Origin of the sequence: Shewanella sp. SP2S2-4, assembly GCF_031932025.1 — a bacterium.
GTDB classification, from domain to species: Bacteria; Pseudomonadota; Gammaproteobacteria; order Enterobacterales; family Shewanellaceae; genus Shewanella; species Shewanella baltica.
Genome location: NZ_JAUOER010000003.1, coordinates 173,014 through 230,684 on the forward strand (window position 1 = coordinate 173,014; position 57,671 = coordinate 230,684).

The 57,671-nt window shown below is 46.8% G+C and carries 49 protein-coding genes and 1 riboswitch (2 of these 50 only partly in view); of the genes, 29 read left to right on the forward strand and 20 right to left on the reverse strand.

The features are described from left to right. The 3 genes from Q4Q54_RS04435 to Q4Q54_RS04445 all read right to left on the reverse strand — a co-directional run. Positions 1–2,603 carry the 5' portion of a ThiF family adenylyltransferase gene (locus tag Q4Q54_RS04435; protein ID WP_409438278.1) on the reverse strand. The gene continues 133 nt to the left of window position 1, outside the view, so only the first 2,603 of its 2,736 coding nucleotides appear in the window; it begins with the start codon at positions 2,601–2,603; its stop codon lies off the left edge, out of view. A gap of 2 nt (positions 2,604–2,605) precedes the next feature. After that, positions 2,606–4,711 (reverse strand): phosphomethylpyrimidine synthase ThiC, encoded by a 2,106-nt coding sequence (gene thiC, locus Q4Q54_RS04440; RefSeq protein WP_311987808.1) that lies wholly within the window; start codon positions 4,709–4,711, stop codon positions 2,606–2,608. Positions 4,712–4,912: 201 nt separating this feature from the next. Continuing rightward, a riboswitch (TPP riboswitch) is annotated at positions 4,913–5,011 on the reverse strand. Between the two features lie 168 nt (positions 5,012–5,179). Beyond that, complete coding sequence (locus Q4Q54_RS04445; protein WP_311987809.1) at positions 5,180–6,529, reverse strand: hypothetical protein; 1,350 nt, start codon at positions 6,527–6,529, stop codon at positions 5,180–5,182. Positions 6,530–7,030: 501 nt separating this feature from the next. On the opposite strand from Q4Q54_RS04445, the gene trhA reads away from it, so the two are divergent. Beyond that, positions 7,031–7,714, forward strand: coding sequence for a PAQR family membrane homeostasis protein TrhA (gene trhA / locus Q4Q54_RS04450; RefSeq protein WP_311987810.1), 684 nt, complete (start codon positions 7,031–7,033; stop codon positions 7,712–7,714). Positions 7,715–7,846: 132 nt separating this feature from the next. On the opposite strand, the gene Q4Q54_RS04455 is transcribed toward trhA, so the two are convergent. The 3 genes from Q4Q54_RS04455 to Q4Q54_RS04465 form a co-directional block, all read right to left on the reverse strand. Then, complete coding sequence (locus tag Q4Q54_RS04455) at positions 7,847–8,407, reverse strand: tRNA-uridine aminocarboxypropyltransferase (protein ID WP_409438279.1); 561 nt, start codon at positions 8,405–8,407, stop codon at positions 7,847–7,849. Positions 8,408–8,600: 193 nt separating this feature from the next. Next, positions 8,601–9,131, reverse strand: coding sequence for an NUDIX hydrolase (locus tag Q4Q54_RS04460; RefSeq protein ID WP_012089309.1), 531 nt, complete (start codon positions 9,129–9,131; stop codon positions 8,601–8,603). A gap of 266 nt (positions 9,132–9,397) precedes the next feature. Next, the gene (locus Q4Q54_RS04465; RefSeq protein ID WP_311987812.1) at positions 9,398–10,189 is read right to left on the reverse strand and encodes a tRNA (adenine(22)-N(1))-methyltransferase TrmK; all 792 of its coding nucleotides are present in this window, start codon (positions 10,187–10,189) and stop codon (positions 9,398–9,400) included. Between the two features lie 267 nt (positions 10,190–10,456). On the opposite strand from Q4Q54_RS04465, the gene Q4Q54_RS04470 reads away from it, so the two are divergent. From Q4Q54_RS04470 to Q4Q54_RS04480, 3 genes are all read left to right on the forward strand, one after another. Next, on the forward strand, positions 10,457–12,589 hold the full coding sequence (locus Q4Q54_RS04470; protein WP_311987813.1) for a glycoside hydrolase family 97 protein: 2,133 nt from the start codon (positions 10,457–10,459) through the stop codon (positions 12,587–12,589). Positions 12,590–12,950: 361 nt separating this feature from the next. After that, positions 12,951–13,865 carry a helix-turn-helix domain-containing protein gene (locus Q4Q54_RS04475; RefSeq protein WP_311987814.1) on the forward strand — a complete coding sequence of 305 codons (915 nt, stop codon included), beginning with the start codon at positions 12,951–12,953 and terminating at the stop codon, positions 13,863–13,865. A 37-nt stretch (positions 13,866–13,902) separates the two neighbouring features. Further along, complete coding sequence (locus Q4Q54_RS04480; RefSeq protein WP_311987815.1) at positions 13,903–14,352, forward strand: carboxymuconolactone decarboxylase family protein; 450 nt, start codon at positions 13,903–13,905, stop codon at positions 14,350–14,352. An 86-nt stretch (positions 14,353–14,438) separates the two neighbouring features. Here the strand turns inward: Q4Q54_RS04480 and Q4Q54_RS04485 are convergent, their stop codons facing one another. The 3 genes from Q4Q54_RS04485 to Q4Q54_RS04495 all read right to left on the reverse strand — a co-directional run bounded on the left by Q4Q54_RS04485 (position 14,439) and on the right by Q4Q54_RS04495 (position 16,959). Beyond that, entirely contained in the window at positions 14,439–15,446 is a 1,008-nt protein-coding gene (locus Q4Q54_RS04485; RefSeq protein ID WP_311890845.1) for a class I SAM-dependent methyltransferase, read from the reverse strand. A 213-nt stretch (positions 15,447–15,659) separates the two neighbouring features. Further along, positions 15,660–16,529 (reverse strand): alpha/beta hydrolase, encoded by an 870-nt coding sequence (locus Q4Q54_RS04490; RefSeq protein WP_311987816.1) that lies wholly within the window; start codon positions 16,527–16,529, stop codon positions 15,660–15,662. 136 nt (positions 16,530–16,665) lie between these two features. Further along, complete coding sequence (locus tag Q4Q54_RS04495; RefSeq protein WP_261272612.1) at positions 16,666–16,959, reverse strand: YciI family protein; 294 nt, start codon at positions 16,957–16,959, stop codon at positions 16,666–16,668. A gap of 688 nt (positions 16,960–17,647) precedes the next feature. Between Q4Q54_RS04495 and Q4Q54_RS04500 the strand changes: the two genes are divergently transcribed. Both Q4Q54_RS04500 and Q4Q54_RS04505 read left to right on the forward strand, forming a co-directional pair. Next, positions 17,648–19,303: an MFS transporter gene (locus Q4Q54_RS04500; protein ID WP_311987817.1), complete on the forward strand. Its 1,656-nt coding sequence runs from the start codon at positions 17,648–17,650 to the stop codon at positions 19,301–19,303. 158 nt (positions 19,304–19,461) lie between these two features. After that, a complete protein-coding gene (locus tag Q4Q54_RS04505) occupies positions 19,462–22,038 on the forward strand; it encodes a glycoside hydrolase family 15 protein (RefSeq protein WP_311987818.1) in 2,577 nt (858 codons plus the stop codon). A gap of 121 nt (positions 22,039–22,159) precedes the next feature. Here Q4Q54_RS04505 and Q4Q54_RS04510 read toward each other — a convergent pair whose 3' ends face one another. After that, entirely contained in the window at positions 22,160–22,978 is an 819-nt protein-coding gene (locus tag Q4Q54_RS04510) for a helix-turn-helix transcriptional regulator (protein WP_311987819.1), read from the reverse strand. An 80-nt stretch (positions 22,979–23,058) separates the two neighbouring features. Here Q4Q54_RS04510 and Q4Q54_RS04515 point away from each other — a divergent pair, with 80 nt between their 5' ends. The 3 genes from Q4Q54_RS04515 to umuC all read left to right on the forward strand — a co-directional run bounded on the left by Q4Q54_RS04515 (position 23,059) and on the right by umuC (position 26,427). Then, positions 23,059–24,450, forward strand: a complete 1,392-nt coding sequence (locus Q4Q54_RS04515; protein ID WP_311987820.1) for an SLC13 family permease — start codon at positions 23,059–23,061, stop codon at positions 24,448–24,450. A 286-nt stretch (positions 24,451–24,736) separates the two neighbouring features. Further along, complete coding sequence (gene umuD / locus Q4Q54_RS04520) at positions 24,737–25,156, forward strand: translesion error-prone DNA polymerase V autoproteolytic subunit (protein WP_006086811.1); 420 nt, start codon at positions 24,737–24,739, stop codon at positions 25,154–25,156. Further along, positions 25,153–26,427, forward strand: coding sequence for a translesion error-prone DNA polymerase V subunit UmuC (umuC, locus tag Q4Q54_RS04525; protein WP_311987821.1), 1,275 nt, complete (start codon positions 25,153–25,155; stop codon positions 26,425–26,427). The genes umuD and umuC overlap by 4 nt, the downstream gene beginning before the upstream one ends. Before the next feature lie 181 nt (positions 26,428–26,608). Here umuC and Q4Q54_RS04530 read toward each other — a convergent pair whose 3' ends face one another. Beyond that, positions 26,609–27,766, reverse strand: a complete 1,158-nt coding sequence (locus tag Q4Q54_RS04530; protein WP_311987846.1) for a cupin domain-containing protein — start codon at positions 27,764–27,766, stop codon at positions 26,609–26,611. Between the two features lie 219 nt (positions 27,767–27,985). Here Q4Q54_RS04530 and Q4Q54_RS04535 point away from each other — a divergent pair, with 219 nt between their 5' ends. Next, a complete protein-coding gene (locus Q4Q54_RS04535) occupies positions 27,986–28,612 on the forward strand; it encodes a PolC-type DNA polymerase III (protein ID WP_011846919.1) in 627 nt (208 codons plus the stop codon). Positions 28,613–28,766: 154 nt separating this feature from the next. Here the strand turns inward: Q4Q54_RS04535 and Q4Q54_RS04540 are convergent, their stop codons facing one another. Continuing rightward, complete coding sequence (locus Q4Q54_RS04540) at positions 28,767–29,813, reverse strand: LacI family DNA-binding transcriptional regulator (protein ID WP_011846920.1); 1,047 nt, start codon at positions 29,811–29,813, stop codon at positions 28,767–28,769. A gap of 105 nt (positions 29,814–29,918) precedes the next feature. Further along, positions 29,919–30,647 carry a DUF3334 family protein gene (locus Q4Q54_RS04545; protein ID WP_011846921.1) on the reverse strand — a complete coding sequence of 243 codons (729 nt, stop codon included), beginning with the start codon at positions 30,645–30,647 and terminating at the stop codon, positions 29,919–29,921. 357 nt (positions 30,648–31,004) lie between these two features. Here Q4Q54_RS04545 and Q4Q54_RS04550 point away from each other — a divergent pair, with 357 nt between their 5' ends. The 5 genes from Q4Q54_RS04550 to crr all read left to right on the forward strand — a co-directional run bounded on the left by Q4Q54_RS04550 (position 31,005) and on the right by crr (position 36,015). Next, entirely contained in the window at positions 31,005–32,639 is a 1,635-nt protein-coding gene (locus tag Q4Q54_RS04550; protein WP_311987822.1) for a methyl-accepting chemotaxis protein, read from the forward strand. A gap of 206 nt (positions 32,640–32,845) precedes the next feature. Beyond that, positions 32,846–33,241 carry an ACT domain-containing protein gene (locus Q4Q54_RS04555; RefSeq protein ID WP_011846923.1) on the forward strand — a complete coding sequence of 132 codons (396 nt, stop codon included), beginning with the start codon at positions 32,846–32,848 and terminating at the stop codon, positions 33,239–33,241. Positions 33,242–33,269: 28 nt separating this feature from the next. Continuing rightward, positions 33,270–33,527, forward strand: coding sequence for an HPr family phosphocarrier protein (locus tag Q4Q54_RS04560; protein WP_006081819.1), 258 nt, complete (start codon positions 33,270–33,272; stop codon positions 33,525–33,527). Between the two features lie 203 nt (positions 33,528–33,730). Continuing rightward, positions 33,731–35,434 (forward strand): phosphoenolpyruvate--protein phosphotransferase, encoded by a 1,704-nt coding sequence (gene ptsP, locus Q4Q54_RS04565; protein ID WP_311987823.1) that lies wholly within the window; start codon positions 33,731–33,733, stop codon positions 35,432–35,434. A gap of 71 nt (positions 35,435–35,505) precedes the next feature. After that, positions 35,506–36,015 carry a PTS glucose transporter subunit IIA gene (gene crr / locus Q4Q54_RS04570; protein ID WP_106650635.1) on the forward strand — a complete coding sequence of 170 codons (510 nt, stop codon included), beginning with the start codon at positions 35,506–35,508 and terminating at the stop codon, positions 36,013–36,015. Positions 36,016–36,235: 220 nt separating this feature from the next. Here the strand turns inward: crr and Q4Q54_RS04575 are convergent, their stop codons facing one another. Continuing rightward, positions 36,236–37,627 (reverse strand): MFS transporter, encoded by a 1,392-nt coding sequence (locus Q4Q54_RS04575; RefSeq protein ID WP_311987824.1) that lies wholly within the window; start codon positions 37,625–37,627, stop codon positions 36,236–36,238. An 888-nt stretch (positions 37,628–38,515) separates the two neighbouring features. After that, on the reverse strand, positions 38,516–38,686 hold the full coding sequence (locus Q4Q54_RS04580; RefSeq protein WP_006086821.1) for a hypothetical protein: 171 nt from the start codon (positions 38,684–38,686) through the stop codon (positions 38,516–38,518). 292 nt (positions 38,687–38,978) lie between these two features. Between Q4Q54_RS04580 and Q4Q54_RS04585 the strand changes: the two genes are divergently transcribed. The 11 genes from Q4Q54_RS04585 to Q4Q54_RS04635 all read left to right on the forward strand — a co-directional run bounded on the left by Q4Q54_RS04585 (position 38,979) and on the right by Q4Q54_RS04635 (position 48,574). Beyond that, positions 38,979–39,323 carry an ArsC family reductase gene (locus Q4Q54_RS04585; RefSeq protein ID WP_006086822.1) on the forward strand — a complete coding sequence of 115 codons (345 nt, stop codon included), beginning with the start codon at positions 38,979–38,981 and terminating at the stop codon, positions 39,321–39,323. Further along, the gene (dapE, locus tag Q4Q54_RS04590) at positions 39,323–40,462 is read left to right on the forward strand and encodes a succinyl-diaminopimelate desuccinylase (RefSeq protein WP_311987847.1); all 1,140 of its coding nucleotides are present in this window, start codon (positions 39,323–39,325) and stop codon (positions 40,460–40,462) included. The genes Q4Q54_RS04585 and dapE overlap by 1 nt, the downstream gene beginning before the upstream one ends. Next, positions 40,456–41,169: a M15 family metallopeptidase gene (locus Q4Q54_RS04595; protein WP_311987825.1), complete on the forward strand. Its 714-nt coding sequence runs from the start codon at positions 40,456–40,458 to the stop codon at positions 41,167–41,169. Before dapE ends, Q4Q54_RS04595 begins: the two co-directional genes overlap by 7 nt. A 111-nt stretch (positions 41,170–41,280) precedes the next feature. After that, on the forward strand, positions 41,281–42,111 hold the full coding sequence (locus Q4Q54_RS04600) for an alpha/beta fold hydrolase (protein WP_311987826.1): 831 nt from the start codon (positions 41,281–41,283) through the stop codon (positions 42,109–42,111). A 320-nt stretch (positions 42,112–42,431) separates the two neighbouring features. Beyond that, on the forward strand, positions 42,432–43,610 hold the full coding sequence (locus Q4Q54_RS04605; protein ID WP_311987827.1) for a porin: 1,179 nt from the start codon (positions 42,432–42,434) through the stop codon (positions 43,608–43,610). A 10-nt stretch (positions 43,611–43,620) separates the two neighbouring features. Next, entirely contained in the window at positions 43,621–44,058 is a 438-nt protein-coding gene (locus tag Q4Q54_RS04610; protein WP_311899266.1) for a phosphate ABC transporter substrate-binding protein, read from the forward strand. A gap of 298 nt (positions 44,059–44,356) precedes the next feature. Next, on the forward strand, positions 44,357–44,974 hold the full coding sequence (gene can, locus Q4Q54_RS04615) for a carbonate dehydratase (RefSeq protein ID WP_028760064.1): 618 nt from the start codon (positions 44,357–44,359) through the stop codon (positions 44,972–44,974). Between the two features lie 193 nt (positions 44,975–45,167). Further along, a complete protein-coding gene (gene kdnA / locus Q4Q54_RS04620; RefSeq protein WP_311987828.1) occupies positions 45,168–46,358 on the forward strand; it encodes an 8-amino-3,8-dideoxy-alpha-D-manno-octulosonate transaminase KdnA in 1,191 nt (396 codons plus the stop codon). Positions 46,359–46,378: 20 nt separating this feature from the next. Next, a complete protein-coding gene (gene kdnB / locus Q4Q54_RS04625; protein ID WP_311987829.1) occupies positions 46,379–47,449 on the forward strand; it encodes a 3-deoxy-alpha-D-manno-octulosonate 8-oxidase KdnB in 1,071 nt (356 codons plus the stop codon). Positions 47,450–47,546: 97 nt separating this feature from the next. Beyond that, positions 47,547–48,284, forward strand: coding sequence for an 8-amino-3,8-dideoxy-manno-octulosonate cytidylyltransferase KdsB (gene kdsB / locus Q4Q54_RS04630; RefSeq protein WP_006081834.1), 738 nt, complete (start codon positions 47,547–47,549; stop codon positions 48,282–48,284). 47 nt (positions 48,285–48,331) lie between these two features. Beyond that, on the forward strand, positions 48,332–48,574 hold the full coding sequence (locus Q4Q54_RS04635) for a DUF2897 family protein (RefSeq protein WP_012587540.1): 243 nt from the start codon (positions 48,332–48,334) through the stop codon (positions 48,572–48,574). A 164-nt stretch (positions 48,575–48,738) separates the two neighbouring features. Here Q4Q54_RS04635 and Q4Q54_RS04640 read toward each other — a convergent pair whose 3' ends face one another. Both Q4Q54_RS04640 and Q4Q54_RS04645 read right to left on the reverse strand, forming a co-directional pair. Then, the gene (locus tag Q4Q54_RS04640) at positions 48,739–49,212 is read right to left on the reverse strand and encodes a hypothetical protein (protein ID WP_006081836.1); all 474 of its coding nucleotides are present in this window, start codon (positions 49,210–49,212) and stop codon (positions 48,739–48,741) included. 336 nt (positions 49,213–49,548) lie between these two features. Continuing rightward, positions 49,549–50,553, reverse strand: coding sequence for a rhodanese-related sulfurtransferase (locus Q4Q54_RS04645; protein ID WP_011846937.1), 1,005 nt, complete (start codon positions 50,551–50,553; stop codon positions 49,549–49,551). A 375-nt stretch (positions 50,554–50,928) separates the two neighbouring features. On the opposite strand from Q4Q54_RS04645, the gene Q4Q54_RS04650 reads away from it, so the two are divergent. Both Q4Q54_RS04650 and Q4Q54_RS04655 read left to right on the forward strand, forming a co-directional pair. Continuing rightward, positions 50,929–51,585, forward strand: a complete 657-nt coding sequence (locus tag Q4Q54_RS04650; RefSeq protein ID WP_311987830.1) for a glutathione S-transferase — start codon at positions 50,929–50,931, stop codon at positions 51,583–51,585. Between the two features lie 196 nt (positions 51,586–51,781). Further along, on the forward strand, positions 51,782–51,979 hold the full coding sequence (locus tag Q4Q54_RS04655; RefSeq protein WP_006081839.1) for a hypothetical protein: 198 nt from the start codon (positions 51,782–51,784) through the stop codon (positions 51,977–51,979). A 225-nt stretch (positions 51,980–52,204) separates the two neighbouring features. On the opposite strand, the gene Q4Q54_RS04660 is transcribed toward Q4Q54_RS04655, so the two are convergent. Both Q4Q54_RS04660 and Q4Q54_RS04665 read right to left on the reverse strand, forming a co-directional pair. Further along, positions 52,205–53,962: a SulP family inorganic anion transporter gene (locus Q4Q54_RS04660; protein ID WP_311987831.1), complete on the reverse strand. Its 1,758-nt coding sequence runs from the start codon at positions 53,960–53,962 to the stop codon at positions 52,205–52,207. A gap of 184 nt (positions 53,963–54,146) precedes the next feature. Further along, on the reverse strand, positions 54,147–54,773 hold the full coding sequence (locus Q4Q54_RS04665; protein WP_259514118.1) for a LysE family translocator: 627 nt from the start codon (positions 54,771–54,773) through the stop codon (positions 54,147–54,149). A gap of 92 nt (positions 54,774–54,865) precedes the next feature. On the opposite strand from Q4Q54_RS04665, the gene Q4Q54_RS04670 reads away from it, so the two are divergent. Further along, positions 54,866–56,224, forward strand: a complete 1,359-nt coding sequence (locus Q4Q54_RS04670; RefSeq protein ID WP_311987832.1) for a PLP-dependent aminotransferase family protein — start codon at positions 54,866–54,868, stop codon at positions 56,222–56,224. A gap of 188 nt (positions 56,225–56,412) precedes the next feature. Here the strand turns inward: Q4Q54_RS04670 and Q4Q54_RS04675 are convergent, their stop codons facing one another. Continuing rightward, positions 56,413–57,671, reverse strand: partial view of a choice-of-anchor I family protein gene (locus Q4Q54_RS04675; protein WP_311987833.1) — the 3' portion only. Its footprint extends 616 nt past the window's final position; only the last 1,259 of its 1,875 coding nucleotides appear in the window; the start codon falls outside the window, past its right edge; it ends in the stop codon at positions 56,413–56,415.

The following is a 57,671-nucleotide window of genomic DNA, read 5'->3' on the forward strand; positions in this document are numbered from 1 at the left end:
AACAAGGCACTTTTAGGTTCATCACAACTATCCACATTCAACAAGAGTTGCATGGCCACCAAAGATTGCATTGACGCCATGACGCCTACGCTCGGCCCGAGTACGCCTTGGGTACTGCAGCTCTGCGACACTCTCGTCTGCGCGGGGAAAATACAGTGATAACAACCACCAGAGGGGAACTGCATTTGGTCGACCGCGAACAATTGGCCGCTAAATGCTGCGATTGATGCGCTGACTAGGGGTAAAGCCGCTTCGATACAGCTGCGATTTATGGCTTGGCGAGTCGCAAAGTTATCTGTGCAGTCAAGCACTAGCACTTTTTTACCCTGTTGTTTCGCCTCTAGAATATCAGCGAAGTGATGAGCCGCAGTTTCTGTATTAAATGCTGTTTCATCGGCAGTCACAGTGCACTGCGGCGCTAAGTCATTGAGCTTTTGCTTGGCAACTCGCGCCTTATTAAGCCCAATATCGGCATCGCTGAATAATAATTGTCTTGGCAGATTTAATATTTCAACCTTATCCATGTCGATTAAGGTCAAGCAACCAATACCTGCGCGAGCCAGATACTGCGCCGCCAATTGGCCTAAGCCGCCAAGACCGATAATAACAACGTTGGCATCGGCCAGTTGTAATTGCCCTGCCTCACCCACTTCTGGCAGTAAGACTTGCCGGGAATAACGCATAAAATCGGCATCGCTAAGTGTTTTGCCACTGACCGTCTCGCCATGATAAAGCGGTTTATTTGTGCTCATATTTGGCATGCACTTAGCACCCAAATATGGCTCCCAAGCTTGGCTAAGCACTGCAAACGCCGCGACTGGATCCTGAGCCTCGGTTATTGCCCGCACCACAGCAATATTGGCCACCCCCGTGGTTTTCACCTTTGCTAAATTATCTAAGTCGATGCCGCCAATAGCGACCAAGGGATAATGGTCTTGGAGCAGTGCGACATAGCGTTTAAGTTTTGCCAGCCCTTGGGGCGCCGAAGGCATTTGCTTCGTCGTGGTTGGGAATATATGCCCAAGCGCTATGTAGGATGGCGAACATTGATGGGCCAATAACAGCTCGAAATAACTGTGACTCGATATGCCAAGCGCAAGTCCCGCCGTTTTAATGGCGGCTAAGTCAGCTACAGCGAGATCTTCTTGGCCTAAATGTACCCCAAAGGCATGGTTTTTTATTGCTAACTGCCAGTGATCATTGATAAAAAGCTGCGCATTAAAATGCTTACCTAAGGCAATGGCTGTTTGAATTTTTGCTTCTAATTCGGAGCCAATTAACTTAGGTTCGCCTGATTTAGATTTGCCTGACTCACATCTACTTTGCACAGATTCGCCTAACCCTGCAGAAGTTAATTCGCTGATGTCGGTTTTTATCCTTAACTGCAGGGTTTTAACGCCGGCCGCTAACAAACTTTCCAGCATGGTTAAGTCACTCACCACGGGATACACACCGAGATCGGCATTGAGCACTTTAAAACCTTGGGATAAAATATTTTGAGGTGGCGCCGAGGCTATTCTTACCTGATCTGTTGCAACGAAATCACTTATAACATCAAGATGTTGGCTGATTTGATGACTAATAAAATTGCCATCACACAAATTTATCTTGGCATAGCAGGACAAGTTATTAGGCCAACCCGTACGGGCCAACGGCCCTGGACCTTGCCCTAAACCAATCGCCGCGCTTAAGCCTTGACTCACATAGGCTTTGGCAACAACCACCGCATCTTGTAATACAAAACCTTGCGCTAACACGGCGGCAATGGCCGATGACAAAGTGCAGCCGCTACCATGATTATGACGGGTAATAACCCGCTGGCTGGCTAACCAGAAGCGTCCATTTTGATGCAGCTCAGAGTTCGCTCGCACTTGACGACAAACTAGATAATCCTCGGCAAGCTCAAGATCCCAGCCATTACTCTTGTAAGCGGTATCAAGAGCGTTAGTTTGAGCTTGAGTATCAGCAAGAATGTCAGTGCAACCAAAGCTCACATCGCCACCTTTAGCGAGCACACTGCAATCAAGGCTCTGGGATAAAGCCAGTGCCGCGGCAGCGAATTGCGCTTTCGTTGAAACATCACTGTGAGTTAACCGCCCAAGTTCAAGCACATTGGGTGTGATAAGTTCGATTAAACCTTTGAAAGGCCTAAAATCTAAGGCTGATTTGGCCGCACTTTTTATATCCTGACAGTTATCTACTGCTAATGCATCGCCACAACTGGCGACCATCACAGGATCGACAATCACAGGCACAGATGGATAGTGGATTTTAAAACTCGCGATCCAATCTGCCAGCAATGCCACTTGAGTTTGATCTGCCAGTAAGCCGATTTTAATTGCTTTGGGTGGCAAGTCGGAAAGTAAAGTCGTCAGTTGAGCCATTAACATCGCCGCTGATACGGGCTCGACTAAAGTGACCGCCACTGAGCTTTGCGCCGTCACTGTGGTGACCACACTACAACCGTGACAGCCCAAATCTTGAATTGTCGCTAAGTCCGCCTGAATACCGGCACCGCCGCCACTGTCTGAACCAGCGATGGTCCAGACAAACGCGGGACGCTCGGTATTCATGGGCACATTATCCCCATGAATACCCAACATAATTAGGCTTCCTCAGCTTCGGCGACAAGCTTGTCTTTCACGTGATAGATCTCGGCGCCCGAAGCAGCAAACTCTGCCGATTTTAGCGCCATTGCCGCTGCCAACTCCTGCGGCGTCTTGACTGTGACTTGTATGGCTTGGTCAGCAGCTTCAACTTGATCCGCCTTCGCTTGTGCCGCCTCTAAGCCAGCGGCATAGGCGCGCACATCTTGGGTGATTTTCATCGAACAAAATTTAGGGCCGCACATAGAGCAAAAATGCGCGACTTTAGCGGATTCCTGCGGTAAAGATTCATCGTGATAAGCACGTGCGGTTTCAGGATCGAGTCCTAAGTTATATTGATCTTCCCAGCGGAATTCAAACCGCGCCTTTGCCAGCGCATTATCACGAATTTGCGCACTCGGATGACCTTTCGCCACATCGGCGGCGTGGGCGGCAATCTTATAAGCAATCAAACCTTGCTTAACATCTTGTTTATTCGGTAATCCTAAGTGTTCTTTTGGTGTGACATAACACAACATAGCGCAGCCGTACCAAGCAATCATGGCCGCGCCTATGCCGGAGGTGAAATGATCATACCCAGGTGCGATATCGGTGATTTGCGGGCCAAGCGTGTAAAACGGCGCTTCATCGCAGTGAGCTAACTGCTTGTCCATGTTTTCTTTAATGAGCTGCATCGGGATATGTCCCGGCCCTTCGATAATGGTTTGTACGTCGTATTCCCACGCGATTTTGACTAGCTCACCTAAGGTTTCAAGCTCTGCAAACTGGGCGGCATCATTAGCGTCGGCAATTGAGCCTGGACGCATACCATCACCTAAAGACAGGGATACATCGTAGGCGACGCAAAGCTCACAGATCTCACGAAAATGGCTGTAGAGGAAGTTTTCCTTGTGATGACTCAGGCACCATTTGGCCATGATTGAACCGCCGCGGGAAACGATCCCAGTGACGCGTTTAGCCGTCATCGGCACATAACGCAGCAGCACACCAGCATGAATAGTAAAGTAATCAACACCTTGCTCAGCTTGTTCAATCAAGGTATCGCGGAACACTTCCCAGGTTAAATCCTCTGCCACACCGTTCACTTTCTCCAGCGCTTGATAAATCGGCACTGTGCCGATGGGCACTGGCGAGTTGCGGATGATCCACTCGCGGGTCTCGTGGATATAACGCCCCGTGGATAAATCCATGACAGTATCTGCACCCCAACGGGTTGACCAGACGAGCTTTTCCACTTCTTCCTCGATGGATGACGTCACCGCAGAATTACCAATATTGGCATTCACTTTCACCAAAAAGTTACGCCCTATGATCATAGGTTCGGCTTCGGGATGGTTAATATTCAGCGGAATAATCGCGCGGCCACGGGCGACTTCAGCGCGGACAAATTCGGCGGTAATCGGTTCGCCGACTAAGGCACCAAAAGCTTCGCCCTTGGCTTTACGATTGAGGATTTCATCCTGTACTTCGGCAAGTGCCATGTTCTCGCGGATCGCCACATATTCCATTTCGGGCGTGATAATCCCTTGACGGGCATAGTGTAATTGGCTGACTCGTTTACCCTGCAGCGCTCTGCGTGGGCGAACAATTGCACTCGAGCCCGCCTCAAAACGCAGATGGTCTAAACCATCATCGGCGAGTCTTTGTTGGGTAAAGTCTGAGGTCGCGCAGGGTAATTGCTCTGTATCGTTGCGGGCTAGGATCCAGTTTTGTCTTAATTTACCAAGGCCTAGACGCACATTGATGTCGGCCTCAGGATCGGAATAAGGTCCGGCGCAATCGTACACTCGGATTGGCGGATTTTTTTCCATGATTGGCGCATCATCTGTACCGCCGACAAGGGTGTCAGTCTGCAGAATGTGCCGCATGCCAACGCGAATATCGGCACTGGAACCTTCGAGATAAATCTTTTGTGAATTAGGATGTTGCAGCGGCGCTAACGTATCGATAAAGGCTTGAGCCTGCGCGCGGGTTTCGCGGCGACTCGGCGCCTTAGGCACTGTTGATTGACTATACTCAGACGATTTATTAGGGATTGTCGATTCTGGCGCTGTAATTTCTATCGCATTGGCAGCTACAGCTGGGTTTTGGTTTGAACTGGACATAAGCAATCTCACGTTAAAAAATGGAGTTGCTTGTCTGGAGAATTGAGTTGTTGATAGCTGGGCATGGCAATCAATTTTTGTGGCCAACACTGGCTTCAAAAATTGAGTTACCCTGCTCAATAACAATTAAATCTAAACATTAAGGCTTAAAACACTGCTGAGTTAACAGGTGTTCAAGCCGTCTATTTTGGCGATTTAATATGTGTTATTACGCTTGTTTCCTTCGCAGGTTTTAACCTGATCAGGTTCAACGGATCCCGAATAAACGGTCTCAGCCAAGAGGCACTCCGACAAGATGAGTGCGCAGTATAGACAGAAGCGGCAGCAACAAACAAGGAAAAAAGTAATTAAAAAACTTAACTATCAATCCAAAATAAAGATTCATAATTTATTGTTTTTAATTGATTAAATCAAATAAAACTAAAAAAAGTTATAATTAGCATGAAAATAGATCATAAGAGAAAGTCACTATTTATGGGGTTTGAGCATCATTTTATTTAATCGAGATTGAATGGCATCATCAATAGCTTGATTGATTTTTTTGCCACTGCAGTCAAATGGGAAGCCTAAATTTTCGGCGTAAGGATTAACTTGAGTGCCGACTTGTACCACGCGATAACAAGTATCCCCTTTACGCACAATACGATTTGGATCTAAGGGTAAATCTAGGCTCGTTGTGCCACCGAAATCATCGGCGTTAGGGACAAATAACACTTCCATCTCTGGGCTCATTTCACTCATATTCGATTTCCGGGTGAATTTATCGGCCTGTTCAATGACGAGATCATCGAGCCCTTGCTCGCGCTGACGTTCAAAATATTGCTGGGTGAATAAACTCATGCTTGAGCTTGTCGCTATTGTGCTCTCACCTTCTGCTGCGGGCGTACTCTTAGCGCCAAGCTGCGGCTTTATTTCTGTGGTATCAAGCGTATTAGTTGGTTTTTTTGCCGTCACTTCCGCGGGCTGTACTTCACTTGGGGCACTTGATTGAGATTGGCTCGATTGAGTGATGTCCGGTTTAACCGTATCTGGCTTCACTTTTCCCTGCTCTACTTTTTCAGAGACGGCCTTCTCAGGTGCTATTGTTTCAGGCATGACCTTTTCAAGTATCGACAGAGGCTTAACTTGAGTTGCAGGCGTGGGAACAGTTGTAGGCGTAACAGAACTTGTCATCTCAGTCTTATCCACGGCCTTGCTCTCTGTTTCTAGCGCAGCGCTTTCAGCCTTCTCTACCGCGGGAGCATAAATAAAGTAAGCTTTAAGCGCCGTCACTTTAGGGCCCCGGCTTTCTGTTTCTGTTAATCCAAAGGGATTTAACTGTGGGCGCCACAAAATGCAGATAAGTAAAAATAAACACGCATGCACTAAGAGCACAAAAAAAAGCAGACTTAATCCTTTGAAATACGGCTGACGAGTACGTAACCCCAATCCTTGAGCACGGGTTTGTATTGTCCTAGACAGTTCAAGTTTTGATTCAGACTCAGCAACCAATTTATCTTGATGTTGATCTTGATGTTCAGTATGGATTTCTTGCAGTACCAAATCTCGGGCCTGCTCTTGATATATAGCTTGGGTGTCATGCTCAGTGACTAAAAGGCCTGCACCGCGATTGAACGCTGACGGCACGGCAGTAGTGGTAAAAACAGGCGTTTGGGCAGTATCCAGATCACCGAGGTGATGATCAAATGCAATAAAAGTCTCGCCTTCTGGCGATGTGACCGAAAAAAGCAAAGCACTATCAGTATCATCTCCAATCGCTATTGCTGTAGGAGATACTGTCAATAAAGGCGCGGCTTTGGGTTGACGTTGAAAAGGCAAAATCCATCCTTAGGTTTTGTGTAGTCTCAATTGATTTCGATGATGCTTAACGTGGAACAATTGCACTCAAATCCAATATCAATCCAATATCGAGTTGCTGAATATTGAAAGAGAATTATCCAATGATTGCATTTACTTGCGAGTGCTCAACGCAGATTAGAGGAGGTAAACAGGGTAAAGTTCAACACGAATGCAACACGTTACATGCGCAGTGCTTACGCCAATGCATGATAAGACACTTGTCAGTTGAGACAAATAAGGCTGGGAATTGAGATCACAATCGCGCTAAATTGAAGGATAATGGCTTGTTAACTTTCACGTATTGAAGTGGATAGCATCATCGATGCGCTGACGGGAATTCAAGACGGCGTTAAAAAGATAAAAGGTGAAAACAATCGAAGCCAGCCACAAATTTAAGCTTACATGTGTACGCTTAAATATGGTGATTTATTTTTCTAACTGATAGACTCAGTCATTATCGTTTGCGAGCGTGTATCTACCATGTCGAGTCAAAGTGTTATTGAACAACAAAACCCAGCTAAAAACCCTGCTAAGTCTGGGCAGTATAGTATTAAAGAAGAGATCGCTAATAGCGTATCCCATGGCTTAGGCGTCATCGCAGGCATAGTGGCATTGGTACTGATGTTACTCAAAGGGCAAGATCATCTAACGCCAACTCAACTAACAGGCGTTGCCATTTATGGTGCGAGCATCATAGTGCTTTTTCTATGCTCGACCTTATACCACAGCGTTAGCCATTCAGGCTGGAAACATAAACTTAAGATCGCCGATCACTGCGCAATTTACTGCTTGATTGCAGGAACTTACACACCTTTGATGCTGATAAGCCTACAGGGGACGCAATCGATAGTGATTTTAACAGCGATTTGGTCGCTTGCGATTGGTGGGATCCTATTTAAGACGCTATTTATTCACAAATTCAAAAAGTTAAGCTTAGTCTTGTATCTCGCCATGGGTTGGCTATGTGTCACTGTGATGGGCGATTTAACGGCGGCCATGTCGGAGTTAGGTTTTAATCTATTGATCTTAGGCGGATTATTTTACACTTTAGGTGTTGTGTTCTATGTCGGGAAACGCATTCCATTTAACCATGCCATTTGGCATTTGTTTGTGCTTGGCGGTGCCATGAGTCACTTTCTGTGTATTTATCTGACTGTTATTTAAATGACTATGATTTACCTGATGGTGATTTAACTGGCTCTTATTTAACTGACGGTGATTTATCTGTGGGTCAAAGCTGAAAGTCGTTAATTATCTATTCAAGCACTTCCTCAAACGTTCTCTCGAACATCGCAATCAAGTACGGCTATTCAATTCAGTAAACAGCGACGCTAATAGCGTCGCTTTTTCTGCTCTGCCACACTGGCGCCAAAGCGCAATAATGCATTCTGCGGTGCACAAGCCCCCTTCTTGCTGATTACGCCGCAATATAAAGGCGGATTCAGGCATAAGTGGCGGCAAACTGACTCGTGCAGCCGTTTTCAGATAGGGGCTCTGGCGCAGCATCTTACGTGCCTCCTGCCAGGTCGCATCTAAAATCACCACTTGGCTCGGCATTAGTTCTGCTATCACTGTAGATTGCGCTGGTGCTAAAAAGGCTTGTGCGTTCGAGAACGCTGGCTCAGCTAAAACCGTATCTAAGGCATTATGATCAATGGGCCCAGTGTGCTCAGTATCACTTGCAGGAAACAACAGTTTAGCCTGCTGGGATGCCAACATAGCCACTAAATCGTTATCAGGTGCCGTTCTCGACCAGACGATGCTTTTCACCTCTTCAGGAAATGCGGCTAACGCGAGTTGGCCAGTATTTGTTTTGCGGCTTAACTCGCGTTCGTGGGTCAATAAAATAATCTGCATTGCCTTCCTTGCTGCGGCAAAAGAATGAGAAATAACATTAAACATCTAGCGATGTTAGGAACAGGCTCGAAGCTGTATCAGCTTAAAAGAGCACGTTGAAATAACGACGTTCAGTCGCTAACCAAACCCTGCTCACCCAGTTATGCGTGAAATAAAATCATATATTAAATACATAATTTTAAAGTGATAAAACTTACAAACATTCCAACACTATCTGTTTTAGCAGAAAAGTTTCACGCTCTATTGATTGGCCTTTATGGGGATGATTGCGCTGAATATCTTCATTATGGGCGATAGCTTGATGAATATTAAGCCATTCAGGCCGCATGCCATTTTTTATCTCATGGGCTTCTAATCGAGTCTCACCTAAACCACGCTCGCCCAGTGAGGTGTCGATACGGCACACGTAACAGAATGACTCCATGTGCACTACGTTTGCCCCTTCACGATACCAAGGCCGAAACTCTTCGTAACGACCAAAGGGGGCTAACACTTGAATGTCTAGAGCGCCGGTTTCTTCCTGTAGCTCGCGGATCAGCCCATCTTCGAGGCTCTCGCCGTCGTCAATTCCGCCGCCGGGTAAGCTGTAGTCGCGATATTTTTGGGTATACAACAGCAAAATGTCTTCACCCGATAACACAATCGCGCGGGCAGCTCTGCGATAAAAAACGCGTGCCGTCTGTAGGTTAACCGCAGGATCTTGGGTGGTTCTCAATAAACGCATAGTCGTAGCCATTTGCCGAAAAGGAGTCGCAGCATAAACGAAAATGTGCCAAATGCAGATCAAAAACTGTAGCAGAGGCAATAATCACACTCAGTCCAGTCCGAGTGATTGATAGATTTTAGCGATTACAAGCTTAATTATTAACGGCTTAAGCTAAAATCGTTTTACCCATGATGTTAAGATCGCGATGCATCATCTCTTTCGCCTGATTCTCATCTTAGTTGCTCATCTTTGGTGCCCATCGTAATGTCCAAGCTGAAAAATGCTCAAGAGCATTCAAACTCACTATGTTCACTCAAGAGCTGGGCCAATTGCTGCTGATAAGCATCAATAATCTCTGGTGTTTGCTTATGCGTGGGCATGCGTTGGTAATGACCAATCACCTGCGACAGATAACGCTGCGCTCGCGGCAAACTTGCTTCATCTAGCATCTGCCACATTAACGAACCCGTAGCACTGATAGGCCGACCATTTGGAGCTGCGATTGTACTGACATGGAGGATTTCGTAGAAACGTTGATTCTCTTCCAATAAATGTTCCGACTTCAGCCCTAACCCTAAGGCTGAGAGTGATTGCCTGACATAATAATTATGATGCACGGGACACAAAATAAATTCGAGGTGCCGCTGTGGGTGCTTGGCTAGAATTGCCTTCACTAAGTCCACCAGCAGTTCACCGCCCACACCAGCGATGATAATCAACTGTTTATCTTTGTCACTGGTTTGCGCGAGCGGTAAAGCCGCAACATCAAGGCAATGCACTTGCCACTGAGTATGACGACTTAAATTTGGGTCCATGTCTAGGTTTAAGTCTGGATCTGAGTGTGGCGCTAAGTTGGGATTAAGGCCTGATATATCAGCGGGGAAGAAACGCTGCAAACGCAGTTCAAGCGCCTGCATCAGCGAAGGGACACAATCGACAAAGTGTACATGGCGGGCAGCGCTCCTTTCTAGCAACAGCATACCGAGCAAACCATGATCGCAGCAGCAATCCCAAATATGATCGTAATTACCACTGATCATGCTGTTTATCTGTTGTAAACGTTGGCTAATTTTCACGGTTTGACCTTACTGCTGCGGCTCCAAATACTGTAAATCCCACTGTAAATCCCACGCTAAATTGCATTTTTAAGCAAAAATAAAGCGCGCATTCTACCCGAGTCAAAAGCAAACCACATCTTTTGTTCGTGCCCTCGCAATGCTTCTCGTCACTTCTGTTACGTCACGCCTTAATGTGGTGAATACGTATGCAGGCCGTTGCGGTTAAAAAGCCATCGCCACTAGTATGCTGTGAGTCACATTCATTATAAAAACAAGGATCAAGGAATGTTCATCAAGACCAACCCTATTCAGTTTACTGGCCGTCACTTAACAAAGAGTCACGCTCGCCAGAGCTCATCACGCCAAAAGCGATCGCAAGCGCTATTGTGCCCTACACTTATCGCTCTTGCGGTTACGAGTCTCTTTAGTGCCAACGTATTTGCCAAAACCGTTACCGTCAGCTCACCCAACCAACAAATTCAAATCAGCTTGAGTGACGATACTGGCCGCCCCGAATATAAAATCGATTTTCACGGCAAGACAGTCATAGAACCGAGCCGCTTAGGCTTAGTTTTTCAATCCCTTGGCGAACTTGGTCAAGGATTGCAGATTAACAGCAGCGAGAAAAAAAGTGCAGATGACAAGTGGCAACAACCTTGGGGCGAGCAGGAATGGATCCGCGATCAGCACAATCAACTGACCGCAGTATTAAGCAACGGCAAGGTGCAACTCGAAGTCGAGTTTAAAGCCTTTGACGATGGTATTGGCTTTCGCTATCACTTAGCCCAACAAGCCTCCTTTCCCGCTAATTCGCCGATCTTAATCACAGACGAGTTAACCGAGTTCAATGTCGGTCAAGCCGATAAAGCCACCGCTTGGTGGATCCCTGCCCGTGGCTGGAATCGCTACGAATATTTGTATCGCACCACAGCGCTGAAAGAAGTCGATAGAGTCCACACGCCCTTCACCTTTAAACTCGCGAACGGTACGCACTTAAGTATTCACGAGGCCGCCTTGGTGGACTTTGCCGCCATGACCTTAGATCAGCAGCGCGATGGCAGGCTTAAGGCCGATCTCACGCCTTGGTCCGATGGCATTCGCGTCAAAACTCAAGTGGGCTTTTATACGCCGTGGCGCACCATTCAAATTGCCGACAACGCGACTGGGCTGCTCAATTCGCACCTTATCCTTAACCTCAATGAGCCCAATAAACTCGGCGATGTTGCTTGGGTAAAACCGGGGAAATACGTCGGTATTTGGTGGGGAATGCACTTAAATGAAAATACTTGGGGTTCGGGCCCAACCCACGGCGCCACCACCAGCGAAACCGAACGCTACATGGATTTCGCCGCTAAATATCAGTTTGATGGTGTATTGGTAGAAGGTTGGAATGAAGGTTGGGACGGCGACTGGTTCCATAATGGCGATCAATTTAGCTTTACTAAGGCCTATGCCGATTTCGATCTGCCCGCCATCACAGCCTACGGGGCGAAAAAAGGGGTGCGTTTAATCGGCCACCACGAGACAGCAGGCTCAGTCACCCATTATCGTGATCAAATGGCTGATGCCTTTGCCCTGTATGAGCAGCACGGTGTGACCCAAGTCAAGACGGGCTATGTCGCTGATGGTGGCCAAATCAAGCGTATCGATGACAAAGGCATTACCCGTCACGAGTGGCACGACGGCCAGTTTATGGTGGGTGAGTATCTGCACAGCGTCACAGAAGCTGCGAAACACCATATCAGCATCAATAGTCACGAGCCAATCAAAGACACGGGTCTGCGCCGAACCTATCCAAACTGGATCGCCCGTGAAGGTGCCCGCGGCCAAGAGTACAATGCCTGGGGTAGCCCACCAAATAGCCCTGAACATACGGCCATGCTACCGTTCACCCGTATGCTCGCTGGCCCAATGGACTTTACACCGGGGATTTTTGACTTAGCACCTAAGGGGTTGGATGCGCAAAACCGTGTGCAAACCACCTTGACCAAACAGCTCGCCTTGTACGTTGTGCTCTACAGCCCAATCCAAATGGCAGCGGATTTACCACGCAATTATGAAAAGCACTTAGATGCCTTCCAATTTATCCGCGATGTGCCCACAGATTGGTATCAGAGTGTCGCGCTTGCCGGTGAAGTCGGCGACTATGTGGTCTTTGCCCGCCAAGCGAAGGATCAAGGTGATTGGTACTTAGGTGCACTCACGGATGAAACCGCGCGCAAGGTCACGGTCAAACTGGATTTCCTCTCCCCGAATAAACGGTATCAAGCGCAGATTTACCGCGATGGCGCAAAAGCCGATTGGAAAACCAATCCCTATGATTATGTGATTGAGACTAAAGAAGTGAGCGCTAAAGATAGTCTAAACCTCGTACTTGCCAGCAGTGGCGGTACGGCAATACGCTTTAAAGCACTTTAGATTTCATCGTGTTCAGTTCAGCGCGCTAACTTAATTGCTTAAGCGAGTGTGAAAATACAGAGTAAAAAACAGAAAGTCACCAAGGATATACCTTGTCCTTGGTGACTTTTTATTACCAGATAGGACCTGTTTATCCCAATACAAAACGTAAAAGTTAATCCTCCTCGAAGCGTCTTAGCAGATGTTGGCGCAAATTCAGTTCGTGCCTAGGCCGACAAATCGGTATGAACCGAATACACAGGCTTTTAAATACCCTCGCCAACACCACAGACTAACCACTCCAACCTAAGGCGAATGCGTACAACCAACACAGGTGCAAAAATGCCTCAGTTAGATTAATCTGACCTTCCTTTACTTGCTTATGGTGCTCGTCTTGCGGTACACAGCCGATTTATTAGAAATGCGCAGCTTTAAGCGTTTTGAGACCGAACTCGCACACTTAGGCTTTACGCATTTTCAACCCTTAGCGCCACTTCGCCCTTGGGTGCAGCGCTACTTTCATTTGCGCGTAGCGACCGATTTACCGCAGGGCATTGAGCAGACATTTTATCCGGACGGCGGCACTAGCCTACATTTCTATTTCCCAACACAAACGCTAACTCAAACGATAAGCAGCGATGAACCCAAAGTGTTGTTTCATTGTGGTCAAAGCCGACATTGCCACGCCTTTTTGCCAGGAATCGAGCTGCTGATAGTTCGCTTTCACCCCGGCGGCGCGTTTCATTTACTCGGCATTGAACTGCAAGATATTAAGTCTACGACATCAGTGACGGCTATTGACGCGACGCAATTGCAGCTAACAGGATTGGATCAACTGCTATCACAACTGGCGCAAACCAATCAACCAGCCCGACGCATCGCATTACTTGAGCATTGGCTATTGCAACTCAACCAGCGGCAATTTACTGCGGCCTTATCTCGGCATAAATGCGCGAGGATTAACTTAGTGCAGGCGAGTTTACCAAAGCTTATTCAAACCCAAGCCAGTTTAGAGGATTTCTATAGCCAATTGCCCTTAAGTCGTCGTCAGTTTGAACGAAGATTTAAACAAGAAACCGGATTGTCGCCGGTGCAGTTACTGCAATTAAACAGAGTCAAAGTCGCCCGTAACCTACTCAGCCAATCACCTAACCTCAGCCTAGTGCAAGTTGCATTCGATTGCGGATTTTACGATCAAGCCCATCTACATCAACACTTTGTGCGGGTGACACAGCAAACGCCAGGACAATACAAAAAGCGTAAAATGTCGCAAATCTCCAATCCTACGTCGCGCTAACCGCTTAGATTGAAGCCTCAGCTTATAGGAGGCTTTTATGTCAGAACGTATACCACGCCAGCAAATTTATCAGCTACAACCCGCACTCGCCAACGCACTGTTAAGCTTAGATAAAGCAGCCGGCGACTCCCACTTTTCGCCATTACTGGTGCATTTAGTCAAGCTCAGAGCATCGCAACTCAATGGCTGCGCGTTTTGTCAGCGAAGGCACGCCGAGGAAGCCAGAAATGACGGTGAAGAACAGCTGCGTTTAGATTTACTTGCCGCTTGGCATGAGGTCGATGGAATCTTTAATGAACGGGAACGTGCAGCGCTGCTCTGGACAGAAATCTTAACCCAAGTTGCTACTGCACCCGTGCATGACAGTCAGTATGCGGCGCTTGCAGAGCATTATTCCGAGAAAGAAATTGTCGACCTCACCAGCTTAATCATTGCCATTAATGGCTGGAACCGCGTCGCGATTGCCTTCCACCTGCAACCCATCTAGCGGCACATAAATGGACAAATAAACAGGGCACCGCATCGGGTGCCCTGCTTATTGATATCACTGTGACGCTCGTACCAGCTATGCCGTTAGCTTAAGGTCAGCGCGACAATTTTGAGTGGATGATTATCATCGAATGACGGGAAATCCTCATGGGGATCGAGCCAAGTGTGCGCTGTGACACTGCGGCCTTGTTTTTCAACGCAGCGCACTAAGCTGTCGAACCAAGCTTGGCGTTCGACTTTCGCCACATTGTTACAGCAAACGATAGTGCCACCGACTTTGGTCGCCATTAATGCGGGCTTAAACAAACCTTGATAATCATTGATCAAATCGACAATACCGAAAGCGCTCTTGGCATAACGCGGTGGATCGAGGAACACCAGATCAAACTGGGTTTGCGGCAATTTGGGGTAGCTCGGTAATTTTTGATTGCGTCGCCCTCCCACACTCAAACCAGCCAATTGGCGCAGGGCCGGAAACGCATCACTCTGCACAAACTCACACACATTCGACACCTGATTTAACGCCGCATTCGCTTTACCCGTGGCTAAAGCAAAAGAAGAAAAATCGACGTTCATCACCCGAGTCGCGCCGCCCATGGCTGCCGCAGTGCCAATGCCGCAAGTGTAGGAAAACAAATTCAGCACGGTTTTATCTTGGCTGTGTGCCCGCACATATTCACGGCCAATGCGCATATCGAGGAATAACAGCGGATCTTGCCCTTCGTGGCGCAGTTTAGTGCTGAACTTGATGCCATTTTCCTGCATGACTCGCTCAGAATTCGCAATATCTGCCAGTGCGGGTGATAACGCGTTCAATACCCGGGAATTACCTAATGAGCGGTCGTTATACACAATCGGCAAATCGGCCTGTTGCAGCAAAACGGTGCTGACATCGATTAACTCTTCGTCGGTTAAGGTCTGATGAAAACTCTGCACTAGCCAAGTATCGCCGTAACGGTCGACATTCAAGCCACTCACGCCTTCGACTGTGCCATGGAACACCCGAAAACAATCGGTTTGATCCTGTTCTGCTTGTTGTAAAAAATCATGGCGTTTCGCCAGAGCCGTCGATAACAGCGTTTGAATAGACATAAAAAGCGGGACTCGCGCAGCGGAAACCTGCGTAAGGTTTCAAGAAGGAAAACGGCATGATAGCAAACTAGCACTCAGAATATCGGATAAATTCACCCTGCCAGTGCGAAAAACAGGCTTTAAAAAGTGCATACTAGGACAACGACCTAGCTTGATTGGGTTCATTCACTTTTTGGCTTTAGTCGTTACGGCTCAATGCATGCTCAAACTCACTTATGCCTCCCGTTTGCGATTCAATTCACTGAGTCCTTGATGGATAAGGCTTAAGCAGGCGGAGGGATCTTCTAACGGCAACAGATGCCCATATCGCTGATCTTCTAAAAATACCGTATTCGGTGTGAGCTGTTGCCAACGCTGCCAAGTCGCTTCAGAAAAGAACACTGACGGTTTCCCTCGAATGGCGACGCAGGGAAGCTTTATCTGCCGCAATATCGATAATACATTCGGCGGCTGGGTGTAATTATGCGCTTCCCACTGTTTAGGAAACTTCAACGTGAATTGGCCATCATTGTGTTGATAAACCCCGAATTGGGCTAAGGCGGCAAACGCCTCATCATCAAAGCGTTTGTATAACTTACTCATTTTGCAATATTCAAGGAAATGCTCACGACTTTCCCACGCATCGCGCTTCTTTAAGGTGTTTTTGGCGGGCGCGGTCAAATTCATTAATGATTTAGGCATTAACTTGGCAAACCAAGCGATAGGGCGCGACACCATTGCAGGTTCAATAAGTATCAGTGCTTTAAACAAATCGGGTCTTTTGTTAGCGGCAAGAATGGTACTGGTTGCTCCCATCGAATGACCCATTCCCACAATTGGCGCACTGCAATGCCGCTCAATATGCAAGATCAAATCATCGGCATATAGCTGCCAATCTCGGCGCTTAGGCGGCAAACCTACATCGGGCCATGTCGGCCTTAACTCGAGTGAATTAAGGCTAAAGGCTTGCTGCAACTTGGCCAATAAAGGCGCATAAACACCTAATGGAAAACCATTGGCATGGTAGAAATGTACGCTTTCACCAGTATCAGAAAAGGTTTTAAAAACCTTAGCCTGTTGTAATTCAGTCCAAATTTGATCCATCAAATCCTACTTATCGAGCCCCACTGTTATAGTTCAACGGATTCAATCGTACCAATCTAAGCCGCTAGGCACCTTACGCTCAAGCTACGAAATCTAACCTGCCGATATTAGCCTCCACGACGGCCTTAAAAGGTCATTAAATCACTTCAATCAACTGCTCTAATCCAGGCGCCGTTTTAGTTGGCACAAACTCTATCACCTCAAACTCGGCAACATCGGCAATGCAGAACGGATCTTGCTGCAAAATGGCCTCTAGCGCCGCGCGACTCTCTGCCTTCGCGAGGATGACGCCGCCAGTACGTGGTACTTTACGACCCGAGGCAATAAAAGTCCCTGCGGCATAATACTGATCAAGATATTCGATATGCGCGGCTAAATGTAACTCCACTTCGGCAATCGGCTTTTTATAGGTGAGCGAAACAACAAACATAGGTATCCTCTTATTCAGCAAGTCGGGGCTTATACAATAGGTTTCTTCCCGCTGACTATATAGTGCGGTCCTAATATATAGTGCGGTCCTCAAGTGTCAAATGAACTTAGCCTCCAGCAAAGTTAAAAACAGTCAACAGCAGGTTGCACCTCTGTTTACGTGTGGTTATCAACCCATGATGAATACGTATGTAAGCGGTTGTACCTAAAACCAAGGCAAGGCTACTATAAATCCGCTCGTTTCACCCTCTGCTTGTGGGGTTTGAGATGTGTGAGGTCGTTTCTGATAGGGTTATATACAAGGATTACTATCAGGCTTAAGTTCTTTCTGCTGACTGGCTTTGAGCCATTCTTTTGGACTGACTCGTTTTCATTAAGGTGTTAAGTCCAAATGTGAAATGAATTTATCGGCGAATATGCTTCTGAGGGAGAGGTATATTCGCCATTTTTTCACAGAGCAGACGCATTCATAATATGTGCGAAACCATAGCGAACAAGCTTTGAATCTAACTATCAGTTGTTTCGGGGACTTGCTGGCTTTTACAGGAAGCCTTTAACACAAGCCTCTTAGCAGTGATGAATAGCGATCCACATAAAAGCAAAGTACAGTGCCAATCCATTGCTCGGCAAACAATTAAAACAATAAGCACTCAAGGCAGAAATACTGCCGGCAACAGAAAGGAAGTTCAATGTCTTCGAATCATCAACAGGCTAATCAAAAAGATAGCCATCAAGCTGTCACGCCTCAGACGCAGCATTCATTCAAGCAACAACCTGAGCTGAATTTCTGGCAAATTTTTAATATGTGCTTCGGTTTTTTAGGCATTCAATTTGGTTTTGCCCTGCAAAATGCTAACGTCAGCCGCATTTTCCAAACCTTAGGTGCATCTATCGATGAAATCCCCATTCTGTGGATTGCCGCGCCGCTGACGGGTTTATTGGTTCAACCTATTATTGGTTATTTGAGTGATAAAACCTGGGGACGCCTTGGCCGTCGCCGCCCTTATTTTTTGATTGGCGCGATTTTTACCACTCTTGCTATTTTTATCATGCCGCACTCGCCTACCCTGTGGATTGCCGCGGGCATGTTATGGATCATGGATGCCTCGATCAACATCGCCATGGAGCCGTTTCGCGCTTTCGTTGGTGACAATTTACCGAAAAGCCAGCGTACCCAAGGCTATGCCATGCAAAGCTTTTTCATCGGTATTGGCGCTGTGGTCGCTTCGGCCTTACCCTATATTTTGACTCACTTTTTTGCTGTCGCGAATACTGCACCAGCGGGTGAAATTGCCGACTCAGTGCGTTATGCCTTCTATTTCGGTGGCGCAGTGTTATTGCTCGCGGTTACTTGGACTGTCGTATCGACAAGAGAATATTCCCCCGAAGAGTTAGCCGCCTTTAACGCAAAACAAGTCGATGCTGAGGATGAAACCTTAGCTCGCACTCGTACCCGTAAGGATTATCAATTTGCGTCCTTCGTGTGGATGGGTCTCGGCGCCCTGCTCACCTTCGCTATTTGGGCGCAGGATTTAGATAAGCAACTGTATATCTTAAGCTTAGGGATTTTTGCCTTTGGCCCATTGCAACTGTATTGCGCGCTGCGTTTGGGCAATTCACAACCCGCTGAACGCAATAAGCTCGGCATGGTATTTAGCGTGGTCGATGACTTATTCCATATGCCCAAAGCCATGCATCAACTGGCGATAGTGCAGTTTTTCTCTTGGTTTGCGTTGTTTGCCATGTGGATTTACACCACAGCAGCCGTGACGTCCTACCATTTTGGCAGCAGCGATGTGTTGTCTAAAGCCTACAACGACGGCGCAGATTGGGTCGGCGTGCTGTTCGCCTCCTATAATGGTTTTGCCGCCATTGCCGCGATATTTATTCCTATGTTGGCTAAACGTATCGGCATCAAACTGACGCACACAGTCAATATGTTCTGTGGCGGTATAGGCTTGATTAGTTTCTTCTTTATTAAAGACCCAAGCCTGTTATGGCTGCCGATGATAGGTGTCGGCATCGCGTGGGCGTCCATTTTATCTGTGCCCTACGCCATGTTATCGGGCATGTTACCCCCGCAGAAAATGGGCGTTTACATGGGGATTTTTAACTTCTTCATCGTGATCCCGCAGCTTCTTGCCGCCAGTGTGCTGGGTTTAATACTCAATGGTTTGTTCGATGGTCAACCTATTTATGCACTGATCACGGGGGGCGTCTTGATGATGTGCGCCGGTATTGCCGTGCTTTTTGTTGAGCAAGAAATTGTGGTTCAAAATGAGCAAAGTGCTGGCCTGAATGGCAACACGCCCTTAAGCGCAAAAGCCGTAAACAAAGTTAATTGATAAACATCACTAAGCACAAAATGTGACCAACAGTTAGCTGATATACATTCAATATGTGAAGCGCGGTGAACTCGCCCCAATGGCGATTCACCGCAGCATGAAGCCTTTATATCAATTCAATCACTATAAAAATATAACCATTATTTGGGGAGAACGAGATGGAATCGAGTCCTACACCGCAGCAGGATCTGCACACTAGCCAAACCCGTCACGTACAAACGTTAACAAGGCGTAGTCGCCTAGCGCTTGCCGTCGCCGCAAGTCTATTAGGGACAATAGGATTCACAGCCTGTTCACCCACATCGAATTCAGCCACACCAAGCATGAGTGGCAATGCCGCATCAAATGTGCAGCAGGTTGCCCCCGGCGCACCGGGTAAAGCGCCGACTTGGGCATTTTCGGGTAAAACCGGTATTGGGACGTCTTACGAGCCTTACACCCAAGGCCAATACCAAGATGCCAAGCAAAATCCCATTAGCCGCGTTTGGTTCTCCCTCGCCCAAGGTATTTTAACCGAAACCATGTATGGTCTGATCCATAATGCGCAGCTCAAAGAACTCCAATTTGTGGTCACAGGTAATGGCTTTGTCGATACCGAAAAAGATAACACCATCAGCAGCATAGAATATTTAGATACCGATGCTAACGGTCGCCCGCAATCCCTTGCCTATAAAATTATCAATAAAGATGTTGAAGGTAAGTATCAGATTGAAAAGCATATTTTTACCGATCCCGACCGCGACACCCTAATGATGCGCATCACCTTTACCGCCTTTGAAGACGGCATTACGCCGCATTTGTATGTCAATCCGCATATCGATAACGCGGGCGCCAATGATATCGGCCGCATCGACACTAATACAGACAATCATACCAACACACATGCTGGCAATCAGGCGCTGGTGGCCTATACCGCCGCCAAAGACAGCAGCGTGATGACGGTCAAATCCGAGCTGAATTTTGTGCAGGCAACGACAGGCTTTGTCGGTGTCTCCGATGGTCTAGCCGATTTGGCCGATAACGGCAAACTCGATACACCCTATCAAACGACCAGTACGCAAGATAAATCGACCGTTGGCAATATAGCTTTTACTGCGAGTTACCCTACGCTCATCAAAGCCAAACCCGTCACTTTTAATCTCGTCATCGGTTTTGGTAAAGATGGAGCACAGAGTTTAGCCAATGCCGATGCCACTTTGGCCGCAGGTTATGATGCTGTGCTGAGCGCCTATAAAGGCGATGCCACCCATGTCGGCTGGCACGATTACTTAAGCTCGCTGCCCGCCATCGCAAACATGGCCAACAACACCACAGATAGCGGTAAGCTGCTGTATACCAGTGCTATGGTCTTGAAAGCGCAGGAAGATAAAACCTATGCGGGCGCACTTATCGCCTCGTTATCCAATCCTTGGGGCGATACGGTTTCAGCAGCCGTGCCGAGTACTGGCTATAAAGCGGTATGGCCGCGTGACTTTTACCAATGTGCCATGGCATTCCTCGCCATGGGTGACACCCAAACGCCCAAAGTGGCCTTCGAATACCTGAAAAAAGTGCAAGTGACCGAAATGACGCCCGGCTTTACGGGTACGCCGGGTTGGTTCCTGCAAAAGACCCATGTGGATGGCCAAATTGAGTGGGTTGGTGTGCAGCTCGATCAAACCGCCATGCCTATCATGCTCGGCTGGAAACTCTGGCAAGCGGGTGTGCTCACCCCTGATGAGATCAGTCACTGGTATCAAGAGATGCTCAAAGGTGCTGCAGACTTCTTGATCAGTGGCGGTGAGGTCAATCTGGATTGGAATCACACTCAAATCGCCCCGCCAAAAACCCAGCAAGAGCGTTGGGAAGAACAAGCGGGTTACTCACCCTCGACCACGGCCGCAGTGATCGCAGGTCTTGTTGCCGCGAGTGAAATAGCCAAAGAAGCCAAGGATCCCGACTCCAGCAGCCGTTATCTTGCAGCCGCCAAAGACTTAAGTAATAGTTTAGAAAAACACTTAGTCACCACCCAAGGACTACTAAAAAACAGCGCAGGCGTCAGCGCGCCTTACTATTTACGTTTAAGCCCGAATGGCGAGCCAAACACCGCCGATACACTGGCGGCGAATAACGGTAAGCAAGGTTTAGATCAGCGTCAGATCCTCGATGGCGGATTTTTAGAACTAGTACGTTATGGCGTGCGCGGTGCAACTGATAAGCTGATCAATCAAAGCCTTCAATTGATTGATAACACTGAACTTGACTCTAATTTGCGCCTTAAATATGAGTTTACCGCTAAAGATGGCAGCAAAATCCCAGGCTTTAGACGTTATGGCAACGATGGCTACGGTGAGGATACGTTTTCTGGCAAGAACTATGCGGAATCGGGCAGCAACAGCGCCGATCAACGTGGCCGCGTCTGGCCCTTCTTCACCGGTGAGCGCGGTCATTTTGAATTAGCACTCGCCCAAGAAAAAGGCGAGCTAACAGGCAATAACGCGCAGCAAACCAAGCAGCAGTTGATCAACACCTATGTGCAAGGCATGGAAACGTTTGCGAATGCGGGCATGATGTTACCCGAGCAATCGTGGGACGGTGTCGGCGATGCCACCCGCTACCATTACCAACTCGGACAAGGCACCAACTCAGCCACGCCGCTAGCCTGGACCCATGCCGAATACATCAAACTGGTGCGCTCGATGACCGACGGCCAAGTCTGGGATCACTACCCTATCGTCCCAGCGGCATTGAAATAATGAGTTGAAATAGCCAATTAAAATTGCGTATTAGCTTAACGATGCTTTGATAGATTACAGGCTAGAACAGCATCCTAGATGTTGTTCTAGCTTTTTTATAGACGATGTTATTGTGCCTGATTTAGCGCCTGCTTTTCATCGGCTTATGCTGCGGATAATCTTGCGGCGTGCAACCAAATTGCATTTTAAAAGCGGCACTGAAACTGCTGACGCTCAGATAACCTAGACTATGCGCCACCCTAGTCGTGCTCTCTCCTTGGCTTAAGCTCTCAAGCGAATTTAACAAACGAAATCTTTGCCGCCATTGTCGATAAGTGAGCCCAGTTTCAGCTTTAAACAGTCGTTCAATCGTTCTCACACTCGCGCCGCCCATTTCGGCTAACTCGGTCAGGGTGTAATTCACTGTTGGGTGCCGGATCAACTTTTGGATCAAGCGGCTGAGTCTTGGATCTGAGCCTGCGGGTAAATGAGCATCTAGGCTGTCCAGAGTTTCGAGCTCATCAATGGCAACCAAACCCAGCCGATGCAGTTGTCCACTGCCTAAAAGGTGTGAACTCTCACAGAGTTTGAGCACCAGTTCGCGCATCAGCGCTGTCATCGTCACCATCACCACTTTTGTATCCTGTGGCCTAACATCATAGCTAGGATCAATATAGATATTGCGAGTGTGGGCGTGGGTTTCGCTGTTCACTTGATGGGGCAAATTGCAGGGGATCCACACCGCATGGGTTGAAGGTACCACCCAGACGGCATTGTCGCTGCGGACACGTAACAAGCCTTTCGCGGCCCAAAGTAGCTGCCCCCGCGGATGAGAATGAGGCTCGATGCCCGCTTCCGCCGCCATATTGCGAGTATGGGTTAGCACAGGTCGATTGGCATCTGTGATAAACGCCACGTCACTGGGCGTTAATAATGTCGCTTTAGGAACAGGTTTTGACATATTACCCTCTTAAAACGCCAAACTAAGTCAGCTATCTTAGTTGGCATCTTTTACGTATTCAACCCAATAGGTCGGTAAACATGAAACGTTTTATTGACGTTAAACCGCTAGCGTTTTTCAGTGCACTGTTGATCGCTACTTTACTTGCACTTTTTCCGCTGAGTCAGCATCCCGCGGTGTTTTCCTATAGCGGTGGCCTAGTATTAGTGACCTTAATGTTTTGGAGTACAGGTTTTTTCCCGCCCTTTATGGCGGGATTAATATTTTTTGCCCTTGCGACTATTTTCAAACTCATTGAGCCGAGTGTACTTTTTTCAGGATTCGGCTCGACTGCGGTGTGGTTAATCATTTCAGGGTTTGTGATTGGCAGTGCCATCACTCAGTCTGGTTTAAGTCGCAGAATGGCCAGTTTGATTGCCCCCATACTGACCTCAAGTTATCCACGCTTGATTGCGGGTTTGGTCTTTAGTGCCGTGCTGCTTGGCTTTGTGATGCCCTCATCCGTTGGCCGTGCGGTGGTCATGGTGCCAATTGGTATGGCGTTAGCTGAGCAAGTCGGTTTTGCTCGTGGTAGTCATGGGCGGATAGGCATTGCGACCGCCTTGGCACTGGCGTGTAACATGCCCAGTTTTGCCGTGTTGCCCGCGAATATTCCCAATATGATATTGGCGGGTTCCAGCGAGAATCTATTCAATATCCATTTTGGTTATACCGAGTATCTCTTACTGCATTTTCCAATCCTTGGTTTGCTCAAATCGATATTGATTGTGGCGCTAGTCGTCTTCCTATTTCCTGCAAAAATAGATGAAAATCGGCCTGAAAGCGTCATTGAAACAGAAGCTTATAATCTTGGTATGCAAAAGAAAGTCACAGTATTACTTGCGATAACTTTACTGTTTTGGGCGACAGATTCACTGCATGGGATCAATCCGGCGTGGGTTGGACTGACCACCGCTATCTTGTTATTGCTCCCCAAATGGGGAGTGCTTGAGCCTAAGAGTTTTAATAGTTCGGTGGATTTTGCGACCGTCATTTTTGTCGCGGCGGCCTTAGGTCTGGGAGCATTGGTCAATCAATCTGGACTTGGCACTGCGCTAGGTCAACTGTTCAGTGAATGGCTACCATTGCAGCAAGGGGCATCGTTCCTGAATTTCATGTCGTTATCGCTGATGGGGACGCTGACGGGATTAGTGGCAACGGTTCCAGGTGTGCCGACAGTGTTGTCCCCCATGGCGGCAGATTTTGCCAATGCAACTGGCTTCTCCACCCCTGCGGTATTAATGACGCAGGTGATCGGTTTCTCAACCGTGATTTTTCCTTATCAGGTTGCCCCGTTGATTTTGGCGATACAATTATCCCAAGAGCCCTTAAGCAAACTACTTAACATCACCTTACCGCTGGCGGCAATCACTCTAATTGCACTTATCCCACTGGATTATCTGTGGTGGCTATGGCTCGGTTGGATTAACTAAATTGCGTTAACTAAAGCGGGCTAACTAAAATGCGTTAACTAAATTAAATTGACGAAACACTCACCCTTGGCGGTATTGACGCCGCCAAGGGTGCTTTAGAGCAGCCATCATCAATTGCCCAGCACCTGGACACTCATCGCTCGACAGCGCATACAATCATCACACAGCATAAAACAAGTTCGTCTTTGCGCTAGGGTCGATAACACAACTGTCCCCACATAAATTATTTCGATAAGTTTCATTGTTAGACTATACTGTTCATACGTACAGCATACTGTGATTTATTATGATGATCCTAGGCAGCTTCGCCAAACATACCCAATATCGGCTCTCGCTATTTAGCTCCTTGATTGCCGCAGGATTTCCGTCACCTGCCCAAGACTATGTAGAACAAACATTAGATCTCAATGAGTTATGCATCAAGCACCCCGCCGCCACGTTTTTTGTCAAAGTCCAAGGGGATTCGATGATCGAAGCGGGGATTTTCTCCGGTGATATTTTAGTGGTGGATCGCTCATTACAGCCGGCCCACGGGGATACCGTTGTCGCAGCAGTCAACGGCGAGTTTACTGTAAAGCAATTACAGCTGCGCCCTGTGGTGCAATTGCTGCCACGTAATGCCTTATTCTCCCCGATTGCCATCAATGATGAGTCTGAGTTAAACATCTTTGGGGTGGTGACCAACGTGGTGAAAAAGCTCAAATGACGCCCTCACTATTCGCACTCGTCGATTGCAATAATTTTTATGCATCCTGTGAGCGGATGTTTAGGCCAGATTTAGCTGGCAGGCCGATTGTGGTGTTATCCAATAACGATGGCTGCGTCGTCGCCCGCTCGGCAGAGGCAAAACAACTTGGCATCAAGATGGCGGTGCCTGTATATCAAATCGCAAACCAACTCCGCCAGCATCACGTTGCGGTATTCTCCTCCAACTATGCACTCTATGCCGACATATCAAATAGAGTCATGACCACCTTAGAGCAAATGGTACCGAAAGTAGAAGTGTATAGTATTGATGAAGCGTTTTTAGATCTTTCTCGTTTCGATAAATGCATTGATATTCATCAGCTTGCACTTGATATTTATCACCGAATACCGCAGTGGATTGGGATCAGCGTTTGCGTCGGCATTGGACCGACAAAAACCCTGGCTAAACTGGCAAACCATGCCGCGAAACGTTATCCAGCGACGCAGGGCGTGGTTGACTTGCGCGACCGTGAACGCCAACGACGGCTGATGGCGCTTATCCCTGTCGACGAAGTCTGGGGAATAGGCCGTAGGCTTACAAAACGCTTGAACATCATGGGTATAAATACCGCGTTGCAATTGGCGGATGCGCATCCAAAGCTTATCCGCGACACCTTTTCTGTCACCGTTGAGCGCACGGTACGCGAACTTAACGGCATTGCCTGGGATGACATACAAGAGGTCGCCGCCACTAAGCAACAAATTATCAGCTCCCGATCCTTTGGCAGCCGTATTGATAATTTAGAAGCGATGCAACAGGCAATCAATGAATACACTTTTAGGGCCTGTGAAAAACTGCGTTCCGAGCGCCAATATGCTAAAGCGATGTCAGTATTTGTGCGTACTAGCCCTTTTAGCGATATGACTCCCCAGTACAGCAAATCGCTATCGGGCAGTTTAGTTCGCCCCAGCAATGACACGCGTGATTTTGTCACCCTTGGCCAAAGCTTACTGCAACGCATTTGGCGTGAAGGTCATGCCTATGCAAAGGCCGGTGTCATGTTAGGGGATTTTTTTGGTGCAGGCGTGTTTCAGCTCGGATTATTCGATGACGTCACACCTAGGCCTAAAAGCAAGGAACTCATGCAATTACTCGATAAAGTGAACCACAGCGGTCATGGAAAAATTTGGTTTGCAGGACAAGGTATTGACCCGACTTGGGGAATGAAGCGTGAGCAGCTTTCCCCACGTTACACCACCCAATGGGCACAATTGCCCATAGTGAAATAATCAACAGAGCCAGTGGCTAAATGATCGTCTGCGAATCACAGACCCCATCTAACTCTACACTAACTCTAAACTCCATATAGCACTAAAACCCATCTAGATCTAAAAAACATATAGCGCTAAGCCCGTCGGGCGTTAACGCTAAAACGGTATTAACATATACCAAGCTTTGTCTCATTCCGCCTTAACACTCTTCATCGCTGAGATCTTCAAAGTACCAGTAGCCTAGATTCACCCACTCGGTAAGCTGCGTGAGTAAGTCAGCATGGGCTAACCAAGGCGCTAGGGAGGATTTATCTAACTGATTGCTATCACATAGTAGTGGGATCACTGCAGCCAATTCGGCAGAAAGCTGATACTTATCACCATTAATATAGACAACGCCCTGTGCCACATTGATATCAAAATACAAACAGCGCAGTCCGCCGAGGCGAATAAGCGGCTGCTCATCGAGCCAAGCGAGCACTTCGTCTTGCGTGATGTCCAATGGCTCATCGGGTAAATCTAAGGCACACTTTGACTGAGTTAAATAGCGGCCAGAAAACTCGCTCACCAGTTCATCGGTCAACATATTGGTCAGTTGGGTGCGTAACCGTGTTAAATCGCCATTATCGACACAACCACAGCGGGTGGTCAGCTCGCGGTCTGGATCTGAAATCTGCTGTGCGCCTAAACCCTGCTCAGACAAATGATCGGCCAAAGCACTTATCATATCTTTAGCGGAGGCGGTGCGATAACCCACAGAGAAACTCAAAGACTGCTCTAAGGTTATGCCGTCATGGGGGAATCCAGGGGGAATATAAAGGATGTCGCCTGGCAACAACTCAGTATCGATAATCGGTTCAAAGGCTTCGGTGTGCAGCAAAGCGGGATGGGCGGCAAACTCTTTGTGCGGCCCCAGATCGCCTACGCGCCAACGGCGACGTCCCGAGCCTTGGCAAATAAACACATCATACAGATCGATATGCGGCCCCACGCCACCGCCAGGTGTCGCGAAGCTCACCATCACATCATCTAAACGCCAGCGCGGAATAAAATCAAAGCATTGGATCAAGGCCTCCGCATCGGGCACCCAGTTATTCAAAGCTTGGACGATCAGAGTCCAATCCCGTTCACCGAGATGATCGTAGGAATCAAAAGGGCCAAATTCCGCCAGCCATTGGCCTGCTTGTTGGTACACCCGCCGAGATTCCACCAGCTCATCCATGGCTAAGCCAGCTAATTCTTCGGGCGAAACTAAATCTTGAAAATGCTTGAATCCTTGGCGGATCACCAAGGGGTTTTTCTGCCAATACTCTGCTATAAATTGCGCGGGCGTTAAGCCGTTAATATCGAGTTGCATGGGTTGCTCACAAACCAAACTGTTATTCATAGCAGCAAATGCTAACAGGAAGCGAAACCAAGAAAGCTCGACCGGATCAACAAAGCATTAAGTCTTTTGTCAGCACCAATGTGATAGTGAATTTACTAACGTATTGAATTACAATCGGCTTATCTAGAAGCATTTCGCCACAAACGACGCTAATGCTGACACATCATTTATTGAGTCCATGTAAGATCTATGCCTACATCAGCTGCTAACACTTTGGTCGTGCTCGACTTTGAAACCACGGGGCTGTCGCCCAATCAAGGGGATCGCGCGATTGAAATCGGGGCTGTGCTGATTGAAGACGGTGTGATCACTCAAAGATTTTCTGAGTTAATGAACCCAGGATTTAGAATAAGTCGCTTTATTGAAGACTACACTGGGATCAGCAATCAAATGCTCAGGGACGCGGCGCCCTGCAATGAAGTGATGGCGCGTTTTGCGGACTTTATCGCCGATCACAATTTAGTTGCCCACAATGCGGCGTTCGATCAGCGCTTTTTAGATGCGGAGTTTGCCCAAATTCGCCATCGTTATCTTGGGCAATTTGGCTGTTCCTTGCTGGTGGCGAGACGTTTGTATCAAGCGGCACCCAATCATCAGTTAGGTACTTTAGTGCGCTATAAACAGTTACCAACCGATGGCACTTTTCACCGCGCCTTAGCCGATGCCGAAATGACCGGCCATTTGTGGCTGGCTATGCTGGCAGACCTTCAGCAAGAGTTTGGACTCTGCTCACCGACCTTTGAGTTACTGCAAAAATTAGCGAAGAAAACCAAAGCAGAGGTGCCGAAGTTTTTACGCCAATACGCCGTCAAGTGATCCAAAAAGCAACGCAGCTAAGAGGTATCAAAAAGCAAAAAACCGATAAATCCAAGGATTATCGGCGTTGTTTCAATCGGTAAATTAAGTGACCAACGAGTTGCCAACAAATAGCAGTATGATAGAGCTACAAACGCCTAGCGATAACGGCCATCTATAACGGCTTAAGCGGCGCACTATCAATGCCGCAGGAGCTGCGAACCACTAAGGTTGTCGGAATAAGCTGCGCACTCACCTCTTGTCCGCGGATAAGTTTGAGTACACTGTCGACTAAGATCTCACCGGCTAATTGGGTGTTCTGCTTAATGGTCGTTAATGGCGGATTAGCAAAACTCGCCACCGGAATATCGTCATATCCTACAACGGCCACTTGCTCTGGGACTGAAATGCCCTTTTCTTTCAGCGCCCGAATCGCGCCGATGGCGATCAAATCGCTGGCCGCAAATATCGCATCAAACTTAGCGCCTTGGGCAATCAACACCATAGCGGCATCGTAGCCTGAACTTTCTGTGCTGATGGCCGACACTTGCTTAGTGCGATCCACAGGAATATTCGCCGTTTGCAGCGCCTTCACATGCCCTAAATATCTGTCCCTAAACTCAGGGCTATGGCTCGAAGCATCACCTAAAAAGGCAAAAGCATTGCGGCCAAGGGAAATTAAATGCTCTGTCGCAATCAAGCCGCCTTGATGATTATCACAGCCAATCGATAGCACAGACTTATTATTATGCTCGGCGCCCCAAATCACAAAATGGGTATTCTGCGCTAACAGTCGCTCCAGCTTTTGCTCGTAATCCATATAGTCGCCATAACCGAGCAGAATAATGCCATCGGCTTTATTGCTGTCTTCATAATCGGCATGCCAATCGCTGGATAATTGCTGAAAAGAAACGAGTAAATCATAACCCTGCTGCGCCGTTGCTCGGGTAATGGAACCCAGCATAGACAGGAAAAAGGGATTGATTAACGAGTCATCATTGGTGGGGTCTTCACACAATAACAGCGCTAAGGTATGGCTATTTTGGGTGCGAAGATTACTGGCGTTTTTATCAACCTTGTAATTCAGCTCTTTAGCAATGGCTTGAATACGTTGACGGGTCTCTAAATTGACTAACGGACTGTTTCTAAGGGCACGGGAAACCGTAGACTGGGATACGCCTGCACGATAAGCAATATCAATCGAGGTCGCTTTCGATGCCATAGAGAGGAGGTAACCTTAGTGATTATTTTGCGTCGATACTAAAACAGTTCCGCTAACTTGTATAGACGAATGCGTTAACATCCGTCTTACACTTGAATTTTCTGCTTAAATGCCAAGCTGATCAAGCAAATCATCGGCGTCATTATCAATGGCGCGAGTCGCAATGGCGGGTTTGTCGGCCATCTTCACCCAAGGCGAAACATTCGACGTTGAGTCCTTATTACTGCCTATCGTACTGTGCTGCTCTAACAGGCTGTCGGGGTCGAATTCTTCATCGTAAACAAATTCATCTAAACGAATGAACTCAGTTTTATCCATGGCAAATTCGAGGTAGAAAATATGATTGTTTTCAGTTCTAAACGACACTCTACGAGCGACCGCATCATCTAAGTTAGCATCGATTGAAATGGTTAACTCTTTATTAATCGTCAACATTTTTGGCTGACTTTGGCTGATTGACGTTTGCAATTCTTTTGAAATTTTATTAATAAAATCCCCTAAGATTTGGTTCATCAACTCACCCATCACGTTACTCACTTCATCTGACGTATGCGAAAATGCCAACTCAGATTCAGGCATGCCCATGTTCAGCATGTAGCGACGGTAGATTTCAATCGCCGCCGAAGATGAAAAGTTAATGACGACTAGGCCAGAAAAACCACCATCAAAAATCGAGAAACAACCAAGATCGGGTTTTAGACGCGTGCGCGCGATACTTTGTACCATACCTGCGTGGGTAACATTACTGGCACTGGTGCTAGAGAGTACGTGGGCGACTGAGTGACATAACTTCAGTAAAATATCATCCGACGTTACGATAGTATTTGTGGTCATAATCGATTCTCAAACTGAATAATGCATTAATCTTGCGCGTAAAAGCGTAAAAAATCAAAATTAAAACAATTGATTAGCCTAATTTAGCAAGGCCGTAAAGTTAACATAACGCTAACTTATTGATATTTAATAGGTCAGATAAAACCTGCAACGTGCAACGACTTAAAAAACCGCTTAACTTAATAAGAACATGCCCCATAATGCAACAGATTAAAATTCCCTATCATCATTTCCTGCTTTAGATCAAAGAAACTTATATTTTATAACGGCTTTTACTGAATTTATGTCACAGATGATTCAATTGAGATTGATTCGCAGGTATATTAAGCAACAATTATTAGCCTTTGAGAAACCCCAATGATCACGTTTTTGCGCCGATTTACCATCTTGCAACGCTTAATGATGATGCTTCTTATGGCCGCGATAGGGACTGTGTGTTTTGCCAGTTTTTCGATTAAGGAGCAGTACAGCAATTTAATTGAGCAGAAATGGCTACAAATAGACGGTCAACTCGCCAGCATGTTAAGCGTGATAGATGTACATCGTCAGGATGCGCTCAAAGGTAAATACAGCGAAGAAGACGCCAAGAAAGCTGCCGCTGAGTTAATCAATCAGACTCGCTATTCTGGCTCAGGCTATTTCATTGTTATTGATGATAATCAAATCCTCGCCCACGGTGACAATGCAAGTCTTGTTGGCACCTCAGCATTAACGTTCAAATTACCCAATGGCACCAATCCATTGGCCACTATGCTGCCATTGGCGCGGGCTAAATCGAAAACCACCCTCGAATACCCCATAGCCGATCCTATGACTCGCGCTATCGAAGATAAGCTCGCCGAAGCCCGTTACTACCCACAATGGGGCTGGACAGTGATGACAGGTGCTTATCTCAGTGACGTTAAAGCGAGTTTAAAGTCAGTTATTATCGATTACCTGATTATCATGTTTTTGATTTCAGTGCCGATTTTTGCTTTCTTCCTTGTGCTTAATCATTCCATCACCTCGCCATTGAATGATGCCATTGATGCCCTTGAAGATATTGCCCAAGGCGAAGGCGACTTAAGTCAGCGCATTAATGCCCAAGGTAAAGATGAAATTGCCCACCTTGCTCGCGCCTTTAACATGTTTGCGCAAAAAATTGGCGACATGGTCGGCCATTTACAGCCTTTAGGCCAAGCATTAGACACAGACGCCAAACAGCTCTTAATTGCAGTTGAAGAGTCTAATCAAAGTGCTGAGCATATCCACAGAGAAACGGGCAGCGTCGCCACAGCAGTCAATCAAATGCTCTCAACCACCCATGAAATGGCGAGCAACACTCAGCAAGCAGCCGATGCGGCGAACAGCGTAAAAGAACAAGCGCAGCAAAGCCAAGTGGTGATCGACAACACAGTCAGCAACACAGAAAAACTGGTGGCAGAATTAAAAGCCTCTGAAGTTATTACCCAAAAACTGGGCGTCGCCTCACAGCAAATCGGTAGCATTCTCGATGTGATCCGTAGCATTGCAGAGCAGACAAACTTGCTCGCCCTTAATGCCGCCATTGAAGCTGCGCGAGCGGGGACCCATGGCCGCGGTTTTGCTGTAGTTGCCGATGAAGTCCGCGCCCTCGCCACTCGCACCCAAGACTCGACCAATGAGATCCAAAAAATCATTAGCGAGATCCAATCTGGTGTCGGCTCAGTGATGAAGAGCAATAATCAAACTCAGCTGCAATCCGATGAGCTGCAAGCCCAAGCCCACGAAGCGGGTAAAGCCATGGCAGCGATTCTGCAATTAATCGCCCATATCAGTGACATGAACACGCAATTAGCCAGTGCCACTGAAGAGCAATCACTAGTGACGGAAGAGATTAATCGAAATATTTGTAATATTTCGGAATTAACCGAAGTCTCAGTCAAAGCCAACGAGAGCAACAGTCATGCGGCTCAGTCACTGCAAGACATTAGCCAAGACATGTCCCGCACCTTGGGTCAGTTTAAAATCTAACTAACAGTATATGAGCTGTATAACTTGTCGACAGGGGCGCCATAGAGCGCCCTTTTCGTTGCACATGTTTCCGGTAACCCTGGTTAACCGCTAGCTCACCAACAATGAATTTCAACGAAAAAGTCCCATTAACCACAAATTCTCTGTCACGCTAACGTTTGATATGCGGTATGCTTTAGCCTTAAAAATCCAGCCGAGAAACTGCCATGCGAATGACCTTAGCCGTTCATCCTGAACAGTACACTATTCATAGCTTTAGCCCGAATGCCGTATTGCCCAGTGAGGTTTTTGCACAGGACATGTATTTCATTGGTAAAACCCAAGAAGGTTTATCTTTAGTCATTTCCAGTGAGATGGAACTCGACAGCCTAGAGCAAGAACCGGGCTGGTGTTGTTTTGAAGTGCTCGGGCCACTGGGATTTTCGATGACAGGCATTTTATCTAAGGTGTCTGGCACCTTAGCGGACGAACAAATCAGTATTTTTGCGATTTCCACCTTTGATACCGACTACATACTCGTGAAAAATAATCGCCTCAAAAGTGCCATCGCCGCCTTGAAAAAACAGGGCTACCACATCATAGAATCGAAAGACGAAGTGTAATACCCCATTAAATATGAGCTCATCCACTATGTACGAAAAATCTGTCACCATTACCGCCAAACATGGGATTCACACCCGCCCTGCAGCTTTACTGGTTAAAGAAGCCAAAACCTTTGACTGCGATGTAATGGTCGAATGTAATGGTAAGCAAGCCAGCGCTAAGAGTCTGTTTAAGCTACAAACTTTAGGGCTATATTCTGGCGTCACGGTAAGAGTGTTTGCCGAAGGTGAACAGGCACAAGCCGCGGTTGAGAAAGTCTCCGAGCTGCTGATCACGCTAAGCTAGGCCTTTATCCTATTTACTAGTGCACTGATTAGCGCACTAATATCTAAGTGCTTACATGTAGATCTTACCGACGAGGGATAAGTTGAAACGGATTCTGTTCGTGCCAATAGTTTACATGCCAATGCTTTACAAACTCAACGCCACTCAACTAGACTCGCTAGCGCTAACGGGCACTCAGTTCAGTGGTTAATTTAGGAAGGGATATGTCAATAACGGGGATTATAGTGTCATCGGGAATTGCCTTTGGTCAGGCACTTCACCTTATTCACACCGAACACCACCTCGATTATCGCCCTATTCCCCTGTCGAAAATTCCCCAACAACAGGGCAAGTTTGCCAAAGCCTTGCAAGAGCTACAGGCACAATTAACCCACAGCCAAGCTGCACTCGATAGCGACTCCGAAAATTATCAGCTGATCGAAGCCGACCTATTATTATTGGAAGACGATGAATTAATCGAGCAAGTGAACGATGCGATTTGTACCTTACAACTGTCGGCAAGTGTGGCGGTTGAACGCATATTTGCCCATCAAGCCAACGAGCTGCAATCCCTAGATGATCCCTATTTAGCTAATCGAGCCCAAGATGTACGCTGTTTAGGCCAACGCGTTGTCGCCGCGATCAACGGCCATTTAAACCAAGGGCTCGACAAACTCGATAAGCCCACCATCTTGTTGGCGCAAGATTTAACCCCCGCCGAATTTGCCTTACTGCCGAGGGAAAACCTCTGCGGTATTGTGCTCAAAACTGGCGGTTTAACCAGTCATACGGCGATTTTAGCCCGAGCTGCCGGCATTCCAGCCATCTTAAGTTGTCAGTTTGATGCCGATTCGATCCCCAACGGCACGCCCTTAGTACTCGATGCGCTCAATGGCGAGCTTTGCGTTAATCCTAATCCTGATCAACAGGCAAGACTCACTGTCACTTTCCACCACGAACAGGCAAGACGGGCGGCGCTGCAAACCTATAAGGATGGACCCGCACAAACCCAAGATGGCCATATTGTGGGGCTTATGGCTAACGTCGGCAATCTCAACGACATCACCCATGTCAGCGATGTTGGCGCCGATGGTATAGGTTTATTTCGCACCGAATTTATGCTGATGAACGTCAGCACCCTGCCCGATGAGAAAGCCCAATACAGCTTATATTGCGATGCATTGCAAGCTCTGGGCGGTAAGACCTTTACCATCCGCACCTTAGATATCGGTGCCGACAAAGAACTGCCTTGCCTGTGCCAAGAAATTGAAGACAATCCCGCCTTAGGGCTGCGCGGTATTCGCTACACTTTGGCACACCCCGACTTATTTAAAACCCAATTGAGGGCCATTCTGCGCGCCGCAAACCATGGTCCGATCCGCTTGATGTTCCCTATGGTTAATCAAGTCGAAGAATTGGATGAAGTGTTTGCACTGATTGCCCAGTGCCAAGATGCCCTGGAAGAAGAAGAGAAAGGCTACGGTGAACTCAGCTACGGTATCGTTGTCGAAACCCCCGCAGCGGTATTTAACCTCAATGCTATGTTGCCACGACTCGACTTTGTCAGCATTGGCACCAATGATTTAACCCAATATGCAATGGCAGCCGATAGGACCAACCCGCAGCTTACCCGCGACTATCCGTCCCTTTCGCCTGCCATTTTAGCGTTAATTAACATGACAATAGTCCAAGCAAAAGCGGCCAATGTGAAAGTGTCGCTGTGCGGCGAACTGGCCAGTTCACCACAAATTGCACCGCTGTTAATCGGCATGGGGCTGGACGAACTCAGTGTTAACTTAAGTTCACTGTTAGAAGTCAAAGCTGCCATTTGCCAAGGCAACATCCAACAATTTTCGGCGCTTGCGCACACTGCATTACAACAAGATAGAATTGCAGGTCTACAGCAGTGTATAACAAGCTATAAATAGAGACATTTATTCGTTATGCTGCATTACAGAACAAAAACAATGACAAAAACAAGCAAAAGAGGCTCTAGATTATGGGATTTTTAAGCCGAATTAGGCGCTTGGTATCGGGTCAGACTCAGTTAGCTGGCGGTATCATGGTATATGCCCCCGTTTCCGGCGATATTGTCGCCATTGAAAAAGTCCCCGATGTGGTTTTTGCAGAAAAAATTGTCGGTGATGGCATCGCTATCGCCCCCAAAGGCGAATTAATTCTTGCGCCTATTGACGGCACCATCGGAAAGATTTTTGAGACAAATCATGCATTCAGCATTGAGTCTCCCCAAGGTTTAGAATTATTTGTGCACTTTGGCGTCGGCACAGTCGAACTGAGAGGCAAAGGTTTTAAACGTTTAGCCCAAGAAGGCCAAGAAGTGAAAGTTGGCGATCCAATTTTGTCCTTCGACATTGATTATCTTAAAGACCAAGTCGACAGCCTACTCACCCCTGTCGTTTTGGCAAACATGGAAGACGTCAAATACCTAGACAAGGCCCAAGGCAGTGTTACCGCAGGTAAAGATGTGATTTTTACAGTGCAGATCTAATTTAAAGTATTGCATCGTCTATCGGTTGTTTGTTGAATAATAAAAGGCTGACTCACCATCATGAGCCAGCCTTTTGTGCTTTTGAAAACCGAGCCTAAAACGGTATTTGCATTCGCCAAGCTGTAGCAGTCTCGATACACAGACTTAGGAGAATCTATTTCGGCCGTTCTCACGCTAAGCATCACATTAGCTGCAACGAGCTGAGATAGAGTCTCGTACATTAATCCGCTTTAAACATGGCAAAATCAGGTCGCGGCAATTTATCTAAAATACTGTACAGATAAATCACTAATACCGAGAGTGCCGCGCCCGTCAAAAACAGCCACTGACCGCCAAAATGATCCAATATTATGCCGCCACCAAGGGGCGCGAGGGCAAAGCCTAAATCATAGAATGAGGCAGCCCCAAAGTAGGCGCCGCGAAGATGCTCAGGGGCTAAGCGGTCAATATGCACATTCATAGTAGGAAACAAAATCGTCTCGGCGACACTCATCACCACAATTGCGCCTATCCAGCCCCAAAAAAGATCCAGCGGATTAAATGCCAGCCAGATCTGTGAGCCAATCAGTAATAGCAATCCGATTTGAATCCGTTTGACGAGCGAAAAACGGGCCATGAGTTTCAATAGCAAAAATTGAGTGGAGATAATCACCATAGCATTAGTGAAAATCATGCCAGAGATTAACGTCAACAAATCAGGCGCGCCAGCGCGAGTGAGATATTGGATCAACGAACTGTCCATTTGGGCATAAATGAACATACACAGAATATTGGCGAAAATTAAACATTGCAGCAGTTTATCTTGCAATAGAATGGCGACAATTTGCTTACGGCTCACGACTGCCGCTTTTTTCGTGCTCGCCTCAGTATCACTCGATAAGCCATTCACGCCACAATTAACACCATCACTTGTCATGTCATTTACACAGTCATTTACACAGTCACTTGCACCATCACTTTCAGTGCCACTCGTAGCGTCACTTAAATTATCATTCGATGAGGCGCCAGCCGCCAAAGCAACATCCTGACGGGTTTGATGGTTAAATCCCCAATATAACAAGGCTAACAACACGGCAAAGGCCACTGCAGTAAGGTAGAAACTGGACTGCTTGCCCGTAAGACCAAGCCATACCCCAAGCATAGGGCCAACGGCGCAGCCCACGTTGACGATGAAATACAGCGACTGCATCGCCAATTCGCGCGTCTTAGGATCGGCAATAATGTCACCAAAAGCCGATGTCAGCGGTCGCCATAATGAAGTCGCCATAGAGCAAAGGGTCATCACAACCACATACCCTTCGACAGAATTGGCTTCAGCCAATAACGAAAACGAGATGATATAGAGGATGCCCGTCAGGTACATCAGCTTATGACGACCTATTCTGTCGGACAATGAGCTACCAACAAAGCTCATAAATACCGAAATAATCGCGGCGCTGGACAAGACCATGCCGACCTCAGTGGCACTTAGCGCGAATTTCTCATATAAAATAACGGCCAAAAATGGCCATACCATGTAATAACTGCCACGGGTGATAAAATACCCAAACAAAAATATCCACATCAAGCACGGAAATTGCTTAAATCGCTGCCAAGAAACATCGCTGTGCATTTTAATCCTTTAAAAGTCGCGCTAGAGTCAACGCCAGATATCAATCTGATTTTAATAAGAAAAAAATATATAACAGACAGTTTTGGTTAAACAAGTGTTAACGATTTTATCTGTGGCGTATTAAATATAAATACCGAGTGTCTGATGCTAAACGCATAGAGCTTAGCTCGACTTATGGGTTTTGGTTGAAATCCTTAGCTCAGGCTCAGGTCGCTAAAAAGTGAACAACCTTGTGAGCTGAAAGTGCATAAAGGTGAGAGTGTGGTGAGACAATAGGCATGATTAGTCATAGTAATGATGATAAAAAATATTAAAAAAAGATACTTAACAATTACTTAAAGCAAAAAGGAAAGCGGCACCTAACGATGGTGAATAATGTAAACGCGGAATGGAAAAGCGATGTAGAGATCATTTCTTCGGCAGCCAAAACACATAACGTTCTAGGCCGATAATATTCTAGGTAGATGTCCATTGACTGTTTTGGTGAGGATAAATGACATGTCGCACCCTGTTCAGAATGCATTCTTTCAACACTGCATGAAATTTAAGCACAACATAAATGCTGATGCGCATTTCACTTAGGTCGGTAGTCATTATCAAATTGAATCAAATCCTCTAAAACACTCGTCGGCTCTATCGCATTAAAACCCGAGGACATAACAATATCGGCAATAAAGAAACTGAATGGAGACGCTAATAGAGTAGAGGTAAAATTAAGAGGAAAAGTCGGCAATTGAGATGACAACCGCCGACCTGAATGGCCTCTAACTTTAAGCATTTAACTTAGGCCATGAACTTAACTAACTGACTTGAGCAACTAAATTGAATAACAAGCTCGAGTATCAAGCTCAAGCCACGAACTTAGGCAACCAACTCAAATAAAAAGCTTTAAGCAAAAGTGTCGACTGACTCCCCTTTGCCCGCCTCTTTCGCGCGCTCTTGGGATGACTCATTCACTTCCTCTACTTTCTGAGGCGAGATATTGGCTTGTTTCTGTTGAGCTTGTATCGATGATGACTGCATGCTCGCAGATGATTGACCCACATTGGCGATATTCATGATGATTTCCCTCAACTAATGACAACAATTACACGCTTAGACATTAGAGCGGAAAACTTAAGCGATGCTTAAGCCTTTAGCCTATTTTTAATACAAACGAACAGACTTTACCCCATGCTCAGATAACGCTTACACCCCGCAATAGCAGGCATGTAAAGGCGGATGCACTGACATTTTTATGCTCACGCTATCTCAGCAAAACATCCCACTTGTGACATGCGCCGCACAATGCCACAATGCCAGCAAAATCAATGCTTGCCAGCCAAGCGTCCATCCACACTGGAGCATCATTTTGACCCTCTACGGTATTAAGAATTGCGATACAGTGCGTAAAGCACGTAAATGGATTGAAAATCATCAACTTCCAGTTCATTTCCATGATTTTAGAGATGACGGCCTACGTCAAGAAGACCTCGAATTCTGGTGTAAAGCCTCAGGCTGGGAAACCGTATTCAATAAGCGCAGCACAAGCTTTCGTGCCCTCAGTGACGCAGATAAAACCGATATCGATCAAGCCAAAGCCATTCAACTTATGCTGGCGCAACCGACACTGATCAAACGCCCCGTCTTGGTCGTCGGTGAGCACGTGCTGATTGGCTTTGATGAAGCCGCCTATAAAAGAGTATTTTCACTATGATGCCAGCCGATGATTATCCCGTAACGGAACTGACAAAAGCGCTGATCGCCCGCCCTTCGGTGACGCCGCTTGATGAAGGCTGCCAAACCTTAATGGCTGAAAGACTCAGCGCTATCGGCTTTAATATCGAACCTATGGTTTTTGAAGACACCACTAATATGTGGGCTCGCCGTGGTAATGAAGGGCCGGTCTTTTGTTTTGCCGGCCACACAGATGTTGTCCCAACGGGTGATGTGAGCCGCTGGCACACGCCGCCTTTTGTGCCCACCGTTATCGATGGCTACTTATATGGCCGCGGCGCGGCGGACATGAAAGGCTCATTAGCGGCTATGGTGATTGCCGCCGAACGTTTTGTGGCTAAACATCCCGATCATAATGGCTCAATCGCCTTTTTGATCACCAGCGATGAAGAAGGCCCCTTCATCAATGGCACGACGCGAGTCATTGATACCTTAGAAGCGCGCAACGAGAAGATCACCTGGGCGTTAGTCGGCGAACCCTCATCAACCCTAAAGCTGGGCGATGTGGTCAAAAATGGTCGCCGCGGCAGTTTAACCGGCAACTTAACCGTGAAAGGCATTCAAGGCCACGTGGCCTATCCACATCTTGCTGATAATCCAATCCACAAAGCCGCGCCTTTCTTAGCCGAGCTGAGTCAGATGCACTGGGATAATGGTAATGAGTTCTTTCCGCCCACCAGCTTCCAAATCGCCAATATTAATGGCGGTACCGGCGCATCGAATGTGATTCCCGGCGCACTGGACGTGATGTTTAACTTCCGTTACTCCACCGAAGTAACCGCCGAAATCTTGATTGAGCGGGTTGAAACTTTATTAAAAGCCCACGAGCTAGATTACGATATCAGCTGGATTTTCAATGGTCTGCCATTTTTAACTGGCGATGGCCCACTGCTTGACGCGACCCGTATTGCAATTCGCCAAGTCACAGGTTATGAGACAGATCCACAAACCACGGGCGGCACATCGGACGGACGCTTTATCGCGCCAACGGGTGCTAAAGTGTTAGAGCTTGGCCCAGTGAACGCCACCATTCATAAAGTGAATGAATGCGTTAAAGTGGACGACCTTGAGCAGCTAGCCCTGTGTTATGAAGTGATTTTGGAACAACTATTGTGCTAACACACCTCGAGATCCGCCCCGAAACCGCTAGGCTTTACGGCTTAAACGCCACTGAATTGGTGGAATATTTAAGTGCGTATCACCATGGGTATCATAGCTTTTGGCTCGAAGCGAACACCGCCATCGCCTTTAATGCGATGGCTCAAAAAGCCAAAGATGCGGGCATAGCACTCGCCATCTGCTCTGCCCATCGCCCTTTTGAGCGACAACTGGCAATTTGGAATGCCAAGGCCAGCGGTAAACGCGCGGTATTGGATGCCAATGAGCAGGCGGTGAGCATTAAGGGACTGAGTGACGATGCCATCGTCGACTTGATTTTGCTCTGGTCGGCGCTACCCGGTGCTTCACGTCACCACTGGGGCACAGATCTCGATGTGTTCGATGCGGATCAAATTGATGTCAAAGCCCTTCACCTTATCGAAGCTGAATATGGCCAAACTGGTCCCTGCGCAAAATTGCATGCTTGGCTGGTGGAAAATGCCCATGATTTTGGCTTTTATTTCCCGTTTCAACAGGGGCAAAGCGCGGTCAGTCCTGAGCCTTGGCACATCAGCTATTTCCCTGTTGCGCAATTATTGTTGCCACAGTTCGATCGTGCCGAACTGGCAATCCTTTTAGAAAACAGTGATATGTTGCTCAAAGATGCGGTACTCGCCCGATTAGACTATCTAGTGGATGAATACGTGCTGCGTATCGCTCAGCCTTAGCTGTGGGATATTCGCCGCAGATTTTTGTAAAGGTTAAGCCCAGCGATCTATCGCCCAAATTGGCGCCAGAATACGGCTTAACATAACGATATATTTGATTAAGTAGGCTTTATGGATTTTTCTTCACACCGTCAGCAGCTCATGATTGCCGATCGTAAATTAAGTTACCTTGATGTCGGTACAGGCCCTGTACTCTTGTTTGGTCACAGTTATTTGTGGGATAGCGCCATGTGGGCGCCTCAAATTGCCGCGCTAAGTGCCCATTACCGCTGTATCGTGCCAGAACTGTGGGGTCATGGTCAGTCAGATTTACTGCCCGATAATGGTAAAACGCTACTCGATATTGCCGATCACATGTTGGCCTTAATGGATACCCTCAATATCACTGACTTTAGTGTTATCGGACAATCTGTTGGTGCTATGTGGGGCGCAGAATTGGCACTGAAAGCACCAACAAGGGTTAAAACCCTCGTGATGCTCAACAGTTTTATTGGTTTTGAACCCGAAGTGACCCGCGCGAAATATGATGGCATGCTGGATATGATTACCGCCGCTAAGGCGATTCCTGCGGCGCTTATCAGTGCGATTTCACCTTTGTTCTTCGCAAACAATGCCGCGCAAAACACACCTGAACTGGTCACTGACTTTGAACACTCACTTGCCACAATCTCAGCAGAAAAAATCCCCACGATAGTGAAACTTGGACGAATGATTTTTGGTCGTCGCGATACTATGGAAGATGCCGAGCAGCTAACGCTGCCTTGCCTTATCATGGCGGGCGTTGAGGATAAAGCACGCAGTGTGCTAGAAAGCTACCTAATGAGCGATGCCATCAATGGCAGTCAGCTGGTGCATATTCCTGCGGCGGGACATATCTCGACCCTTGAACAAGCCGAATTTATTAATCAACACTTAGCCGATTTTCTCGCACAACATCACTAATCTGCTGCTAAATACCGTCACTCAATAAAATCTTCAAGATGTGGACATTCGCATCTTGAAGACAGCTATTCGGCTTAACCCATACCCTCAATACCAAATCCACGTTCACCCCCTGTTTAACCCATGAATATATTAGGCTTTACTTGATTTAGCACCGCAGGTTAGCTCGCCTAGTTTTCCAAGACTCCACCGTTAAATCAGCATTAACAAGTATAAATCACCATTTTGATGTCAACGTCTCAAAAAATGTTGCATAAAGGTGAAATCTACCATTTATCAACTACCTTTATTACTGTATTCCCTCAACAAGGTATTCTGCCATGAGAAAAAGTACAGTTGCCCTCTGCGTGCTCAGCACACTTTATATGCCGTCTCTTTATGCCGATGTTCAAATAAATGGATTTGCCTCTATTGTCGCGGGTTCGAGTCTCAGTGACGATAAAAGCTATTATGACTATGACAAAGAGCTCAACTTTAATAACGATTCAAAAGTTGCCTTACAATTTACCGCCGATCTGGGCAGTGGCTTAAGAGCCACGGCGCAAGTGCTATCCCGAGGCAATAACGATTACAGTGCCGAATTTGAATGGGCTTATATCTCCTATGACATCAGCGACAAACTTATGCTCATGGCGGGCCGCCAACGCTTTAACCTCTATAAATACTCTGATTATATTGACGTAGGCTATGCCTATCACTGGATCACCCCGCCCCGCGGCGTTTATTCACTGCCATTTAATTCAGGCGAAGGTGTCGGCTTAGTATATTCCGATTTATGGGGCGATACCGAAGTCGGTTTGACCTATAAGTATATTACGACTTCTGTTTCTGACTATGCACCTATAGGTTCATCAACACCTCCCGCGCCCTTCTCCGCCGAGGGCCACATAATGAACTTCAACTTTGTAACCTCAGGGTTTGAGTACGGCTTGAATATCGGCATAGTGACTGATTTCTCCTACGAGTTACCTGCTCTGCTGGGCCTAGGCGATGCGATTGCCCAAACAGGGTTATTTAGTCAGCAAGTGGTAGATGATCTTTTACCCATTAACGACAGCGCGTTACTCATAGGTGCTAACGTTAAATATGATGCGGGTAAATGGTTTATCTTGGCTGAATACACCCGAATTGACGTCGATCCCAGTAGCTTTAATATTCAAGATTCAGCCTTTGTTTCCGGCGGGATCCGCTATAAAGATTTCACTTTTCATTTAACCTACGGTATTGACAAAGGTGATCCACAATACGATGCCTATGACGGCATGTTACCGCTATACAATAGTCTGCCACCAGCAAACCAAGCTGCGTTAGCGCCTCTGGTTTTCGGTACAAAAGCAGCGCTTGAAGCACAGCAAGAAGACAGCGCCTACTACATCATAGGAACACGCTGGGATTTCCATCCCTCAGCCGCACTAAAACTGGAGTACACCAACTACAGCAATGACAAACCGTCCTCCGATGAACAGTTGCTGAGTATGGCAATAGACTTAGTTTTTTAAGGAGTTAAACATGAAACTATTAATAAGATCTCGGTTGATGATGAAAACCTTAGTTGCTAGTGCACTTTTACTTGGCAGTGCCTATGTGCAAGCCGAAGTTGCCGTCGTGGTACATCCTTCAAATACATCCGAAATTAGTGCTGCGGATATTTCACGTATCTATTTAGGTAAACTCAAGTCTTTCCCCAATGGAGGGACTGTGGTTGCGCTCGATCAGCCCGAAGGCTCACCCGCTCGTGATGCCTTCGTGAAGCAAATCCTCAATAAAACTGAGAGTCAGCTCAAAGCCTATTGGTCAAAACTGGTCTTTTCAGGCCAAGGTCAACCACCCAAAGTCGTCGACTCGAGCGCTGAAATGCTCTCATTGATTGCCGCCAATCCGAATATGATCGGGTTTGTTGACGTCAGCGAGGTGAACGATAGCGTAAAAGTGATCAGTAAGTTCTAACCCATACTGCATCATCCTTGTCCGCCTTAATTTTTAGCGGACAAGGCGTTCACTCAGTTTTAGTGCAATATCACCCCCAAACACGCTAACAAATGGCGCTTAGATCCCCAGAGGGAACCAATTCATTTGCAGAACTATTAATAAAAAATAATCTCGATTCCTCAATATCCCGATTCAAACCTTAATTGGATAGACCAGCAGAGCCAATTTTGCTGGTATACTCTTGCTAAAAATGTGCTGCTTGCATGAATTAGAGCATGAGAAGACATTTTATATGTCAATAAAACAATAGGTTAAAATGAAACTACTCAAACCTTTATTCGACAACAACCGCCGCTGGGCCGGACGTATACGCCAAGAGAATCCTGATTTTTTCGAGCAATTAGCGAAACAGCAACATCCTGAATACCTGTGGATTGGCTGCTCGGATAGTCGCGTACCTTCTAACCAAATCATTGATCTTATGCCGGGTGAAGTCTTTGTTCACCGTAATATCGCCAACATGGTTATACATACCGATCTTAACTGCTTATCTGTGTTGCAATACGCCGTTGATGTGCTCAAGGTGAAGCATATTATGGTAGTGGGTCACTACGGCTGTGGTGGTGTGCGCGCGGCCATGGGTCAGCAACGTTTGGGATTAATCGATAACTGGCTCGGGCATTTACGTGATATCTACCGTATTTATCAGGAAGAATTACAACAGATGGATGAAGCTAAACGTTTTGATCGCCTGTGCGAGCTCAACGTGATTGAGCAGGTTGCTAATGTGACCAGTTCAACCATAGTGCAAGAAGCTTGGGATCGCGGCCAAGAAGTGGCGGTACACGGCTGGATTTACGGCATTGATAACGGTTTACTGACAGATTTAGATGTCACGGTTGACCGTGAACATGGTTTAGCTAATCCACGCTAACGGCCTGAATATAGGCTTTTAACCCTTAGCTGAGTGTCATCAATGCTCAGATAAAACCTGCCCCTGTGCAGGTTTTTCTTTTTCCATGACAATTTTCAGCAATAAAACATCGCAAGGGTCTATTACGCCAGTTATAATCCGCCAGTTAATTGCAGGCGACCTATGCGCCACAAATTCTAAGGAGATACCTTCCATGCCCGGTTTTGAATTATTTGGTCCTGAAGAGAAGCAGGAAGTCGCTGACGTTATGGAAAACGGTTTTACCTTCCGTTACAACTTCGACCATATGCGTAATGATCGCTGGAAGACGCGCGATATGGAGCAACTACTTTGCGAGAAGATGAACGTGAAGCATGCTCACCTGTTATCAAGCGGTACTGCTGCGCTGCAAACGGCCATGATGGCTGCAGGCATTGGTGCTGGCGATGAAGTTATCGTGCCACCTTTTACCTTTGTAGCCTCAGTTGAAGCGATTTTTATGGCAGGCGCTATTCCGATTTTTGCCGAAATCGATGAGACACTGTGTTTATCCCCAGAAGGTATCGAAGCCGCAATTACTCCACGCACTAAAGCGATCAACTTAGTGCATATGTGTGGTTCTATGGCGAAGATGGACGAAATTAAAGCCATCTGTGCAAAACATAACATCAAGATTTTAGAAGATGCTTGTCAAGCCATTGGTGGCAGCTACAAGGGCCAAGCCCTAGGTACTATCGGTGATGTGGGTTGTTACTCATTTGATTCAGTCAAAACCATCACCTGTGGTGAAGGTGGCGCTGTGATTACCAATAACACTGAAATCTACAACAACGCGCACATGTTCTCCGATCACGGCCATGACCACATTGGTAAAGACCGCGGCGCTGAGTCACACCCTATCATTGGCTTGAACTTCCGAATTTCGGAAATGAACGCCGCCTTAGGTTTAGCGCAATTACGTAAACTCGATACCATTATCGATATCCAACGTAAAAACAAAAAGACCATTAAAGATGCGATGGCCGCTGCTATCCCAGAAGTGACCTTCCGCCTGATCCCCGATCCAGAAGGCGACTCAGCAGGCTTCTTAACCTTTATGTTGCCAACCGAAGCGCGTACTATTGAAATCAGCAAAAAACTGGCTGAAAACGGCGTCGATGGCTGCTTCTACTGGTATGTAAACAACTGGCATTATTTGAAAAACTGGAAACACATTCAGGAGCTTAAGGCATCTGCTGCGTTACCAATCACATTAATCGCCGATAGACCTGACTATACTCAAGTTTCTGTGCCTAAATCCGATGCCATTATGAGCCGCACGATTTCTATGCTCATCAAGTTGTCTTGGACCGATGCTCAGATCGCCGAGCGTATCGAAAACATCAAGAAAGCATTTGCCCAATAATTCTACGGGAGTTTGTTGCAATGAGTTTTAAGAATTTTAAAGTAGTTGAAAAAATGATCTTCGGCCGTGGCTCATTCGTCCAATTGGATGAAGTGTTAGCTGCTGAACGTAAAACCGCCGACGACTTCGTGGTGTTTTTAGTCGATGACGTGCATCAAGGCAAAGCCCTTGAGGGCCGCATTCCAGCTAAAGCACAAGACATGATAATTTGGGTTAACGTTGATGAAGAGCCAAGCACAATTCAAATCGATGCCCTGACTGAACAAGTTCAAGCTTTCAATAGCAAACTGCCAGTGAGCGTCGTCGGTTTAGGTGGCGGTTCAACCATGGACGTGGCTAAAGCGGTATCGCTGATGCTGACAAACCCAGGTGGCTCTGCCATGTACCAAGGTTGGGACTTGATCAAGAACCCAGCGGTACACCACATTGGTATCCCAACGATTTCTGGTACGGGTGCAGAAGCGTCACGCACCGCCGTATTATGTGGTCCAGTACGTAAGCTAGGTCTGAACTCAGATTACACAGTATTCGATCAAATCATCATGGATTCTGAGTTAATCGAAGGCGTGGAAACGGACCAATGGTTCTACACAGGTATGGATTGCTATATCCACTGTGTTGAATCGTTACAAGGTACCTTCTTAAACGAGTTCTCTAAATCCTACGCTGAAAAAGCCATGGATTTATGTCGCCAAGTGTACTTAGACGACCACGTAGAAAAAGACGACAAGCTGATGATGGCGTCTTTCATGGGCGGTATGAGTATCGCTTACAGCCAAGTGGGTGCCTGTCACGCGGTTTCTTACGGTCTGTCTTATATCTTGGGTTACCACCACGGTATCGGCAACTGTATCGCCTTTGACGTGTTAGAAGAATTCTATCCAGAAGGTGTTGCAGAGTTCCGTTTGATGATGAAGAAACACAACATCACACTGCCGAAGAACATCTGTAAAGATCTGCCAGACGAAACCATAGCAAAAATGGTTGCCGTGACTAAGAGTATGGGTCCACTATGGGCTAACGTTTACGGCGCAGGTTGGGAAGAGAAAGTCACAGATGAAATGTTGACTGCCCTGTTCCGTCGCATCTAAGCTCTAACACATGTTAAAAGGGCTCAATTGTGAGCCCTTTTGTCTATATGCATTGTATATCTACACTGTATATCTTTGATAAAAGTAGGATAATTTGATGAATGTGACTCTGTTAATCCCGGCTCGTTACGGTTCAAGCCGCTTCCCGGGCAAACCCTTAGCCCCGATTAACGGCAAGCCAATGATCCAACACGTGTATGAACGCGCGTCGTTAGCCAAAGGCCTCACCAATATTTATGTCGCTACCGATGATGATCGCATTAAAGCGGCAGTTGAAGGTTTTGGCGGCAAAGTGGTCATGACCAGCCCAGAAGCGGCATCGGGTACAGATCGTATCAATGATGCGATAAACCAACTGGGACTGAAAGATGACGACTTAGTGATCAACCTACAGGGCGATCAACCCCTTATTGACCCAACATCCATCGAGCAAGTCATCAGCCTCTTCGAGCGTCACCCAGGTGAGTTTGAAATGGCCACCTTAGGCTTTGAAATCGTGAATAAAGCCGAGCTTGACGATCCTATGCATGTGAAGATGGTGTTCGATAACAACAACTATGCCTTGTATTTCTCTCGTTCGCGTATTCCTTTTGGCCGCGACACCCAAGATTACCCCGTTTATAAGCACTTAGGTGTGTATGCTTATACCCGCAAATTCGTCCAAGCCTTCGCCGCCCTGCCATTAGGTCGTCTAGAAGATCTGGAAAAACTCGAGCAATTACGTGCATTAGAGTACGGCCATAAAATCAAAATCGCCATTAGCGCCTTTGATTCTATTGAAGTTGATACGCCAGAAGACATTCGTAAATGTGAGCAACGTTTAGCGGTTGATTAATCGCTCGTGAGTCTTGCGTGCGAGTCTATTCGAAACAGGAGCTGAGTATGTCGACCTTAGAAGTCTGGATCATTATTATTTTGATCGTCGGTGTCATCGCCAGCAATCTTGCCGCGTTGAAGTACAGTGCTAAGTTCAAACTGCCGCAGTTCGGCCAACATGGTAAAGATAAGCGGATAAAGCCTACTGCCGAGCCTTCGGCAGCTGAGAATGACGCTGATGATGCTTCAAACAAGCCAAGTTCTGCGGACTCAGAAGCCAATAAAACAGATGAGCCACCTAAGGGCTAAACTCAACGGTGGCTTTAAGAGTAATCTGAAGATGACTCGTGAACTCGCCTCTTATAGACTGCGCTAAAAAGCTGAGCAATGATGTTCGCAAACATAGAAAAGGCGCCATAAGCGCCTTTTTTGTCTCTTATACCAATCGTATTAATCACAAGCTCGTCCACGCATCAACCTTCAGCTTTTTTCGCTGATGTGCGACTTAATGGCTGCTCCTCAAGGTGCGCCACTAAAAAGACTAAGAAGCGAAACAGGGATTTAATCCTCAGATCGTGGCTTTTATTGGGCTCGGCCGCGACTAATTTCTGCAGTGATTTGATTTTAGAATAAGCATTCTCGACTAAAGCGTCGTTCTCTTTACCGACATACTTAGCAAACTCGGCAAATTCGCCAATAAACTTCAGGGTCACTTTACGGCGATTTAACGCAGTGAGTGCGGCGCCCTCTTTCAGTTTTGCCTCAAAAATACTGCATTCTAAACCGCTGGCGATCGCGCTTTGCGATAAACCGCTGCTTAACGCATCGGCCAAAAAACCCAAATTGGCTTTTAACTCAAAGGCAATCGCCTGCTTACTGGCGCTTGATTGCTGCCAGCGACTGCGTTCCTTATCGAAAATATCGTACAGCTCTTTCCAAATGCTCATGCGCTTTGCCTACCTTGCACTGAATCGCTCCCTGTCGTTTAATGGCACTCGACTTCATTTTTCAATACTAGTAATACTCGCGTTTTTTAATACTAGCGACTGAAAGTTATCATAAATTTAAGATTTTCGGCATAGCGCTATGATAAATAATGAGTTAAATAATGGGTTAATGCACATTCACACTAAAACTAAAATCGGCATAAAAAAATGGCCCGAACGAGTCGGGCCATAGTGCAACCATATTCAAATCGAGAGCAATGTATGAGCTGCCTGAACGAGAAACGAACTCAGTGCAAACTCATGACTAACTCGCAGCTAATCCAATGAAATATAAAGTTAAAGCACTTGCGATTTTTTCGCGTTATTTTTCTCGGCGGCGAGTCGACGCTGCGCTTCTTTTTTCTCGCGGCGCGCTTCAATCACTTGATTCACATCGCTACCGATATGCGCTTCGTTACGGGCTTTTGCCAGATTCACTTGGCGCTCACGCTCAACAAAACGTTTACGCTGCTCGTCAGAAATTTTATCGATACAATGTGGACAACTGACACCTTGCACATAGGCAGGGCTCTGTTTTTCAACTTCAGTGATTGGCATGCGGCAAGCATTACATTGATCGTATTGGCCTTTCTTCAAGTCATGGTTAACCGCGACGCGGTTATCGAACACGAAGCACTCGCCTTCCCACAGACTTTCTTCTGCTTTGACTTCTTCAAGGTATTTAAGAATGCCACCTTCGAGATGATACACCTCGTCAAAGCCTTGCTCTTTCAAATACGCGGTTGATTTCTCACAGCGAATACCACCAGTACAGAACATGGCAACCTTTTTATGTTTAGCAGGATCAAGATTCTGCTTCACATATTCAGGGAATTCTCTGAAGGTTTCAGTCACAGGGTTAACGGCATTTTTAAAAGTGCCGATTTGCACTTCATAGTCATTACGGGTGTCGACTAAAATCACGTCAGGATCAGAAATCAGCGCATTCCAATCTTGAGGCTTAACATAGGTGCCGACCACTTTAAGTGGATCAATGCCTTCAACGCCCATAGTGACGATTTCGTTTTTCAGTTTGACTTTAGTGCGGTAGAACGGCATTTCATCGTCGAATGACAATTTGTGAACAATATTGTCTAGGCCGTTTTGGCTATTAAGCCAAACCAATAATGCTTCAATCGCTTCTTGGGTGCCGGCAACTGTGCCATTAATCCCTTCGCTTGCGAGGAGCAGAGTGCCTTTGATCTCGGCCTGTTCCATCATGGCGAGCAGTGGCGCTCGGATAGATTCAAAATGCGGTAAAGACACGAATTTATATAACGCACACACGACAACTTTAGTCATAACACCCTCTTTGCTGGCTGGAACTTAATTTCCAGTGCATAAACAAATCAATCATCTGTAGACTGGCTACAGATCCCAAAATAGCGCGGAATTTTACCTGAGTCACAGCAAGATAAACACAGATAAAATGCAGGGTCTTTAATTCTTTACTCACAGAGGTAAGAAAAATCATTTACTGCTGGCAAATTAAGCAGAAATTTCAATATGAAAGCGTTACCATCTGCGCCTTTTGCACACTGCCTGATTGGCACGCGGCATTCGTACTGGCACACTCGCGTCGTCAATAAGCATATACATGTAGAGGACACAAGCCGACATCTGCGTACATCGCACCAGCTTACGTCGCATTAGCGCCGCACAGTAGAGGAAATCTTAATGGCTCTAGCCGTCTTATACACTTTTCGTCGTTGCCCCTATGCCATACGAGCACGTTTGGGACTCTTACTCGCCCAATGCAATGTTGAAGTCCGCGAAATCACCCTTAAAGCTAAACCAGCGCAAATGCTTGCCGCTTCACCCAAAGGGACAGTGCCGGTATTAGTGCTAGCCAATGGCGAAGTGATTGCCGAAAGTCTTGAGATCATGCGCTGGGCACTCACGCAAGCGGATCCCTTAGATCTGCTATGTCAACAAAGCCCTGTAATTGAAGATAAAATGGCGCAACTTATCACGCAAAATGATCAACAATTTAAGCCATGGCTCGACCGCTATAAATATGCCGACCGATACCCTGAGCAAACGCAAGCCGACTATTACCAGCAAGCGAGCCATTTCCTCACGCAACTTGAAGCATGCTTAGGGCAACACTCCTTTTTAGTCGCCGATACACCTCGTCTTGCGGACTACGCCATCGTGCCTTTTATACGCCAATTTGCCGCAGTGGATCTTAAACGTGCACTGAGCGATGATTTTCCGCGACTCGCCGCTTGGCTAGAAAACCTCATTTCGAGTGAAATATTTATTCGTGCGATGGAAAAATATGTGATCTGGGACGCTAGCCATTCTCCAACTTGCTTGTTAGGAGACATGTAAGCCAATAAGATTTAAAGATTATTTTTATTTTATGTTATAGCCATCGGTAAAATATTCGAGTAAGGTATTTGACAGTTAGTGAGGTCGCTAATTTAGCTACAGATCACTAGGCAAGCTTCTCAAGATAAATGTAACCGCGCTTAATGTCTTTCAAAGGCGTGAATGAAAGAACACAAGGATAAGGCAGTTGGAACATATGGATATCAATATCATTATTATGCTTGGGGGCCTGATGCTACTGCATTTTCTTTTCGCCCTTCGAGCCTTCAAGAGTAAAGTGGATCTCAGCACCAACAAAAAATGGTTATGGTGCCTACTCAGTTTGATCCTCGGCCCAATGGGATATTACGGTTATCACGGTTTTATTCCCCTCGATAGAATTCTCAAAGACTAAGCCGTCAAACACCATCACATTGGGCGATAACACTTGCTACGGCATCATTGACCCGCCTAATTAAAAGACTCATTTCAATACGAGTCAAAGCACACAAACAAGCATTTAAACAAATACTTACAAGCACTTAAACAAGTACTGAAACACGCAAAAAAATAGCGCAAGCTTAGGCTGCGCTATTTTAATGACCCCTCTTTTACACAACCTTAAAATTCAAATCATTCGCTATAAATGGCTATGCAACAACACAGCATCATCGGGGACTTTTTGGATCACAGGCGCTTGCCCTTCAGCCAAGGCTTGTTTATAGCTTTGATTCATTTTAAGGGCGAGATACAAATCTGGCCGGATCAGAATGCCGCCTTCCCCTGTCTGCATACCCGCTTGCTCGAACCAACTCAGCATCTGTCGTTTACGCCCCGCAAGCACTAAGCGTACTCCACGCTTTTTAAGCAATTGATGTAAATCTGCCAACATGGCCATCACACTTAAATCTAAATGGGTAAAACAAGGCACGGCATCAATAATGATGCAATCGACCGGCTCAGATTCCCGAATAAACTTTTCCAGTAAACGGCGCTTAAAATACGTTGCATTAAAGTAAGTTAACGGCGAATTAAAGCGATACATAAACACGCCAGGAACAGATTTAGCTTTACCCGAATCATCGACGCTGCGGATAACGCCCTTATGATCTAAGCCAAGCACTTGATCCGTGGGGCGCATTACCGTCGCAAGGAACTGGAATAACCCCAGTAACACGGCCAAAGTGATCCCAGGAATCACCCCAATAAACAGCACGGAGAACAAGGTAATACACGCAAGCAAGAAAGCTGATTTATCGCGCACACGCAGATTCCACAGCGACTTAAGATCGATAAGCGAAATAGAGGCAATCACCAATACCACCCCTAATGCTGCGCTAGGGATGTACTTCAACGGCGCAGTAAAAAACAGCGCGACAACGCCAATCAATACCGCCGCTATGATGGACACTAACTGACTCTTACCGCCATTGGCGTCGTTCACCGCAGTGCGGGAATCGGCGCCGCTCACGGCAAACCCTTGGGAGATGGCAGATGCGATATTGGCTAAACCTAATGCCCTGAATTCTTTATCTGCATCTATATCGTAACCATTTTTTGCCGCAAAACTTCGGGCCGTCAGCATCATGCTAACAAAGCTCACCATGGCTAAGTTGAGCGCTGGCACCACCAACTCACGGGCAATCCCCAAATCAAAAGCAGGTGCTTGAAATGAAGGTAAACCAGAGGTCACCTCTCCGACAACGCTAATGTCAAAGCTCGTCAGGTTAAATACCCAAACAAGGAGCGCCGCCATCGCCATCGCGCACATAGATGCGGGCCATTGGGGACGAAACCGTTTCACTAAGGCATAGGTCGCCAGCGTCACAATCCCCATAGTCAAGGTCGGCCAATGGGTTTTTGATAAATAAGAAGGGGCGCCGCTGAGGCGTTCGATTAAATAGCGCTCGTCGAAGGTAAAACCAAAAATCTTCGAAAATTGTCCGACGATAATGGTGATCGCGACCCCGTTCAGCAATCCCATCAAAATCGGCTTTGACAGAAAGTCAGCGAGCACACCCAGCTTAAAACGGCTCGCAATCAAGCACCAAAAGCCTGTCATGGCTGTCATTGTCATGACTAACTGCCAGTGCTTCATGCTATCGCCCGCAGCGAGGGGTGTAACAACGGCGGCGATAACGGCGCAGGTCGCCGCATCTGGACCCACGATTAATTGCTTTGAGGTGCCAAATAGCGCGTATACCAGCATAGGCAAAACGCAGGAGTACAAACCCACAGCAGCATTGACGCCTGTGAGCTGGGCATAGGCAATGGCGACGGGTAGTGCCACAGCGGCAACGGACAAGCCTGCGCGCACATCATCCCTAAGCCATTGCTTTTCATATTGTAATAATTGCGCCAATCCCGGCATAAACGAAATCAAACTAGGGAACTTCACTCGGCAACCTCCATACACACCATCAAGATAAGCACTAATCAGTATAACCGAGACTGAAAATATTCAGCGAAAAGGTCATTACCTAAAAGCCAGCAATAGTATGTTGGTTATGGCATAAAGCCAATCATTACGCGAGTATTTTCCTCAGAATATTTATGGAGTTAGGCGCTGAATAAACACTAAGTTAGCGCAATATCATTGGCAGTGACACTAAAAGTAAACTGCCCATAAACCAATTAAAATGACGCTTACGTCTATCCGTATTGAGTTTCTTACTGATCGCCGCACCGACAAACACCCAAGTAAATGACGCCGGAAATCCCACTACGTTAAAGGTTAATACCCCAAGAAAGGCGCTGAGCCAAAAGCCATCGCCGCCTAATGTGAATGCGCTGCACAGGGTAATTGTTGACATCCAAGACTTAGGGTTAATCCATTGAAACAAGGCGGCCTCAATCAGGGTCATAGGTTTTCGGCCGTCATCTAGATGCGTGCTCTGCACTGGCGACGTCACTAATTTGTATGCCAGATACAGCAAATACGCCAAAGCGAAATATTTCAATACTTGGTGCAATACCGGTAATGCTTCAAACAAGGTTCCAAGCCCAAATAACACCGCAAGGTGTAAAGAAGTCGAACCCAAGCGGATCCCTGCAATGTGCGGCACAGTGCGCATCACACCAAAATGCGCACCGGAACTGGCCAATAGCACATTGTTTGGTCCGGGCGTCATTGACATAGTGGCGCAAAACAGCGCAGTCGAGGCCATCAAAGTCCATAATTGTGGATCGTAGAGTAGTGCGGTATTCATATTCACCTTAAATTGTATGCATACATTTATTGACATAAACAGATGCAATAAATAATATACGGAGAATATTAGAGATCAATGGATTTATTGTCATGGGTACAATCTGGACGCCAGACCTAACAGCTTTTTCAGGCCCTAAATATCAGCGCTTAGTCAGTGCGATAGAACAAGGCATTTTGCAGAAAGTGTTAACCCAAGGCAGTAAACTGCCCCCGCAGCGCCGTTTAGCCGATGCCTTAGGCATCACTATTGGCACTGTAACCCGCGCCTATGCATTGGCGGAACAAAGGGGTTACGTTGAAGCACGCGTCGGTGATGGCACCTATGTCAACGCCTCCCCAGTACCAGAGATCGGTAACGTACAATTGAATATGGCGACCTGCCAGCAGCCACTCACAGATCAAATCAGCACCCTCAGTGATTGCCTCAGCCAATTAGCAAAAGACCCGACAAAGCTCAGCCAGTTACTGGGTTATCGCGCCAGTCCATTAGATCAACATCAACAAGTGTTTCACCAATGGCTTAACCAACGCGGCATACAACAAACGCCTGAGCAACTGATCTTTACCCATGGCGGCCAGCAAGCGATTTTTGCTTGTTTAAGTGCATTTTTATCGACGGGCGATGTGCTGCTGCACGAGCAATACAGTTATCCAGGCGTGAGAATTTGCGCTAAGCAACTCGGCGTGACTAGCATTGGAGTGCCCCTCACCCATGAAGGTGTGGATCTCGCCCGCTTTGAGGCGTTAGTGCAAATCCATCATCCCAAGTTAGTCTATCTAACCCTGAATAATCAAAACCCTACCTGTATTCAATACAGTGATTCACAGCGACAAAAACTCCTCGAATTGGCCGAGCAGTATCAGTTTTATATCATTGAAGATGATGTGAATTATTGTTTACCCGAAGAGTGGCATTCACCCCTGTGGCAATTAGCAAAACAGCTTGCTATCCCACGGGTGATTTATATTTCTAGCCTGTCCAAATTGTTTTCTGGCGGCCTAAGGCAAGGTTTTATTCTGGTGCCTGAACCACTTATCGCCCAAGTGCGACTCGCGATTCATAGCCAATGCTGGATGGTATCACCGCTGAACATTGAAATAGCCTGTCAGTTGATTAAGAAAGGCCAAATCACTGCCGATCGCGATACCATAGTTCGCCAACGCCAACGTCTCTGTATCGCCATGGGCGAACGACTGGGATTAACCCAAACTTGGCGAGGACTGAACGGTTGGCTACATCTGCCAGAAGATATCAAGGCCCATCACCTCGTCACTGCGCTAGCTGCCAAAGGCATTTTGATCCGTAATGGAGATGACTTTAATTGCCATGACAATTTTATTCGCTTGAGCCTTGGCGGCGCCGAAAACGACAGTCAATTTCAACATGCGATTGAGTGTATCGAGGCGACTATTCACTCCCTGGTACAAAATGCCTATTCAGTGGTGTAATAGCGCTTAAAAACCTCCGAACTCAGCCAATTTTTATGCGCCATATCAGATGAAGTTAATTCACACTAAATGGCTAATTTATAAAATTAAAGAGCATAAAAAAGCGCCAGTAGCATGTATGCTACTGGCGCTGATGTGACTGACAAGCATGATGAAGGAGCAATTAGTTATAAACCACTAGCGCACCATTATTTAATCTTTAGTTGGTAAACACTCGTCGTGCCGCTGACTTCATTGCCTATGATTAACAAAGGATTACCGTTAGGACTTTTATCGGCACTGACAAACTTCATCCCTTCTGGCCCTAAATCACCCGCCATTGTTGCATCCCCTTTGACTTCACCCGTATCAGTATTGATAACAAAGTCGGCATCAAAATCACGATTCACAACATAGTCGATAAAATACACATCGAAGGGATTGGTCACGTCATAAATCATAAAGCCTGAAGTGCGTTCCAAGCCAATAAAGGCATATAGTCGTTGACCAATTTGCCCCAGGGCTAAGGCTTCTGGCTCTGGTCCTTTGTCATCGCTGCGGCTATCACCTTTATTTTCTTCGTTATTATTGTTGAAGTTACTGCCTAAAAGTGCCGCGGTAATACGTTCAAAATCACACGCACTGTCAAAGACTTGCTGACCGTCTGCGCTCCAAATCGAGAATGAGCGAGCACCGAAGCTGACTATCTTGTCATAATCGCCGTCCTTATCGTCGTCACCCATGCTAGTGGTCACTTTAAGGCGGGCTAACTGCGTTTTATCTTTTGCAGCGGCAAATTGTGGGTGATTAGGGTCGAGCACTAAATCCCCTGCGCGGGCTTCTTCAGAAAAGCCCGCATAATCACGGGAATCACCTTCGTTGGCCGTAACGATAAAGTCTGTATTGTTCCAACGGTAGGTCGCGACAGTATCGGGTTGATACATGCCGTAGACGCCTGTGTAGCTTTGCAGGTTGACAAGATTGTCTTTGTCACTCGCATCAATTTTATTCACTTCAAGTCCGTAATCCTTAAGGCCTAGTGGTAAAATCTTGGCGACTTTGGCATTGGCGATATCAATTACGGCAATGGCATTGTTCTCTTGCAAACTGACAAACGCACGGCTGTTATCTTGGCTAATGGCGATATATTCAGGTTCTAAATCCTGCGCCACACTCGCCATTGGGCCATTGATTTTAATGTTTGGCGTGATCTCACTGGCTCGTGCACCGTCCTGATTAAATTCACTAAAACCGATAATAGTCGCAGTGGCTGCGGGCTTACCGTCAGTAATTGCAATCAGCGCCACGCTGCCTTCAGGATCTAAGGTATAGGCTGGATTTGGCTCGCCTTCATTGGCCACTAATAAGGTTTTACCATCGAGGGTAAATGCCACGTTATCGGGTAAAGCGCCGACTTCTACCGCGCTGATAAACTGCGGTGCATCTGTGCCGTTAAGCTGATAAAAAG

Bases quoted from the DNA above. Each gene is read 5' to 3' on its own strand.
- Q4Q54_RS04495 (WP_261272612.1), bottom strand. From the start codon at position 16,959: ATGTTTGTTGTTTCGCTCACCTATAAAAAGCCGATTGCCGAAGTGGAG.
- crr (WP_106650635.1), top strand. From the start codon at position 35,506: ATGGGATTTTTAAGCCGAATTAGGCGCTTGGTATCGGGTCAGACTCAG.
- Q4Q54_RS04455 (WP_409438279.1), bottom strand. From the start codon at position 8,407: ATGCAGATTATTTTATTGACCCACGAACGCGAGTTAAGCCGCAAAACA.
- dapE (WP_311987847.1), top strand. From the start codon at position 39,323: ATGCCAGCCGATGATTATCCCGTAACGGAACTGACAAAAGCGCTGATC.
- umuC (WP_311987821.1), top strand. From the start codon at position 25,153: ATGACGCCCTCACTATTCGCACTCGTCGATTGCAATAATTTTTATGCA.
- Q4Q54_RS04485 (WP_311890845.1), bottom strand. From the start codon at position 15,446: ATGTCTATTCAAACGCTGTTATCGACGGCTCTGGCGAAACGCCATGAT.
- Q4Q54_RS04460 (WP_012089309.1), bottom strand. From the start codon at position 9,131: ATGCGTTTATTGAGAACCACCCAAGATCCTGCGGTTAACCTACAGACG.
- Q4Q54_RS04580 (WP_006086821.1), bottom strand. From the start codon at position 38,686: ATGAATATCGCCAATGTGGGTCAATCATCTGCGAGCATGCAGTCATCA.
- Q4Q54_RS04560 (WP_006081819.1), top strand. From the start codon at position 33,270: ATGTACGAAAAATCTGTCACCATTACCGCCAAACATGGGATTCACACC.
- Q4Q54_RS04550 (WP_311987822.1), top strand. From the start codon at position 31,005: ATGATCACGTTTTTGCGCCGATTTACCATCTTGCAACGCTTAATGATG.
- Q4Q54_RS04530 (WP_311987846.1), bottom strand. From the start codon at position 27,766: ATGCAACTCGATATTAACGGCTTAACGCCCGCGCAATTTATAGCAGAG.
- ptsP (WP_311987823.1), top strand. From the start codon at position 33,731: ATGTCAATAACGGGGATTATAGTGTCATCGGGAATTGCCTTTGGTCAG.
- Q4Q54_RS04510 (WP_311987819.1), bottom strand. From the start codon at position 22,978: ATGTCAAAACCTGTTCCTAAAGCGACATTATTAACGCCCAGTGACGTG.
- Q4Q54_RS04575 (WP_311987824.1), bottom strand. From the start codon at position 37,627: ATGCACAGCGATGTTTCTTGGCAGCGATTTAAGCAATTTCCGTGCTTG.
- Q4Q54_RS04645 (WP_011846937.1), bottom strand. From the start codon at position 50,553: ATGACTAAAGTTGTCGTGTGTGCGTTATATAAATTCGTGTCTTTACCG.
- Q4Q54_RS04480 (WP_311987815.1), top strand. From the start codon at position 13,903: ATGTCAGAACGTATACCACGCCAGCAAATTTATCAGCTACAACCCGCA.
- Q4Q54_RS04490 (WP_311987816.1), bottom strand. From the start codon at position 16,529: ATGGATCAAATTTGGACTGAATTACAACAGGCTAAGGTTTTTAAAACC.
- Q4Q54_RS04545 (WP_011846921.1), bottom strand. From the start codon at position 30,647: ATGACCACAAATACTATCGTAACGTCGGATGATATTTTACTGAAGTTA.
- can (WP_028760064.1), top strand. From the start codon at position 44,357: ATGAAACTACTCAAACCTTTATTCGACAACAACCGCCGCTGGGCCGGA.
- Q4Q54_RS04655 (WP_006081839.1), top strand. From the start codon at position 51,782: ATGGATATCAATATCATTATTATGCTTGGGGGCCTGATGCTACTGCAT.
- Q4Q54_RS04475 (WP_311987814.1), top strand. From the start codon at position 12,951: ATGGTGCTCGTCTTGCGGTACACAGCCGATTTATTAGAAATGCGCAGC.
- Q4Q54_RS04470 (WP_311987813.1), top strand. From the start codon at position 10,457: ATGTTCATCAAGACCAACCCTATTCAGTTTACTGGCCGTCACTTAACA.
- Q4Q54_RS04650 (WP_311987830.1), top strand. From the start codon at position 50,929: ATGGCTCTAGCCGTCTTATACACTTTTCGTCGTTGCCCCTATGCCATA.
- Q4Q54_RS04670 (WP_311987832.1), top strand. From the start codon at position 54,866: ATGGGTACAATCTGGACGCCAGACCTAACAGCTTTTTCAGGCCCTAAA.
- Q4Q54_RS04535 (WP_011846919.1), top strand. From the start codon at position 27,986: ATGCCTACATCAGCTGCTAACACTTTGGTCGTGCTCGACTTTGAAACC.
- kdnB (WP_311987829.1), top strand. From the start codon at position 46,379: ATGAGTTTTAAGAATTTTAAAGTAGTTGAAAAAATGATCTTCGGCCGT.
- Q4Q54_RS04505 (WP_311987818.1), top strand. From the start codon at position 19,462: ATGGAATCGAGTCCTACACCGCAGCAGGATCTGCACACTAGCCAAACC.
- Q4Q54_RS04665 (WP_259514118.1), bottom strand. From the start codon at position 54,773: ATGAATACCGCACTACTCTACGATCCACAATTATGGACTTTGATGGCC.
- kdnA (WP_311987828.1), top strand. From the start codon at position 45,168: ATGCCCGGTTTTGAATTATTTGGTCCTGAAGAGAAGCAGGAAGTCGCT.
- Q4Q54_RS04500 (WP_311987817.1), top strand. From the start codon at position 17,648: ATGTCTTCGAATCATCAACAGGCTAATCAAAAAGATAGCCATCAAGCT.
- thiC (WP_311987808.1), bottom strand. From the start codon at position 4,711: ATGTCCAGTTCAAACCAAAACCCAGCTGTAGCTGCCAATGCGATAGAA.
- trhA (WP_311987810.1), top strand. From the start codon at position 7,031: ATGTCGAGTCAAAGTGTTATTGAACAACAAAACCCAGCTAAAAACCCT.
- Q4Q54_RS04555 (WP_011846923.1), top strand. From the start codon at position 32,846: ATGCGAATGACCTTAGCCGTTCATCCTGAACAGTACACTATTCATAGC.
- Q4Q54_RS04635 (WP_012587540.1), top strand. From the start codon at position 48,332: ATGTCGACCTTAGAAGTCTGGATCATTATTATTTTGATCGTCGGTGTC.
- kdsB (WP_006081834.1), top strand. From the start codon at position 47,547: ATGAATGTGACTCTGTTAATCCCGGCTCGTTACGGTTCAAGCCGCTTC.
- Q4Q54_RS04515 (WP_311987820.1), top strand. From the start codon at position 23,059: ATGAAACGTTTTATTGACGTTAAACCGCTAGCGTTTTTCAGTGCACTG.
- Q4Q54_RS04605 (WP_311987827.1), top strand. From the start codon at position 42,432: ATGAGAAAAAGTACAGTTGCCCTCTGCGTGCTCAGCACACTTTATATG.
- Q4Q54_RS04640 (WP_006081836.1), bottom strand. From the start codon at position 49,212: ATGAGCATTTGGAAAGAGCTGTACGATATTTTCGATAAGGAACGCAGT.
- Q4Q54_RS04600 (WP_311987826.1), top strand. From the start codon at position 41,281: ATGGATTTTTCTTCACACCGTCAGCAGCTCATGATTGCCGATCGTAAA.
- Q4Q54_RS04610 (WP_311899266.1), top strand. From the start codon at position 43,621: ATGAAACTATTAATAAGATCTCGGTTGATGATGAAAACCTTAGTTGCT.
- Q4Q54_RS04540 (WP_011846920.1), bottom strand. From the start codon at position 29,813: ATGGCATCGAAAGCGACCTCGATTGATATTGCTTATCGTGCAGGCGTA.
- umuD (WP_006086811.1), top strand. From the start codon at position 24,737: ATGATGATCCTAGGCAGCTTCGCCAAACATACCCAATATCGGCTCTCG.